Source organism: Aliivibrio finisterrensis, from assembly GCF_008933155.1.
GTDB classification, from domain to species: Bacteria; Pseudomonadota; Gammaproteobacteria; order Enterobacterales; family Vibrionaceae; genus Aliivibrio; species Aliivibrio finisterrensis.
In genome coordinates, this window is sequence record NZ_WBVP01000020.1 from 1 (window position 1) to 57,671 (window position 57,671).

Genomic DNA, 57,671 nt, shown 5'->3' on the forward strand with positions numbered 1-57,671 from the left:
AAGCTAATCTCACCTGGGCTAATCTTAGCGCGAGAGGCCCGAAGGTCCCCCTCTTTGGTCCGAAGACATTATGCGGTATTAGCTATCGTTTCCAATAGTTATCCCCCACACTAAGGCATATTCCCAGGCATTACTCACCCGTCCGCCGCTCGTCAGCAAATTAGCAAGCTAATTTCTGTTACCGCTCGACTTGCATGTGTTAGGCCTGCCGCCAGCGTTCAATCTGAGCCATGATCAAACTCTTCAATTAAAGTTTTTTGATGTTCTTACTACTCTATATAAATAGGAGAAGAAAGAATATCGACTCAATGATTAATACTGATTCTTACATAAAAGTAAATTTGTGTAGTCACTCAGTTCATTGATAGTTGCTCACTTAAAATAAGTTAAGCTATTTTGACTATCAATCCATAAGTGTCCACACAGATTGCTAAGGTCTAATTATTAAAGAGCTCAAAACTCAGCTTTCGCCATGTTTTGCTTGAAGTGTCATTTAAATTACTAAAAGTAAGTTGCAAGCAACTTTTGAAGACTCCGTTCGCGTCAATGTTTCACTTCTTGCTGTACATACCCATTATTAGAATGGTTCATTGTGACAACGGGAGCGGATTATAGACCTTTAATAACGAGTTGCAAGGCCTTTTTAAACATAAAAAACCGAATGATTAAAAAACAATCAAGAACCTCAATTAAGACCACTTTTATTGTTCCCACTCTTTCCTCATTCTCTTTATTACACTCTCAGGGACATTATGAATACTTTTAAATTGTCCTTTACACACTTCTATATGTAATTCGGCATTATACTTCTTAGCTATCTTTCTATATGCATCCATTTCCCATTGTTTCACAAAAGTATTCGCGACCACCACGCTTTTTCCATGATATAAATTAAATTCACACTGCGACTGACACCATTGATGAGCTGAACTTAATAAAGTACCGTCAAAACAATATAAACCTTCCTCATTAACAAAAAACTGATCCGCTTCAAGATGCACTAATCCCAACGTTTGCGCTAACGTTGATTTACCACTTCCAGGTAAGCCTCTTAGTAAGCGTAACTCGAGTTTCTCCATCATTTAGTCTGCCCTTTCATTAAGTTCTCTTTTACAAATTCAGTAAACACTTTTAAACGCGAAGGCATATATTTATTCTGAGCATATTGCATGGCTATTACGCCATGGTAATTCCCTTTGATTTTCCAATCAGAAAGTACAGGGACAACATCTTTATTTTCCAATGCATCTTTAATCACAAAATCAGGGAAAATACCGACCCCAAAGCCATCTTTAACGCCATTTAATCTCATTTGTGAATGATTGACAGCATAGCGCCCAGTAACAGCGATAACATGACTTTCTTCAGCTTTAACAAATTCCCAGATATGATCCGTTGTCGTTTCACCTAAATACAAACAGTCATGATGAATAAGATCGTGTGGGTTGGTTGGCAATCCTCTCTTCTCTATATAAGAAGGACTCGCACATAAGCTAAGGTTAACTTTACCGATCTCTTTCATGATCAGTCCTTCGGTCGGCTTGTCAGTTAAGCGAAAAACCACATCAATGCCTTGAGCTATCATATCAATATCGCCATCTGACGCTCTTAGCTTAAGTTGGATTTTAGGGTACTTAGTCAAAAAAGGCGTAACGAGCGGTTGAAGCACAATAGTTAAAAATGCCTTTGGTGCTGCTACCGTTAAACTTCCAGATGGAACGATATGTTCAGAACTAGAGATATCAATCGCTTGCTGTGCAGCTTCTACCATAATGACGGATTGCTGATATATTTTTTTACCCGATTCAGTAATCAATAAACTGCGGGTTGTACGCTCAAAGAGTTTAACTGATAACGCATTTTCTAATCGAGTAATTAATTTACTCAATGCAGAAGGAGTTACTCCTAACTTCTTAGCAGCAGCAGTAAAACTACCTTCATTAACAACTACTATATATGTTGCTAAGTCTGGTAATAGAGTAATAAGTTTATTTGTGACCATGATTCACTAATGCTTTTCCATTTTTAGGGATAATAGTCGTAATTGATTTGAATTAGAATCTATTTATCATAACTAAAAGAAGGGAACACAATGTCTTCTGCATTCTACACACAAATACAAAACCAAATTGAAGAAGTAAAAAACGAAGGTTTATATAAATCAGAGCGTATTATTACTTCAGCTCAAAAAGCATCTGTTTCTATTTCTACTGGTCAAGAAGTTCTAAATTTCTGTGCAAACAATTACTTAGGTTTAGCTAACCACCCTGCTCTAATTGAAGCTGCAAAAAATGGTATGGATGAGCACGGCTTTGGTATGGCATCAGTTCGTTTTATCTGCGGCACTCAAGACTCACATAAAGTACTGGAAGAGAAACTATCTACTTTCTTAGGTAAAGAAGACACCATTCTTTACACATCATGTTTTGATGCTAATGCAGGTTTATTTGAAACAATTTTAGGCGCAGAAGATGCAATCATCTCTGATGCTTTAAACCACGCATCAATCATTGATGGTGTCCGCCTTTGTAAAGCAATGCGTTTCCGTTACGCAAACAACAACATGGCTGAGTTAGAAGCACAATTAATTGCAGCGAAAGAAGCTGGCGCTCGTCATACTCTTATCGTTACAGATGGTGTGTTCTCAATGGACGGCGTAGTTGCAAATCTTCCTGCTATCTGTGATTTAGCTGATAAGTACGAAGCACTTGTTATGGTCGATGACTCTCACGCTGTTGGCTTTATGGGCGAAAACGGTGCTGGTACTCATGAGCATCATGACGTTATTGACCGCATAGATATCATTACTGGTACGCTAGGTAAAGCAATGGGTGGCGCATCAGGCGGTTATACTTCAGGCAAAAAAGAAGTGATTGATTGGTTACGTCAACGTTCTCGTCCGTACCTATTCTCGAACTCTGTTGCCCCTGCGATTGTTTCTGCCTCTATTCGTGTTCTTGATTTACTGGCTGAGTCAGGTGATTTACGTACAAGCCTATGGGAAAACTCTGCTCATTTCCGTACTCGTATGGAAGCTGCTGGTTTCACAATGGGTGGTGCTGACCACGCCATTATCCCAATTATGCTAGGCGATGCAAAACTAGCTGCTGAATTCGCAGAGCGTGCGTTAGAAAAAGGCATCTATGTTGTTGCTTTCTCTTTCCCAGTCGTGCCTAAAGGCCAAGCTCGTATTCGTACACAAATGTCTGCTGCTCATTCTCGTGAGCAACTAGATCGCGCAATTGATGCCTTTATCGCTGTAGGTAAAGACATGGAGATCATCAAATAATGAAAATTAAAGCACTATCAAAACTAAAACCTGAAGAAGGCATTTGGATGACCGAGGTTGAAAAACCTGAAATGGGTCATAACGATCTTCTTATCCGTATTAAGAAAACTGCAATTTGTGGTACTGATGTACATATCTACAACTGGGATGACTGGTCACAAAAAACCATTCCTGTTCCTATGGTTGTAGGCCATGAATACGTAGGTGAAGTGGTTGGTATTGGCCAAGAAGTTCGTGGTTTTGAGATTGGCGACCGTGTTTCTGGCGAAGGTCACATCACTTGTGGTCACTGTCGTAACTGTCGTGGCGGCCGCACGCACTTGTGCCGTAATACAACAGGAGTAGGTGTTAACCGCACTGGTGCATTCTCTGAATTCTTAGTTATCCCTGCATTCAATGCATTTAAGATCCCTGCTGGAATTTCTGATGACCTAGCATCTATCTTTGACCCATTCGGTAACGCGGTTCATACTGCCCTATCGTTTGACTTAGTTGGTGAAGACGTTCTAATCACAGGTGCAGGTCCAATTGGTATCATGGCTGCGGCTGTTGCTAAACACGTAGGCGCTCGTCACGTAGTTATTACTGACGTAAATGAATACCGCTTAGATCTTGCTAAAAAAATGGGCGTTACTCGCGCTGTTAACGTGATGAACGAAAAGCTTGAAGATGTAATGTCAGATCTTGGCATGACAGAAGGCTTTGATGTTGGCTTAGAAATGTCTGGAGTTCCATCAGCATTCAATAGCATGCTAACTAACATGAACCATGGCGGCAAAATATCTCTTCTAGGTATTCCACCATCAGACATGGCGGTAGATTGGAACCAAGTAATCTTTAAAGGCTTGGTAATTAAAGGCATCTATGGTCGAGAAATGTTTGAAACGTGGTACAAAATGGCAAGTTTGATTCAATCAGGTTTAGACCTAACCCCGATTATTACTCATCACTACAAAATTGACGACTTCCAAGCAGGCTTCGATATGATGCGATCTGGTATGTCAGGTAAAGTTATTCTAGATTGGGAATAATCATTCTCATTTAAAATTAACTATAATAAGGCTAAACTTCGGATTGGCCTTTTTTATATTTCCTATTAAAGAAGATAGTATGCACGAATCAGACATCAATGGCTATCATGTTCACGTTTATTTCGATCAAACAAGTATCGATTTTGCTGTTAGTTTAACAAAACAGTTGCATGAAAAATTTGGATACCAATTAGGAAAAGTGAATCAAAAACCTGTCGGACCTCACCCAGTTTGGAGTCGACAAGTTTCTTTCAAGCATCATCATTATGATGAAGTAGTGGTATGGCTAGAAGAAAATAGAAATCAATTATCGGTGTTAGTCCATCCGTTAACTGAAGATGAATATCTTGATCACACTAGCTCTGCTGTGTGGTTAGGTTTACCACTAAAGCTAGATCTTAGTATATTCACTAATAAAGCATAACAACGACAGGCTTCTCTTAGTTACCTAATAAGTAAGAGAAGTCGTTTACTTTGCTTTATAAATTGAAAATTCTTTTGTCAATTTATACTCAGACCATTCGGTCTCACCCATCGCTTCAAGGTAGGCTTGTTTTGCTGCAATAAACGCGTTTTTATCACTCATTGTTTTCGTTGAAAATATTTTAAATTTATAGCTGCTTCGCGGTGTTTGTCCAACAATACCTTTATAAATAGTTTCATCTTCTGCTACTTTAACAACGACACCAATAACGCCAGATGAGGGGTGAGGAGCTTTAAAATACTTACCCTTTGCCGATTCAGCTTTACGTTCATTTTTATAATTAGCCCAATTATAATTAGCCTTCATTAAAGCGACTTTTCGCAATACATGCGTAGGATGCGTACAAGCTATAAATTTGTGTAAATGAATAGTAGAACCAGTTTTCACAAATTCTTTCTTTACCACGAAATTAGACTTATCTTCCGCTTCAATCATGAGTATTTGCTTTGGTTTTCTTTTGAATTCAAACCAAGTATCTTTAAATTCAGCTTGGCAACCATCCATTGCTTTCTGAATTAATTGATCACAAATTTCACGCATTTCAAATTTAGATAATGGTGTTGTTGTTAATGTTTTACTTGGTATAAAGCTTTTAATATCTGCATCTTTTGTTTTTAAGTAAGTATCTAATACCTCACCTATTGCATTTAATTCCGCAAGGAATGCACCAAGATCATCAAAATTAACGTTATATAAACTGCGAGAAAAATTATGTGAGCGGTAGCATGATTTGCTTTCATGTCGTTCAAAATGGCTATTAACGTAAGGCGTACCATTAACCATTGACAATTTTAATTGAATATTTGGATGTAGACCTTTAAATGCAGATTTAGCAGTAAACGTTTTTACCTTACGAGCCGCGTCTGCTGTTTCATATTCATCTTGCTCAACAAGTTCAGCAATTGACCACGCCGCTTCAATAATCGCCTCTGAACGTGCATCTACGTCATCTTCTTCATTATCAAAATCAGCGTAATAAGCTTTACTATAATAAGGTTGTCCTTTACGAGCGAATCGAACTTGTGCAAATTCCATGCGACGACGTTTAGTTGATTGCCCATCATTCCAATTTATTCCAATCGGGATCCAATATTCAGTCCCCGCTATATCTACTGGCTTAACTCTTAATAACAAATTTTCTTCGATATATGTCTTTTTGCCACGTACGACAAGAAAAGTACTGTAATCCAATCGGGGAGATAAGGGATGGTACATAGTAAAGCCTCTGAACACATTGGAATAAACAAATCACACTAAATAAAAAGACTTGAAGAAAGCGCTTTTTATTAAATTGTTATATGTTTTTATTATATCATCGTTTTAATTATTAATTCAATTCACTTATAACAATATAAAAAAAGGCATAAAAATGATCTTATGCCTTTCTCCCTTTATTTTATTTAAGGAGTTAGCTTAGAACGTATTACGTTATATATCCCCTCACCGCTTTCTAATTCAATAGGAGACCCCATCAGTAATTCAATCGATTCACTTACGTGCTTCACAGCCCAAATTGTAAAAGTTCCTTTTTCTATCGCTTGTGTCACTTCACTATTTAACATTAAATTTTGAATATTAGATTGAGGAATAATCACACCTTGATTAGGCTGTAATCCTTTGATTTTGCAAACTTGATAAAAACCCTCAATTTTTTCATTCACTCCACCAATTGGCTGTGCTTCACCAAACTGATTCATAGAACCTGTAATTGCAATATCTTGACGAATTGGTTTTTCAGAAAAAGCGGAGATAATAGAACAAAACTCAGCCATTGATGCACTGTCGCCATCAACTCCTCCATAAGATTGCTCAAATGCCAAGCATGTCTTTAATGGAATTCTTTTTTCATTGCCAAATAACGAAGATAAATAAGCAGTAAGAATAAACACGCCTTTTGAGTGGATACTGCCTCCAAGCTCTACTTTTCTTTCAATATCAAACACTTCACCTTTACCAAAAGAGGTTGTTGCCGTGATTCTATTTGGCATACCGAATTGATGATTTGATGTCGATAATACAGATAATGCATTGATCTGCCCAACAACTCCTCCATCCGTTTCCATTAAAGTTGTACCATTAATAAAGCTTTGCATTACCCCGTCTTGTACTCGATTCACTCGATGTTCTTTATTCGCTAATGCTTGTTCTACATGTTTTAAACGGATCATATTTGAATTAGCTGTCTTCGCTATATAGTTGGTTTCTTTTAATAAATTTGAAATATCAGCAGAATGTAGCGAAAGTCGATTCTGATCCCCTGCTTGACGAGAACTGTATTCTATAATTCGTTCTATTGCCTTTTTATCACATTGCAGCATTTTGCCATCATGGACAATACTTGAAATAAACTGAGCATAATGAAACTCCGAAGCCTCAGTTCTTGGCATATCGTCTTCAAAGTCCGCAGTCACTTTAAACAATTCACTAAATTCTGAATCATAATGCTGAAGTAATTGGTAAGTTTGATAATCACCAAATAAAATTATTTTTACATTAAGCTGAATAGGCTCTGGCTCTAAAGAAACCGTACCTGAAAGTGTTACTTCTTTTTCAAGTGAACTCAGATTCAAATTTTGAGAACGTAAGGCTCGTTTTAACCCATCCCAAACATACGGTCTCTCAAGCACTTTCACTGCATCCATAAGCAATACCCCCCCATTTGCTTTATGGAGACTCCCAGCTCGAATTAAAGAATAATCCGTAAAGACCGTTCCTTTAAATGTTGCATTTTCGATATAGCCAAACAAATTATGATAGCTCGGGCTCTCTTCTACAATGAGTGGAAACTGTTCATCTTTTTGGCTAACAAGTAAATTAATCTGATATCTTCTTGGTAATTTTTTCTCTAGCGATGCATACGCTAACTCAGCCTCTTCTTTGCCTTCTTGAAGGAACACATCAAAATTTTCTAATATGTCTTTTTCCATCTCTTTAAGATGTTGGGTAATGATTTTTGATTCATTATATTTACTTTTAATTGCTTCAAAGTTAACCGTTAATACTTGAGAAACAACATCTTCATTGAGCTTTTCAATCTTATCGGAATATTTGTCTTCCCACTCTGTCAATTGACGAACAAGGCTTCGTAATTTAATTTCTAACTCATCAATAATAGACTCAAGCTGACGCTGCTCTTGCCTATCTAACGCATCAAACGTTTCTTCGGTATGAAGTTCCTCACCGTTCATTGCGATAAATTGATAATCACCTTGTGCAGTTACTGCAAGGCTAATCCCTTTGCTTTTTGCTTCTTTGGTTAATGTACCAAGCAAAGATTCTTGTTTATCAACCAATTGATTCTTTAATGTACCCGTTCTGGTATAATAAAGTTCATTATCAAAAGCTAATGGGATCGCTTTTACCAATTTTAAGGTTATCTTTTCAATTTCTTTTTTAAAACTTAACCCCGTTCCAATCGGTAATTTGAGTACTTTAGGGGTTCGAGTATCATCAAAATTAGTAACATAACACCAATCATATACTCCATTACCCGCTGGGTTATGACGTTTAAGATAGCGTAATACCATGGTGCGTTTACCAAGGCCATTTTGACCGACAGCGTAAATATTATAGCCTCGATCGGGAATAGACATCGCAAACTCAACGGCTTGTTGCGCTCTGTCTTGCCCTACAATTTCATCAATGGGTGTAATATATTTTGTTGATTTACAAGTATTTTCATCAAGACTTGCAGAACGATACACTTGCTTATGCGTGAGAGGTAAAGTTGACATAAGGCGACCTCTTATTTTGTTATAATTCTCATCAGTATAGATTGAAAAAAATAACAATTAAGTGACCTAGAGTTAAATATTTGAAAAATTTATGGTTTTCACCAAGAAAGGCGGTTAAAAATAAGATGAAATTATCACTATTACAAAACGCCAGATACGAAAAAGCACGCCACTAAGTGCCTATTTTTCAATAAAATTGAATTTTAAAACAGGAACAATCTCTTGAGGAGGATAAAAAGAGATTGGAGCGTACAGCGGGAATCGAACCCGCATCATCAGCTTGGAAGGCTGAGGTAATAGCCATTATACGATGTACGCACATCGTTGGAACGGGATAGATAATGCCACACTGAGCGCTGAGGTAAAGTTCTTTTTTCATTTCAATAAGTTAAACGGTGGATATTTGTTCAAATAACAATAAAAACCGAAGCTAGATCACAAAAAACCTATTCAAAAACTTATGCTGCTTTTGAATAGGGCTCTTTAAACCCTTTATATTTTTCTTTACGAGCAAAGCTGCCCTTCCCTTTTTTGGCTTTCATTACCCTTGTTGTAAATAATTGACTTGTAACAACGGCTTTTAAAGCATTATCTCTAATCGTGCCTCTGCCATGCTCATGTTCAGAAGCTGGCATCCCTTCTTTTCTATTCTTTTTCATAGCGTCTCGTTCTCTTTTATCTGTATAAATACCGAGCACATTCTCTTTTCTTTTACCTTTTAAGTCAAATTTGTTACTAATTTCTACTTTATCCTATTTGTTTTATTCATTTTGCTTTAGAATCCTTTCGCCTAAGCAAACGATTAACTCGATAATTCTTAGGCTCTTATTTCTTTTTCTGGTGGGAGCAGCAAATGACAACTTTAACAATTACTCGTCCTGATGATTGGCATTTACACTTACGTGATGGTGATGTATTAACTGACACTGTACGTGATTCTGGCCGTTATAATGGCCGCGCATTAATTATGCCAAACCTAGTTCCACCAGTAACAACGACTGAGCAAGCGCTTAGCTACCGTGACCGCATTCAAGCAGTAAACTCATCTGATACTTTTGCTCCAATTATGTCTTTATACTTAACTGAGAAGACCACATCAGATGAGATCCGCAAAGCGAAAGCAACAGGCCATATTGTTGCCGCTAAACTTTATCCAGCTGGCGCAACAACCAATTCAGATTCTGGGGTAAGTGACGTTAGCAAGGTTTACCCTGTATTAAAAACCATGCAAGAAGAAGGTATGCTTTTACTTATTCATGGAGAAGTAACAACACACGACGTTGATATTTTTGACCGTGAAAAAACCTTTCTTGATACTGTTCTTGCGCCTATCGTTAATGATTTCCCTGAGCTAAAAATTGTTCTTGAGCACATCACAACAAAAGATGCGGCAGACTTTGTTAAAAATGCAGGCCCTAACGTAGCAGCAACAATTACAGCTCACCATTTATTGTTCAACCGCAACCACATGTTGGTGGGTGGTATTAAGCCTCACTTCTACTGCTTACCAATTTTAAAGCGTAGTACGCATCAGCAAGCTTTAGTTGAAGCCGCAACAAGCGGTAACCCTAAATTCTTTATTGGTACTGACTCTGCACCACACGCGAAAGACAAAAAAGAAGCGGCGTGCGGCTGTGCTGGCTCTTATACCGCGCATGCCTCAATTGAATTGTATGCTGAAGTATTTGAGAACGAAGGTAAATTAGAAAACCTTGAGGCATTTGCAAGCTTCAACGGTCCTGATTTTTACAACCTTCCTCGCAACACTGACTCGATTACTCTTGTAAAAGAAGCGTGGATCGCTCCTGAAACAATGACGTTTGGTGATGACTTTGTTGTGCCAATTCGCGCTGGTGAAGCAATCGAATGGCTAGTTAAATAATTAAAATCTATTTAATTAAATAAAAATGGGATGCTAATTGGCATCCCATTTTTGTATCCAATTGAATCTAGAGGCTGTTTCTATGGCACACCGTGGCCTTTTGACTCAACCCATACGCGATACCATTGTTCACGAGTTAAATTTATATCCATTGCATCAACAGCCGCTTGCACACGTTCAATTTTACCAGAACCAATAATAGGTAGGGGCTTTGACGGTAACTTACGCACCCAAGCATAAATCACTTGGTCAATACTTTTCGCTCCAACTTCTTCTCTTAACTCTTCAAGTACATTTCGGACACGAATCGCTTGCTCTGACTGACCAGAGAAAAGCTCTCCTCCCGCCAAACATGACCATGCCATAGGCTTAATACGATTCATCTGTAATTGGTCAAGCGTACCATCATGCGCCACTTCAAAATTAAGCGGGTTGATTTCAACTTGATTAGTCACTAATGGTTTATCCAGGCGTGATTGCAATAAATCAAAATGGCTTGGCGTGAAATTAGACACACCAAAATGTTTAACCTTACCCTCTTTCTGGAGTTGATTAAACGTATCAGCTACTTCATCTGCATCCATTAATACATCTAAACGGTGGATCAAAAGTACATCAATTTCAGAAATATTAAGGCGAGAAAGTGAATTATTTACTGAGTTAACAATATGTTCTTTTGAGGTATCGTAATGATTAATTTTTCTATTTGGAAAATCTGAAGTACATAAGTTAATATCACACTTAGTGATAATCTCTATTTGATCACGTACAGAAGGTTCTAAAGATAAAGCTTCGCCAAACAAATGTTCACATTGGTAACCGCCATAGATATCGGCGTGATCAACGGTTGTAATACCCAAATCAATGTGTTGCTTTAAGAAAGTTAACCGTTGTTGTGGCGTCATACCCCAATCACCAAGTCGCCAGTAACCCTGAACAAGTTCAGAGAATTCTGGACCTTGTGGTGCTATTGTTGTTTTATTAATCATCGTATTCTCCATAGTCTTTTTTTATAGTAAAAGGCAACCCACGGAGTTACAGTGATGGAGGTCTTAAATTCAACATAATGGGTGAATAATAGTATTAGATACTGCCGTTATATTAGCAGCCTTATCAATTGACCACCCTTACAGGACGGCACCCCAATTAAAGGTAATTTATTTCCTCTCCAGTATTGCACTCCACATACTGTAAAAGTAGAATCGATAAACATTATTAAAGTAAGGTTTATGCCAGTATGATAAAGCGCCAATTCTACGCCTTATTACTTACATTCATTTCATTTAGTTCTGTTGCTAATATTGTAGCAACCCCTGAAAATGAAGATATTTGTCAGCAAAAATACGTTAAAGAAGTATTTGATAAACAAGTACAATACAGTAACTCTCAAAATAGCCCTCAGGTAAGACGTACTGCAGAGCGTCATATTGATCGTGCACGTGAAGTATACGGTGAGACAAGTAGTTTTTGCGCTGCACTAAACTATTTACAAAACGAAACATCAAATGGATTACAAGAAGATTTTCAACGCGCTAAAACTGGTGAATCTCAATTCAAATAGCAAATAAACAAAGCATGAACTTAACCCTCATGCTTTGTTTTCATTAATGCGCGATTATTGGTATTTTAATGGTCGAATGACCTCATCTAACCCTTCTATTTTCATCGCTAAACACAATGCCATTAGCTCACCTAACTCTCCGTTAGGAAAACCATCTTTGCGCTCAAACCACAAAAGGTATTCTTCAGGCAAGTCAATAAGCATACGACCCGCATACTTACCAAAAGGCATTTTCATTTGAGTTAGTTTTAAGATCTGCTCTTTATTGAACATGTAAGCGCTCTTTGACAATTAAATGCAATAAGAAAGTTTCACGTTCAATGCTCATCCCTTTCTTATCACTGTTCATAATAATATCTTCATTATGCGCAATCGCTTCATGGATATTAATCCAAACGGGTTTCATGCCATTTCGGATTTCATAGCTTTCATAGTTCGTCTCACCAAGCTCTTTATCCGCATCGCAGGTATAACAATATGAAATCATGTGTAAAACATTACATTCGTGCTTATACCAAGGACGAAACTCTTCATAAATACCAAAGGGTTCAATGTTTGAAATATTTTTGGCACCCGTTTCTTCTTCTATTTCTCGAACCAAACCCGCAATGACATCTTCCCCGTCATCAATACCACCACCAGGTAACGAGTAATCATGATAACGCTCAGTATATAAAAGAAGAATATCCTCCCCCTTCAATACAATGGCACGAGTCGCGTTACGTTGAAGAATTTTCTGATTATCTAAATGTTCTAGATCTGGATGCGTTGTAATATTTAAAATTCGCATAAAAACTGACAAGCCTACTTAAAAAATAACATGGCTATTATACGCATTTTGCTTTTTGTTGCAGCTATCAAATAATCTTAACGATTTACTTCATTTCCCGATGAAAGTGTAAAGAATGTGTAAATATTGTGATAGCCAACTACTTCTTTTGTTTATCATTTCATATAATAGTGGTTCAAAATAATTACAAACCAAGGAAGTTTCAATTATGAAAACACTGAAAGCACTGGTTATCGCTTCAACTCTTTTGGCTTCAACGTCTGTTTTAGCTCACACTTTTAACGAAGCAGATAAAGCGATTAAATACCGCCAAGCCGCCTTTACCATGATTGCTGGTAACGTGAGTGAAATGGGAGAAATGCTCAAAGGAAAAACAGATTGGAACGATGCTATTTTTGCTAAACGTGCAAATCAACTGTCTGAACTTTCTCTGATGCCACTTGAAGCTTTTTATGTAGAAGGGTCAGATAAAAGTAAAACCAACGCACTGCCTAAAGTGTGGACCAACTTTCCTGATTTTAAAGCTCGTTTAACTCAGTTCCAAAAAGACACCTCCTCTCTAGCAAGTATTGCCGATAAAGGCGACAAAGCGGCTATCCGTAAAGCATTTGGTAAAGTGGTTAAAAACTGTAAAGCTTGCCATTCTGATTACAAAGCAAAATAATTATCACTGAGTTATTGAGGGATAAACATGAAAGTTTGGGATAATTTTGTCCGCGTTTATCATTGGAGCCAAGTTATTTTGATTGGTTCACTTTGGTATACTGCCGAAGAAGGATTAATGGAATGGCATTTTACTTTTGCATACATATTGATGTCATTACTTTGTACAAGGATTTTATGGGGCATTGTTGGCAGTGACACGGCAAAATTCTCTCACTTTGTTACGTCGCCAAAAAAAGCCATCAATTACCTTGCTGATATGAAATCAGGAAAATTTTCACAATCGGTTGGACACAATCCTGCTGGTGGTTACATGGTATTATGCCTTATATTTTTATTAGCTCTTCAGTTAACAACAGGCTTATTCAGTATCGATGATATTATATCGGAAGGACCGTTAGCATCTTTAGTTAGTTATGAAACTAGCAAGTTATTAACCTCAATACACCACCAAGCATTCGAAATACTGCTTGGGTTAATTGGTTTACATATTGCCACAATAGTATTTTATCGAATAAAAGGGATAAATTTAATTTCCCCAATGGTTACTGGTGTTGCTAACTTAACTGGAAAAAGTCCAAGAATGAAAAATACCACTATTGCATGGGCTATTTTTGTAGTGATGTTAATGTTGTTCTACTTTCTTTGGGCTGATGACATCATAAGTTATCTTTTTTAAATGAAAGAGGGCATTCATTTTCATAGATGCCCTCTTTTAATACTGTTTTTCTTAACTTAACCAGTTAGTACCGTGTCTTCAGGATATTTTACGCACGATTTTTTTGGTCTGGCCAACATATAGGCTAAAGTTAATGGCCCAATTCGACCAATGATCATCACAATAACCATAATAAACTTTCCTATTTCTGACAGTTCCGCCGTCAAACCGGCTGTTAAGCCTACTGTAGCAAAAGCAGAAATCACCTCAAACATGACTTTGTCAAAACCAGCCTGTTCAGTAAGCATTAAGCTAAACATCGCAATAGACAATATCGACCCACTAACCACAATAATAGCCAATGATTTCGTTACGATTGGCCAGCCAATGGTTCTTTTAAACATAACTACGTGTTTTTTTTGGCGTAAAAATGTCCATGTAGCAGCAGCAGCAACGGTAATCGTCGATACTTTTAAACCGCCGCCGGTAGATGTTGAACCTGCACCAATAAGCATGAGTATGATCATGATTAACAACGCAGGTTGGGTTAAATGTGTTAAATCTACACTGTTAAAGCCAGCAGTTCGCGCGCTAGCCGATTGAAAAAAAGCCGCTAACCATTTATCGACTGCAGATAATGATGCTAACGTGCTCGGATTATTATATTCAAGCACGTAGAAAAATAGAGTGCCAATCAATAATATGGCTGGTGTTACAATGACCATTATTTTTGTGTGTAGTTGTAAACGACTAAACCCTCTTGAGCTATTTTTAACTAAATCAACAATAACGGTAAAACCAAGTCCCCCTCCAATAAACAAAAACGACAGCGTAAATATAACAAGGGGATCACCAACATACCCTATTAAGCTATCTGAGAATAAAGAAAACCCTGCGTTATTAAATGCTGATATAGAGTGAAAGGCTGCATAAAACAAGCCTTTCGCTAAACCAAGGTCAGGTACCCAGCGAAAAGAGAGGATTATCATACCTATAAGCTCAGCAATTAATGCAAAGAAAATAATACTTTTTATCAACTTACTTAAGTTTACTTTTTTCTCTTGGCCTAATGCTTCTTTAGCTAATGCTTGTTGACGTAAGCTCAAACGCAAACCAAATACATACAAAAGAACGGCTGATAATGTCATTTGCCCCAGCCCGCCAATCTGCATCAAAAACATAAGTAAAATCTTACCACTGATAGTCAAGTGCGTACCAGCATCAATCACCCCTAACCCGGTTACACTTATCGCCGATGTCGCTGTAAATAATGCATCTACGAAACTTAAACCTGAAACAGAAAATACAGGTAATGTCAGCAGTATAGCCGAGGGTAATAGAATAGCCAAAAACGAAAAAACTATAATCCTCGGTTCAGACCACTCTTTCGCTTTTGAATTATTGTTTATCGCAAATAAGCCTCGCTTAGGTATATAACTCATAAATTTATTAACTGTTTTACTAATTTATCTTCAGGACCGACGATAATTAAAATATCGCCGATCTCTAACATTTTACTTTGTTCTGGAGCACTTTCAATCTCTGGACCACGCTTAAGCGCTAAGATCTTTACGTCTGACATTTGAAAGAAATCAAGCTGGTCTAAAGTCTTACCCATGTTTTGCCCTCCAATGACAATTTCAGTAATTGCTAGCCCACTGCCTAATTGATGGAATTCAAACACACGGCGATCTAACATTTTTCTTGCAACTCTTATCCCCATATCTCGCTCAGGAAGGATAATATGATCGGCACCAATTTTAGTGAGTATTTTGGCATGAAATTTATCATTTGCTTTTACCCAAACTGTTTTAACCCCTGCCTCTTTAAGCACCAAGGTTGTTAAAATACTGGCGTTAATATCAGAACCAATCGCAACCATGACCATGTCATACTCATCAAGCTTTAATTCAGCAATTGTTTCTTCATTAGCACAATTGGCCACAACGGCCGTAGACACAAAATCAGTTGTTTTTTTTACCCGTTCTTCATTGATATCAATTGCTAATACTTGAGATCCATATTGATGTAATTCTTCACACACAGTTAATCCAAAGCGGCCTAAGCCAATCACTGCGTATTGTCTATTCTCTACTTTCATCTAACTTATCTCACTAACATTATTTCGACACAAAAAATGCGCTTTTCTGCATCATCCTCCTACCCACCATCAAGTTCAATCTATTTGAGGAGCTGAAATAAAAAAACTTAATCTGTTTATTAAAGCTCAAACTAGTAAAAGGTTGCGATTGCCCCTTCACTTTCAACACATTTAGTTATCAATAGTGAAATTAATATCGAATCTATAAGAAAATGTGACCACAATCTCATGACACTATAAAATATAGGCCTAAAATAGCCACATATCGAACAAGATAGTTCAACAATTTTAGTTATACCGATTTTTTTTTAATTTTCATCCGGAGACCTTATTATGGCAACCCCACACATTAATGCTCAAGCTGGTGATTTCGCTGAAACTGTTCTCATGCCCGGTGACCCACTTCGTGCAAAATTCATTGCTGAAAACTTCTTAGAAGACGTAAAGCAAGTATGCGATGTACGTAATATGTTTGGTTACACAGGTACATACAAAGGTAAAAAAGTATCTGTAATGGGGCACGGCATGGGTATCCCATCATGCTGTATCTATGTTCATGAGCTTATCGCAGAATTTGGCGTGAAAAACGTAATTCGTGTTGGTAGCTGTGGCGCAGTACATGATGACGTTAAGTTAATGGACGTTGTTATAGGTATGGGGGCATCAACTGATTCTAAAGTAAACCGTATCCGCTTTAACAATCACGATTTCGCAGCAATCGCTGACTTTGGCCTTTTAGAAACAGCGGTAGGCCAAGCTCGTGAATTAGATGTACCAGTTAAAGTTGGTAATGTTTTCTCTGCTGATCTTTTCTACTCACCAGAAGCTGATCTGTTCGACAAAATGGAAAAATTAGGCATTTTAGGTGTTGATATGGAAGCGGCTGGCATTTATGGTGTAGCCGCTGACTTAGGTGCTAAAGCACTGACTATCCTAACCGTTTCTGATCATATCAAGCGTGGTGAGAAACTAAGTTCTGAAGATCGTCAAAAATCATTCAATGACATGATGACCGTTGCGCTAGAAACAGCAATCAAACTGTAATTATGCTGCGCCAGATAAACTCTGGCGCTCTCTACCTATAAGGGGTGTCTAGTGCCGGCCGAAAAACTGCCGTTGGCTGCTAAAGGGTTACAACTCAATTTTTGTAAAACATTGGCGTGTGACAATTTTGGTGATAGCGATGAACAACATTATTTAGTTCAACGTACTAACCCTAAGCGACCGGCATTAGTTTGTCGGAAATGTGGCGCTTTTCCTCCCTTAATCAATAATAATGAAGTATTGAATGAACTGGCTCGTCAGCATACGGTTCAATCACACTCTTTGCCTTCCTGTAATAATTCAAATTGCGATCATTTTGGTCTTGATGTACTAACGCATCGAGAGCTTTATCATGCCTTTGGTTACAGTGGCGATCGTCAACGCTACCGTTGTAAAGCCTGTGCATCTACCTTTGTGGATAAATGGTCAGGAGAAAACCAAAAAAGCCCTATTCAGCAAAAGATTTTAGGTTTTTTATTTACTGGATATTCCGTACGTGAAATTTGCCGTCGATTGGATATAAACCCTAAAACCTTTTACGATCATATTAATCAAATAGCGAATCGCTGCCGTCGTCATATGTCTCTGTTTGATGCTCGATTACAGCACGACAGAACCGAAATTCAACTCGCTTCAAACGCGACCTCATTACAACCAATAAGTAACAATGGCGTATTTTGGTATGCCAGTGCTGAAATGAATTCAGGTTATGTTATTGCACAACATATTAATTACTCAGAATGTGATACACCTGGAACACAATCTGACCATGACCCTTTTCAGGATAATGCACAATTTTTACCAACCGCTTTTATTGGAGAAGCTAACTCTCAAAGCTCAGTGATGGAGCAATCTATTTTTAAGCGTGTTGATGCGAAGTATCAAGAAATACTAGCAAGAGCAAATGTAGAAGACCCTCTGGGAAACTACGTGTCTCTAAATTATCCATCTAAAGGGGCATTAATTAGACCTCCGTATACCTCCTATGCTCATTTTTTAGAGATCCAACAAGCCTTTGCTCATTGTGAATCTATTGAAATATATATGCCTCAGGAACCAATGTTGCGTTCGGCTGCAATGTCAGTATTTTTAAAGCGAATTACTGAAAACAGCATTGATTTATTATATGTAACCCAAGACGCTCAATTCCCACTAGAACAGACTGGCGAAAAAATTGATATCCACCTAGTTGGTTGGTGGAGAGACCGTTGGGCTTTTACTGAATTTAATGGTTTACATAAAGGTATTTGCCACTTAAATGGGGCAGAGAATAATGAAGTTTATTGGCTAAAACGCGCATCGGCTAGCACTGCTGCGGAATATCAAGATCGTTTTTATACTCAATTTACTTCGCTAGTGAATGAACCAAGACGTAAATTACGTCCTGCTAGCCTTCTTCCACTACTCGATATTTTCAGAGCGTGGCATAATCTCTGTCATCAGGATAAACTTGGCACTACGCCAGCACAAAAGCTTGGGTTGATATCTAAACCAATCACCCTTGCTGAATTATTAAGTTAGGACCATTTGCATGACCTTATTGCCTTCACAAGATCAAACTGAAAACACAGATATGCTAACTGAAATTTCGATTCTTTATTACCAAGAAGGAGCAACGCAGGAAGAGATATCGAAAAAATTTGGTTTATCTCGCGCTAAAGTAGGTCGCATGCTAAGAAAAGCTCGAGAAGAAGGTATAGTCGAAATTACGGTAAAATTTCATCCTGTCTACAGTGCACAGCTAGAACAAAAATTGGTTGAGAGATTCAATCTAAAACGTGCGCTTATTTCGTTAGATCAACCTAATACTAATGAACAACGTAAGCAAGTAGCTGCTTTGGTCAGTTCATATTTAAACAATAATTTACAAGATGATATGGCGGTCGCTGTTGGTCAAGGCCAAAATGTGGCAGCAGTTGCTGATCACTCAGGTATCGTTTCTCATCGTAATGCACGGTTTGTTTCTGCTATTGGGGGCACGCATCGTAGTGGTGATATTATTAATGCCGATCATATCTGCCGTCGCTTAGCCAAAAAATACGGCGGCAGCAGTGAGACCCTTTATGCACCCGCTTACGTAAATGACCCAAGCTTACGCTCTGCTTTTATGGAACACACCACAATTAAAGAGACATTAAATCAAGCACGTAAAGCCGAATTTGCTTTAGTGGGTATTGGTGATATGGACGAGAACAGCCATATGGTTAAACTAGGCTTCTTTACTCCAAAAGAATTTGTTGAAGCACGCCTTAATGATGGCATTGTCGGTGATATAGGCGGTTTTGATTTCTTTAAGTTAGATGGCTCAAACGCAGATACCTTAATGCGTGGTCGAGTGATTGGACTTGAAATGGAAGATCTCCGTCAGATCTCGAATGTTATTGCCATGGCCAGTGAAAGCCGTAAAGCACTCTCTATTATGGGTGCATTAAGAACTGGGGTTATTGATGTGCTTGCTACCAGTGTTAGTTGCGCAATGGCATTGTTAAACCTTGCTGAAAATGAATAAGAAAACCTCTTTCCTTCCTTTTTAACTGGATCGCATATCCAGAAAATAGTTCGTGACTTCAATAGATTAGTAGATATATTGATTGAATGAATAAGGAAGGATAGCTGTGAAAGAATCTAAAAATAAGATCATTTCTAACCTAAAAGCACTAGAATTAATCGTCGGAGACGATGCCTCAAATACACTGAAAGAAGCCAAGTACCTGCTAGACCTCTCAGAAAAAAATCATTTTAAATATGGAGTAGCATACTCAAAATTAATTATTTCTATTGCTCATTGGCATTTAATGGATTATCAGACTGGCTTTAAGTCTGCAAAAGAAGTCTTGCAGCTTCAACAAGAACTTGAAAATGATAATTTACTTCCTTTAATTTTGCATACTTTAGCCTTACATTCGTGGGGACAAGCAAAACTTTTCTCTGCACAACAATACTGGATAAAAGCATTAGAGCAATCTTCTCTTATTGGCAATCATGAAATTGAGATCGAAGCCTTAATAGGCCTTGGTAATGTCTGGCGTATGACAAACTGTCTTGAACAAGCAAATTCTACCCACAATATTGCTGCACAGCGAGGCAACTATTATCGTATGCCTCATTTAGAAGCCAAGGCTTATATTCTACAAGCTTGGGATAGTTACTTATTATGTGATTACCAAGCAATGCTGCCGATTTTATTCAAAGCAGAGAAGTTGCTAACAGATAATTCTAATTTAACTTGGAAAGCTGAAATCTACGACTTTCGAGGCCTTGCTTTTCTCGGTCTAGACGATCTTGATTCGGCACAAAAATGTTGTAGTTTAGCCAATCAACTTGCGATTCAGCATGATCTTATATGGATGAAAGCTCACTCTGCCATTAGTTTAGCTCGGATCGCTTCAGCTCAATCTCATTTCACCTTAGCTTATCAGTTATTAACTGGCGCAGAAGTCATCGCCCAGCAGTTTGACAAAGGGGAACTGCGCTCTCAAATTTGCCTTGAACAATCTAGGATCGCTGAACTGACTCAAAATTTTGAGCTCGCTCTATATTCTTACAAGCGCTATCGTCAATATGAAATTGCATTAATTCAAGAACAGTCAAGCTCTTTAGGCCGTGATAAAACTAGCACTTCAAAAGAGCGGTTGGATATTCGAGCAAAGAACTTAATTCAGCGCATCGAAATGCAGTTAAAATTCAACTCAATGTCATCGCTTACCTATTTATTACCACGAAAAAAATGGTATGCTCACCTTAAATCAATACTCACAAATGTATTATCTGATGAATATCATTTAATTATGATAACCGACCCTTCTGAAGATAAAATTAATAACCTTATGTTATTAGGTCACCATTATTGCAAACAAGGCGATAGTATTACTCGTTTAAATGACACTGAGATAGCTATTCTTATCAACGAAAATAAAAATAAGTCTCAAGAGATCGCGCATTCAATATCAACATTACTTTCAACTTACCCTTGGTCCCGTTACTCACTGAATGTTTCAATACCATCAGTTACACATTTTAGTTTGTATGAATTAAATCATCACGCAACATTATCCCAAATGCAAATGGAGATCATATAGTGGATAATCTATTAACTCGCATTTCATCCAAAGGAATAGACTTAATGGCACTTAACTCTCAGCAGTCATTAATGCTCTGGCACTATGTTGTTGATGAATTTGCCGAGTCTAATACTGAAAAAGCATATGCTCTACTGATGTGCTCTGAATTTGAAGTTGAATTCAATCAAACACAAAAAAGCATACAGCATTTACAGCGGGCTTTATTACTTTTATCTCTACCCGATAATATTGACCTAATATTACAAATCTACTCTTCTCTCAGTTATAGATATACTGATATTGGAGAATACCAATCTGCTTTAGAGAACTTATATTCTCTTTCTAAACTTGCTGTTGATTTTGGAGATAATGAATTTTATATTCAATCGATTTTAGGGATAGGTAATTTATGCTCTATATATGGCGACCATTTAAAAGCATTACGTTACTATCAAAAAATAGAATCTTTAAGTAAAACCATACAAAGTAATAACCTTTCATTACGTTATCGGCTATATATTGTAGCTTGTTTATTAGACCTAAATAGATTATCAAAAGCAAAGCAATTATTAAATGAATGTCATGTTATTAAGTATGTATCTGACGATCTCCAACTAATGATGCAGGTGCAATTGTATTCAGCTAAATTACTTCGATTACAAAATAAACCTCAAACAGCATTAGATGCATTAATTGTATTTCGTAAAGAAAATATTAACCTAGATTCGTTTCCATGGTTGAACAAACTCTTTTCTATTGAGGCATCCTATTGCCTTATTCAATTGCAACGTGGAGAGTTAGCCGATGTTCTAATCACTCATCAGTTAAAGCGAACTAAAAAATATTCGCAAGGTTATTATATCCGTCAATTATTGGATGTAAAAAGTGATGCACTTGCAAGTTGTCATAACTTTTCAGCAGCGCTTAAATGCGAAAAAGAAGCACATCAGCTTACTGTTGCTATAGTTAAACACTTCCCTATCAATGAACTTGGCGGGCATGCTTTACGTCGCTTAACTCGCTTAGAGCTGCAACTGCGCTTAAATATATCTGAATCTGAAAATATAAAGCTCAAAAAAGTATCAGATGAACAAAAAGATACAGTAGCTAAATTACAAAAAGATGTATTCCACGACAGTTTAACTAAACTATTTAATCATCGCTGGTATAAATCAACCTTTGCTAACGAAATTAAGCCTAAATTAGCAACCTATCAACTTCTTGTCATTGATATCGATAATTTTAAATCTATCAATGATGAATACTCTCACCTTACTGGTGACGTTGTACTTAAGTTGGTTGCACGAATCATTGAAGAATCATCAGGCTCTAATAATTATGCCTTACGATACGGTGGTGAAGAGTTTATCATCATTGTTGCTTCAAATGATCAACAATATGGTAAAGAAATAGCGGATCGCTGCCGCTTAAGCATTTCTAATTTTGATTGGCACGAGACCTTGCAAGACAGGCTTGTTACTGTAAGCATAGGTATGACGGTATGCCAGCATAATGAAGATATAAATACAACCTTCCTACGAGCTGACAAAGCATTATACCAAGCTAAGCGCTCAGGAAAAAATAGAGTTTGTATTTACTAAAAAGAATATTAACCAAAAACTAAAAAGCCAGCATTCATGCTGGCTTTATTTATTAATGAAATACTTAACGATATAGACCAAGATCTTTTTGTAAGTGTTCCGATAATTCTGCAGTGTAATGTGTCGATGTTGTTTGGCCTTTGCCAAATAAGACATCAACAAAATGAGCAATCAATCCTTTGATATTTACTGAGTAGGCCTTCTTATCCAAAGAAGAAGTAGCGATGGTATTAACGTTCATTGCTGCTTGTGCCATGATTGCCTCACTTAAAAGTTATTTTCGATTAGATGAGTGGATTTTAAGACTAATTTCACTGCTCAAAAAATGACTTTTTCTCTAAACTAACATTAGTTTTTCTAATGTAAAAATTACATTTAAAGGCAAGCAAAATAAATGCATATAAAATCACAATGCACAATAAATTTGAATAGTTAGTCGCTAAATAAGAAGATTAAGCAGTTAGAGATGAATATATTATTTTATATGTTTCTAAATTGTTAATTAAAACAAACCTCGGCTGCATTAGCTCTATTAGCCTAATGTAATAAGGCCCTCTTAAGTTAGAGGACCTCATTATTATCCAGAGAATTGGACAAAGTAGGCAATAACGGCCCAGGCAGAAAACCACGCTACGACCAAAAGTTTATCGGATAAATCACCATCCATACAAAAACCTATTCACTTAATTCAAATTTACTCATCTCATTTGAATTAATTGCAAAGCTCATGCCAATTAAACAAGTACTCGTTTATTTTTGTGATACTGATTCAAACAAGCTGTTGGTTTCGCCAAATTAGGGTAATGTGATAAATAATCGATAAAACAATCGGCCATTGAAAAGGTCGTTGTTATACACTCACATTCTTTATTGAGTAAAGGTGCATAACCTTCTTTACCTTTAATGGTATAAGCGGTTGATGTTCCGAAATATACCTGTTCATCAAGGATAGGTGCCCAACCAATATCTTGGTGATAAATACTGAACTCAGTAATACGTTGGCCACTTGGCTTACTTGCTTCATAACAATAACGCATCTGTGATACATAAGGAAAACTACCTGAACCACTGCCAATAATCCCGTTATCCGTAGCATTGTCTATAGCTCCTTCAATTGCCGCTTTAAGATGCCGCCCTTTGATACTATAGATGACAATTGGTATGGCAAAAGGCAAAACTTTTCCGGCAATATCAGAATAGGTGATATCACCTTGACTTAAGCCAGAACGCACTCCGCCTGCATTATGCATTGCGAATTGAACCCGATTATCCAATTGATGAGCCTTTGAATAAAAAGACTCTACAACCCATGGAGCAATATCACTTTGGCCTTTATCATCAGGGATCCGACGGTGTGATAAGTCTTCCGTACAGTGACCAATCACTTTTTGAGAAAGTCGATCAACCTCACCACGGTATTTATCGATTAATAATCTTTCTATCTTAAGATCTTTTTCACAGACCTCTGCTAGGTCGAATGAATTAATCAATGCTAGTGTCTTTGATAAATGAGGTTCATCCATTTTTTGGGTGCATGCTTTGTCTTTGTAGGTCATATTATCCAAAAGTAAAATATTACGACCATTAAAACTCAATAACTCACCATCTTCAGAGTATTCTAAATCACAATAGCCAAGTGCAAGTGCATGGCATCCAGCCTGAACAATATGTGTGTCATTAAAAAGCTCACCGTAATTATCACGAGCTTCTAAACCGATATTTGAAAAATCACCCTGCAACACATGGCTATGCCCGCCAATGATCAAATCAATACCATTGACCACTTTTGCTAGTTGTTTATCCCCCTCATAACCAAGGTGACTAACAATGATAACATTAGTTATGCCTTGAACGGCTAAATAGTCCACGGTGTTCTGTGCTGTTTTAATAGCATTCATAAATGGTGTATCTGGATCTGGGCTTGCTAATACGTCCATTTGATCTATGGTTAAACCAAATACCGCGACATCCAAATTTCCTACTTTTTTAATCAAGTAGTTTGCAATGCCGAGTGTTGGATTAAAATCTAATATTCGTTCTTGTTGTTTTAATTGATGTCCCTTAGTTTGATCTTCTTGACTTAAATTCCAATTCCCCATAAGAATGGGAAAATGGGTATTGGCAATAAAGTCACTGACTAATTCATTACCTAAATCAAACTCATGATTACCAAGAACCATACCATCTAAAGGGAGTTGATTTAGTAAATCAGCATTTGCCTTTCCCTTATATAAAGAGAAATATAAGGTCCCTTGAAAACAATCGCCAGCATGGAAAAAAACGGTATTCCCCCCTTTTGCTTTTGCTTCCTCGGTAAGGAGTGAGACTTGGTGAGATATTCGCGCAAAACCACCACATTTAATATAATATTTCTCACCAACATCACTGTGTAATGCGATCACTGATTCATCAAAATAAGAGTGTGTATCATTAATATGCATCACTCTTAAAACATGATCCTTTTGATTTTTCATTGATTTCATATCCTATCTAGAACCGTATTTCAATTTAAGCAATCAGTTCACGGTAAACCATTTTTATAAACAATGCGTTAATTGGTAATATTTCAATACTTGGTCACTCATCTATCAGTATAATTGATAAATGTGACTGCCATTGTGCTTTCATCGATTCAGTTGCTATATAGTTATTTATATAAGTCTCTGATAAGGAAGTGCTATGCTCTTAGAACGAATCGAAGTTTCAGGATTTAGAGGCATCAAACGCTTATCTCTTTCTTTTGAACAATTGACAACCTTGATTGGCGAAAATACATGGGGAAAGTCATCGTTACTTGATGCCCTATCTATCGCCTTGCCTGTGTCTGGAGAGCTTCATCAGTTTACGTTAAAAGATTTCCATCAAGATCATTCTATCTCTTACACCCAAGACCAGCATATTCAAATTATTATTAGCTGGAAAACCACAGAAAACAACGAACATAAAGCAGGTCGTTACAGAAAGTTGTCTAGTTTATGGCAATCTAACCACAATGACCATGCTCAACGAATTTATTATCGCATTAGCGCAACGAATAATGAGGGAAAGATTAGCTCATCAAGTTCGTTTCTCGATAATGAAGGCAATGTTTTACGTTATCATAAAATTGAAAGTCTAGTGGCTGAGTTAATACGCCTTCATCCCGTCATTCGTATTCGAGATTCTCGTCGCCTGCAATCTGACGATACGCTTGATACCCTTTCTAATGACCGAATTGAACGACGAATAAATAATACCTGTCGTCGACTTATCACCGCTCCGGGCCAAGTAAATAGTGGCGAAATTAAAAGCGCCTTGCATTCTATGCAGTCTTTAGTGGAACATTACTTTGCATTTAAAGGACATAAAAGAAACGAGCAACACAAAATTCATGATGATCTCTTTTTTGGTCAAAAAACAGAAGGCGTTTCACTAACCCAGTTTATTAATCAAAACAAAAATAAACAAACTAAGCTCCTTCTACTTGGACTGTTAAATACTTATCTAAGAGCAAAGGGACCTAATACACTAAAAAAATCAGCTCGCCCTCTTATGATCATCGAAGATCCAGAAGGACGGTTACACCCAACACAGTTAATTCAAGCTTGGTCCCTACTTAATCATATTCCCATGCAAAAGATATTGACCACAAATAGCAGTGAATTATTGAGCGCCGTTCCTTTATGCTCTATACGTAGATTAGTCAGAGAATCAGACTCTACTTCAAGCTATTCTATCTCTCCAACCAGCTTATCTCGTGATGATTTACGACGTATTACGTTTCATATTCGCTTTCAACGTTCTAATGCCTTATTTGCGCGTTGCTGGTTACTGGTTGAGGGGGAAACTGAGGTATGGCTATTTAATGAGATGGCTCGCCTTCTAGGATATAACTTAGCTGCTGAAGGCGTACAGATCATTGAATTTGCACAATCAGGATTAAAGTCATTAATTAAAGTAGCAAAAGCGCTTCATATTGAATGGCACGTTGTAACCGATGGTGATGCCGCTGGTAAGAAGTATGCGTTTGTAGTTAAAAATCAATTAGGTAATGAGCATGAACGACATCGACTCACTGAATTACCGCGTAAAGACATCGAGCATTATCTTTATTATAATGGTTTTGAGGATTTATTTAGAGAACTTTCTAATATTTCAAAGGGTCAGCCGATCCCACCGAAAAAAATTATTATTAAAACATTAAAAAAATATGCGAAACCTGATTTAGCCTTAGCGATTGTCCAATATAGCGAAGAACAAGGTGTTGATATCATTCCATTGTTATTACGCTGGACTTTAAAAAGAACGGTAACCATGGCAAAAGGTCAAGGGTGACTCATTTTTTAGTATAAAAAACGCCAGTCATGAAAGTGGCTGGCGCTTCATTATTCTAAATAACTTAAATTCAGATAACTTACTTATTTCTACGAGCAGTTACCGCATCAGCTAATTGGCGAAGTACGGTTTCTGTATCATCCCAACCGATGCATGCATCAGTAATTGATTGCCCATAAGTTTCGGCTTTTCCACAAACTAAATCTTGACGACCTTCGACAAGGTGACTTTCAATCATGACACCAAATACCGCGTCTTCACCACCAGAAATTTGACCACAAACATCATCAGCAACGACCATCTGACGTTTAAAATCTTTTGAACTATTAGCATGACTAAAATCAATCATCACTTTTTCAGGTAAACCTGAAGCGGCTAGTTGCTCTTTCACTGGCTTAACATGAGCTGCGCTGTAGTTTGGCTCTTTACCACCACGAAGGATAATATGACAATCAGGGTTACCGGCCGTTTCAATAATTGCAGAGTGACCATATTTAGTTACTGATAAGAAATGGTGAGAAGAACCTGCCGAGCGGATTGCATCAGTGGCAATTTTAATGTTGCCATCAGTACCATTCTTAAAACCAACAGGACAAGAAAGACCTGAAGATAGCTCACGGTGAACTTGCGACTCAGTTGTACGTGCTCCGATAGCACCCCAGCTGATTAAGTCACCCATGTATTGTGGGGTGATCATATCTAAGAATTCACCAGCAGTAGGTAACCCCATATCAGTAAGATCAAGCAGCAACTTACGTCCCATACGTAGACCATCATTTAACTTAAATGAATCATCCATGTACGGGTCATTGATTAACCCTTTCCAACCGACTGTTGTACGTGGTTTTTCAAAATAGACACGCATAACAACTTCAAGACGATCACCTAACTCATCACGTAATGTTTTAAGTTTTGCACCGTACTCTAAAGCCGCTTCAGTATCATGAATTGAACACGGGCCAATAATAACAAGAAGACGATCATCATCACCTTGTAAAATATTATGGATAGCTTCGCGAGATTGAAATACGGTTTTCGCCGCAATCTCAGTCGCAGGGAATTTTTCTAAAATAGCTACAGGCGGTAATAGTTCTTTTACTTTATTAATTCGTACATCATCAGTTTGATACATTGCTTCTCTTCCATTTATTTATGCAGTTTATTGTTTATATACTGCATCTTTATTCTCCATACTGTTAACGTAACGTGTCTTTAACTGTTGTGCAATGGTTAATTTAATATAAATTTGCTCTCGGCTGATTTTTAACATTTAGCAGGTATAACTTCATATTTTGATTAAAAATCAATCACTCTATTAAGAATCACTTCTTTAGCTTTATGAATATGTTACAGTAAGTTTAGTTCTCAAATGCTAGGATGAATTGTGACTAATAAAAATACAAATAAAGCCAATATCATTGAATTTAAGACCGTAGATAAGTACTACGGACAATTTCATGCATTAAAAAAGATTACCCTTTCTATCAATGAAGGGGAAAAGGTCGTTATCTGTGGTCCCTCTGGCTCAGGAAAATCCACTCTTATTCGTTGCATCAATGCCTTAGAGTCCATTCAAAGTGGTACTCTGTCACTCTTTGAGCAACCGATCTCATCAAAACAACTAATGAATGGCCAAGTGGGTATGGTATTCCAACACTTTAATCTATTCCCTCACTTAACGGTATTAGAAAACCTAACGTTGGCACCAATTAAAACATTAAAATTATCAAAGAAAGCGGCCATTGAACGTGCTTTAATCTATTTAGAACGTGTGAATATTGCAGAACAAGCAGATAAATACCCTTCTCAGCTTTCTGGTGGACAACAACAACGAGTCGCGATCGCTCGATCTCTGTGTATGGAGCCTCAAATCCTTCTGTTTGATGAACCGACATCTGCACTTGATCCTGAAATGATCAGCGAAGTATTAGACGTTATGTCAGATCTGGCTAAAGAGGGAATGACCATGGTGTGTGTCACGCATGAAATGGGCTTTGCTAAGAAAGTAGCAGACCGTGTGGTATTTATGGATGAAGGCGAAATCCTTGAAATTGCTGAGCCTGAGCAGTTCTTTGACAACCCACAACACCAACGTACTCAACAATTTTTAAACCAAATCTTAAGTTACTAATATGCTTCGTTTAAAAACCATTTTTTCACCAGTGCTCTCTGCTTTATTGCAAATCAGTTTATTAGCTGCCGCACTTTACTGGATTTTAAATAGCGGTGCTCAAGCCATGAACTACCAATGGCAATGGGATCGCGTACCTGATTTTCTGTTTTTTTATGAAGATGGCGAATGGTTCCCAGCAGAGCTTATTGAAGGCCTACTCGTCACTTTGCACATTTCAGCCATTAGCGCCATTGCCACTTTAGTCATCGCATTAATAACCGCTTTATTACGCCTTTCGAATTCAATCGTAGGTCGAAGTATCGCCACCTTATATATCGAACTAATACGTAATACGCCTTTACTTGTGCAAATCTACCTACTCTATTTTGTTTTTGGGCCATTTCTAGATTTAGATAGATTCACAACCGCTGTACTTGCTTTGGCTCTATTCCAAGGAGCCTATACCGCTGAGATTTTACGTTCAGGGTTAGTCAATTTACCAAAAGGACAATTTGAAGCCTGTAAAACGTTAGGGCTATCTTCATTCAATAGCTATCGTTATGTCATATTACCCCAAGTGGTAAGAAAAACATTGCCTTCATTAACGAATGAATTAGTTTCTTTAGTCAAAAACTCTTCTATAGTCAGTGTGATGGCTATTTTTGACTTAACAACCGAGGGACGAAATATCGTCTCCGATACGGCAATGCCTTTTGAAATTTGGTTTACTGTCGCCGCTATCTATCTCATTATTACATTAACACTTTCTGGGCTATCAGCTTGGTTAGAACACCGCATGCACAATGCATATTAATGGAGAACCACTCGCATGAAGCAACTATTCACATCATTACTCAGCCTAAGCTTACTATTTAGTAGCTCAGTATTTTCAGCATCGTCATCAGACAGCACACCTAATCTTGATAAAATTCAAGAAAGAGGAACTCTTAAAGTTGGTTTAAGTACTTTTGTACCTTGGGCTATGCGAGATAAACAGGGCGAACTTATTGGCTTTGAAGTCGATGTTGCAAAACGTTTAGCAAAAGACTCAGGCTTAAAAATTGAATTTATTCCAACCGCTTGGGATGGGATCATCCCCTCTCTTATTTCAGGGAAATTCGATGTCATCATTGGTGGCTTAACTATTACTGACGAGCGTTCAAAAAGTGTTTTATTTACTGTTCCTTACTCGCACTCTGGCGTTCAAGTTGCAGCGAACAAACAACTAACTGACGGCTTTACGCGTGAACAGTTTAATTCTCGTCGTGTTAAATTTGCAGCACGTCGTGGCTCAATTACGGTTGCGGCAATTAAAGAAAACTTCCCTAAAGCAAAAGTGCTTCAATTTGATGATGAAGCACAAGCTTTCCAAGAAGTATTAAATGGCAATGCTCATGCGGTAGCGGCTTCCACACCAAAGCCTGAATTTGATTCTATCAAATACGCTGATATCTTATATTTACCTTTTAAAGAACGTTTATCGCAAGGTAATGAAGCGTTTGCTGTTCGTCTTGGTGAAGAGGATAAAAAAGCCTATTTTGATGCGTGGATTGAAGCACGAACAGCTGATGGTTGGCTACAAGAGCGTTACGATTATTGGTTTACCAGCCTAGATTGGCAAACACAAACAGCGAACTGATTACCATGCAGCAAAGCATTTCTTTAAAACTAAATCGTTTAGATTGGATATTACTGGCCATTATTGCTAGCGTTGTATTTTGGTTATTTACAAAAGAAAGCGGCACACTCGCTTATCATTGGCAGTGGTCTCGCGCTTTTGATTTGCTGTTTACGCGTAAGCCTGATGGCTCATTGCCCTATTTCTTCGATGGTGTATTCTCAACACTACGCCTCACATTTTGGGGAATGCTCTTTGCTTTACTATTTGGTGTCCTACTGGGTTTAGGACGCCGATCATCCCTTGCTGTCATTAGATCTTTATCAAACAGTTACATCCAGCTAATTCGTAATATTCCGCCATTAGTATTCATTTTCATTTTCTATTTCTTTATTGCAAATCAATTAGTGCCATTACTTGGATTAGAATCTTTGCTTAGGGATCACAATGGGAACATTAACGCGCTTCAATCGTTTCTATTTGGCTCTGCCAATTTATGGGAAAATTTAGCTTCAGGCGTACTTTGTATCGGAATGATTTCTGCCGCTTATATTGGTGAAGTTGTGCGCTCTGGTTTAGATACAATCCCACGCGGTCAACATGAAGCAGCCAAAAGTTTAGGCTTATCCACTTGGCATCGCTACCGCTATATTATTGCACCTCAAGTATTTAAAGTGATCACCCCTCCTCTTGCTGGTCAATGCATTTCGTTAGTGAAAGATTCATCGATCATTTCATTAATATCAATTCAAGAGCTAACGTTTGTTGGAACTGAAATTGCGAATTCAAGCGGTATGATTTTTGAAGTTTGGATAGTAGTCGCTTTTTGCTACTTTATTCTTTGTTTTACATTATCACGTCTATTTGCTTATTGGGAACGCGATAACACAGCAGTTTAGTCGAAAACAAACAGACAAATAAAAAAGCTCAGAGTCACCTCTGAGCTTTACTAGTTTGAGCTTTGGTATCAATTTTTCTGATAATAGTAATAAACTATATAAATTTTTATACCGTAAATCTATTCATGATTTTTTCTTGGCTTTCAACTAATGCCACTTGATCAGCTATTGCTACGCCTGCACCTTGCGTCGCTTCATGAAGCAATATCGACAAGTCTTTAAAACTAACTGTTTCGCCATTAATTTCTTCAGCCACATGGCTTTGCTCCTCTGCAGCTGTGGCAATATGAATATCTATACCGTTAATTTGTTGAATTGTTTCTCTGATCTGAGCTCATGCATCCGCTGTTTGCTCTGCACTTCTAATTAATTTGTTGAATCTCTTCCAATCTGTTTGTATTTACCGTGAATACTCTAAAAATGAAGATAGTATTCATCATAGACAACACAACTTCTGCTATCGAAAACACGAACGACAGCACTGGTGACTGTAAACCTAATAGGCCTAAGCCATATTCTAGCGTCCACATTAAACCCGTTGTAAAACCAAAGATAATTACCAAGCCTTTAAAGAGGATCCAATAATTGTCTTTTGTATCATGCCAACCTAGTTTAATCGCATCCATTGTTTTCTCTTTATACAGCACACAATAAATTTCTGTAAACGAGAAACGAGCCATTAAGTAAAGACCAGGTAAAATAAGCGCAATAAAACCAGTTAAAATAGCAAGCCCTAAAATGATATTCATCAATACAAACGAAAACCACGTTTTGGCAGGGATCTGATACAACTGACTAAATGGGACACGACGACCATCAAAAGAGTAAGCGATATAGTAAAGTATCGCCCCTTTATAGAAAGGATAGATCGTCAGAATAAACAGCATATAAAGTAAAAATTGGCCTGAACCATCTTCTTCGTTAAAACTCAATGCGATCCCATTTGTAATGAGTGCAAATGGTAGAACAAGAATACAGAAAGCAATAAAATGCTTTTTGAAGTAATTGAAGCTGTCCATCAATAAAACTGATAAAGCTGGCATCTCTTTTTATCCCTAAATGTGTGTATAAGTCATGATTATCTACATGAGAATAGCAAATAACAGACAAAGTAAGAAGTTGATTTATTAGATACCTATCGAATTATATGGTGGTCTTTAATCATTCGGATCCCTTCACGGCGAATACAGCTACTAATAGGGTTCTGATCCATACTAGCACGCCAAATAAATGAGAGTGTACGCTCCATGTTTAATTCAGGTACATTCAAGGCTACCAGCTCACCACGCTCAATATACTTAACAACATCTAAGTAAGGTAAGCAGCTCAAATATTGACCATTTGCAACTAATGTTCGCAATACAGGTACATGTTCATACTCACGCCAAACATCTAAGTCAGGAATTTTATCGTGGATGGCACTATCAAAAATAGTTCGTGTCCCTGCACCATGCTCACGTAATACCCATTTCGCTTGCTCTAACTGGGCTAGACTCACGGTTTCGTGCTTTGCAAAAGGATGATGTGCCGCAGCAACAATAATCAAATGGTCTTTACAGAATACTTCCTGATGAATTCGATTATCATCACAGCGGCCTTCTATAATACCCAGTTCATATTTGTAATCTAACACGCCATTAATGATCCCTGAGGTATTTTTTACCCCTAAAGAGATACGTATTTCTGGGAAATCATTATCAATATTACTGATAAGGTTTGGAACCAAATGCTCCGCTGCCGTTTGACTCGCCCCTAGAGACAGTTCACCACTGATTAAATGCTGATCATAAAAGCCTAATTCTATCTGTTGTGCGTCATGGATCAGTTTTTTCGCTTTAGGTCGAAGCCATACACCCCAATGGGTTAACGCCATTCGCTTACCGTTACGTTCAAATAACGAGCGACCTAGCATTTTTTCTAATTGCGACAAGGACATACTGGTTGCCGATTGAGTTAACGACAACATTTCAGCAGCCTGGCTAACACTTCCTGTTGTTGCTACCGCATCAAAAACGGCCAACTGCTTTAATGAGTAACGCATAACTATCTCTTTTATAAGAATTTATTTTAAAACAATCATACCATTTCATCCCCATCAAGAAAACTGATATAGAACTTAAAAACAATCAATTTTACCTTCCGTGCATTTACTCATAATCTAAATGGGCTCAAGCAGAACAGGAACGAACACAACGTTTGAGCTTATTAATAATCACAATAACTTAAGGAGGACAAATGAGCACTAACCTCAGTCCAAATACTTCTGGACAATTTAATCCCAGTGAAATGATGGACCAAGCGGCTTATTACGCCCTTGCTAAATCAAAGAAGCCAACCAGCATGGTGATTGGCTTAGCAATTATGGCTGGTGTATTTATCGGTATTGCTTTCATTTTCTATATCACAGTCACAACAGGGAACTCACAAACGGGCTGGGGAATTAGTCGATTTGCTGGCGGTTTAGCATTTAGCTTGGGATTAATACTGGTTGTCATTGGTGGCGGAGAGCTTTTTACCAGCTCTGTTCTTTCAGCCATTGCGGTTGCAAACAAACAAATTAGCTTTGGAAAAATGCTAGGAATATGGGGAAAGGTTTACATCGGTAATTTTATCGGTGCAACCTTACTGCTTGCTTTAGTTGTTTCTGCGGGAATGTATCAAAACGATGGTGGTCAATGGGGGTTAAACGCCCTAAACATTGCTCAACATAAGTTACATCACCAACCATTAGAAGCTTTTGCTTTAGGTGTTTTATGTAATTTGTTGGTCTGTTTAGCCGTTTGGATGACGTTTTGCTCAACGAACATGTTAACTAAAGCTGTCATGGTTATTTTACCTGTTGCGATGTTTGTTAGTAGTGGTTTTGAGCACTGTGTTGCCAATATGTTCATGGTTCCATTAGGTATTGCGATTCAACAATTAGCTCCACCTGAGTTTTGGTTATCCGTTGGTGCGTCACCTGAGCAATACGCTGATTTAAATATTATTAACTTTATTACTGCCAATTTAATTCCGGTAACTCTTGGAAATATTGTCGGCGGTGCTGGCTTAGTTGGCCTAGGTTATTGGGCCATTTTTAGTCGTCCACAACTTAATGCTGTACCTGATTCACAAATTACTCCACTTTTTACCGATTCAGACACAAAGGAAATCACTAATATGAACGCGAACAAAACAGTAAATCAATTTATGGATATTAACGCTTACGTACTTCGCCCTGAAATGCCTGTTGAAATTGCATTAGACAACCTATTAGATCGTCATCTTTCTGGTGCAATCGTTATTAACAGTCATAATGAAGTTGTTGGTTTCTTTTCTGAACACGATGTATTAGTAGAATTATGGTGTGAAGATTACTTACCAGAACAAGGGCGCACTGTTGCTGATTTAATGAAGACGGATATCACTAGTATTTCACCTAAAGATACTCTACTTCAATTAGCTGAATTTTACGCAATTGATAAAGCAACATTATACCCAACAACAGATATGGGCTATGTAACAAGCTACAGCACTCTATCAGTTAATGACCGTGCTCGTGATATGCGCATCGCTAAACCTCGTATCTTGCCTGTTATTGACGATAATAAATTCGTTGGTATTGTCACTCGTGGTCATGTTATTGCTCAATTACGTTCAATCTACGGTGAACGAATGGAAGTAGTAAAATCTCATGAAGAAGAAATTGAAGCCGTTGTTGCTTAGAAGCACAATAAAAAATATAACAACGCTTTATGGCTAAAAAAAGGGAGCTGATTACCAGCTCCCTTTTGTATAAGAATAAGAAAAAGCAGCAATGCGCATTCTCATAAATTTAGCATTATTTTTTTTGGCTTAGATAATCATCTTGCAAAAGGTACATTCGTTTAACATCGCAGTATTGACCATTTACAAAAATTTCTTTGATTAAGTGTCCTTCCTCTACAAAGCCGCACGCCTCATACAAGTAAATTGCTTTATCATTATTAACCGCAACATGAAGATAAACTTTATGAAGGTTTAAAATGGTAAATGCATAGTTTAATGCTTTATTAATTAAACTTCTTGCATAACCACAACCTTGAAAGTCTGGTGCAATAATGATTTGAAATTCAGCATTACGGTGAATAGAGTTTATTTCAACTAGTTCAACTAACCCTATAGATTGCTGCTCTTCGTTTTCAGCAATGAAGCGGCGTTCATTACTGTCATGAATATGCTTTCGAAACAAATCTTCTAGTTCATAGTACGACTCGTACGGTTCTTCAAACCAGTAAGACATAATAGAACGGTTATTATTTAATTGATGAATGAAGCGAAGATCCGTTTGCTCTAAAGCGCGTAATCGAATTTGATTATCCATTTTGTTTTCCATTAACAAAAATTAGTCACGTCCAGTAACCTTATTAAGCGTTACTAATTTCGAAAAATACCACTCTTTTATAAAAACGAGAACAACTATTTTAAATCGCTGTTATTTATATTTAGGTTAATGGTTTTTCTGCACTGTATTTAACCAGCTAGGATCAACAGTGACTTACTATGATTGGTATTATACCCACTAAAATAATAGACATAAAAAAACCGAGCTACTTGAGCTCGGTTTTTATTATCAATAAATTATTGATTAATCTTCGTTGCGAGGTTTACGTGGAGCACGGCTTGCACCTGGAGCTCTTTCGCCACGGTGACTGCCACGGTGATCGCCACCTTTGTTGCGGTCAAAACGACGTTCGCCACCACGGCCACCTTCACGGTTACCACCTTCACGATTACCACGGTAACCACCACGGCTGTTGCCGTTGCTGTTGCCACCACGGTTCTCATCACGGCCACCGCCAGTACGAGGACGACGATCAATTGTTAGGTCCACACCTTCAACAACAACCGCTTTCACTTCATTTTGACGAATACGTAGTTGCTTAAGTTTGCTTGCAACATCTGCAGACATTTTCTTAGGTAGCTGTACGTAAGTGTGACCCGGAGCAAGTTTAATTGCACCGATAGCGCCTTTAGTAAAGCCTAATTCGTTAGCTAGAGCACCAACGATGTCTTTAACTTGAACGCCTTGCTCACGACCTACTTCTAGTTGGTACGTATCGAAGTCATCGTTATTGTATTGACGACGCTCACCGCGCTCAGGACGATCACCACGGCCACCACGCTCAGGACGGTCACCGCGATCACCACGCTCAGGACGACGGTTTTTCGCACGCTCCATTGCAGCGATCATTGGATCTGGACCTTTGTAGAATAAAGGACGCTTACCTTGCTGACGCTTAAGAAGCATTGCTGCGATTGTCGCTGCGTCAACTTCTAATGTTTCTTGTAATTTAGTGATTAAGTCAGAGAACGCTTCTAGTGCAACGAATTCTTTTTCTGCTGCTAATTCAGCACCAAGAACCGCTAGACGAGCTTCTGCAACTTGATCACGATGTGGAAGTTCAATCTCTACCATTGTAGATTTAGTTACACGCTCAATCGTACGTAGCATACGAATTTGGTTTGTGCGAACTAAAAGAATCGCTTTACCTTTACGTCCAGCACGACCAGTACGACCGATACGGTGGATGTAAGATTCAACATCAAATGGGATATCGTAGTTAAATACGTGTGTAATACGTGGAACATCAAGACCACGTGCAACAACGTCAGTTGCAACTAGAATATCGATAACACCGTTTTTGATGTGGTCAACAGTACGCTCACGTAGAGACTGAGGAATATCACCGTGAAGAGCAGCAGCTTTAAAGCCACGAGCACTTAACCAATCAGCTAGACGCTCTGTATCTTGACGAGTACGAACGAATACGATTGACGCATCAGTTTCTTCCGTTTCAAGAAGACGAGACATTGCTTCGTCTTTTTCAACACCCTTAACGATCCAGAAGTTTTGCGTTACTTTATCAACAGTGTGGTTAGTACCAGCAACATCAACACGCGCAGGATCACGTAGGTAACGGTCAACAATTGTTTTAACCATTGGAGGCATAGTTGCAGAGAACAGGATACGTTGAGCTGTATCTGGTGCTTTTTCAAGAATCCAAGTTACATCATCAACAAAACCCATTTTAAGCATTTCATCCGCTTCATCTAGGATGAACGTATGAACTTCGCCTAGGTTTAGACGGTCACGGTTTAGTAAATCTTTAACACGGCCCGGAGTACCAACGATGATATGAGCACCGCGGCTTAGAGCACGCATTTGATCAACGATAGAAGCACCACCGTAGATCTCTAATACTTTAAGACCCTTGATGTTACGACCAAGGTTTTTAACTTCAGCAGCAACCTGAATAGCAAGCTCACGCGTTGGTGCCATGATGATTGCTTGTGGGTTATGTTGCTTAAGGTTGATTTTGTTTAGTAGTGGCAAAGAGAAAGCAGCTGTTTTACCAGTACCTGTTTGTGCTTTACCAAGTGCGTCACGACCAGCTAACAAAAGAGGAATTGATTCTGCTTGGATTGGCGTTGGAGCAACAAAGCCCATTTCGTCAAGTGCAGATAAGATAGTTTCGTCTAAAGCCAATTGGCGGAATTCAGTAATAGTTTCTGACATTGGGATCCCAATAATTAAATATATAAAAACGGTCCCATTTGCTCAGCAAGTTCCATACACACACACAAGCACTCGGGACAGGACAGTAAATCACCTAATACAACAGAAGAATAGATAAGTGATTAACACAGGGCGCGGATAATGCCTTAATACGGCAAGAATTACCAGAAAAAATTGAGCAAGTTCACAAATTTAGCTCTATTTTCTTAGTTTCGATAGCTTTTTGTACGCTAAATACTCTTTTTTACATATTTAAGCGGAGTTTTGTAGTAATCAATACAGGGCAATAGTAAAGTTACGTCGTTATTTCTCTTAATTATACGTATGAAGGCTTATGTTTCAAGATAACCCACTACTTGCTCAATTAAAGCAGCAGATACAAGAAAACATCCCTAAAAAAGAAGGGACAGTAAAAGCAACCGACCGTGGTTTTGGTTTCTTAGAATCCGACGATAAGAAAAAAAGTATCTTTATTCCGCCAGCACAAATGAAAAAAGTAATGCATGGCGACAAAGTAGTGGCTTTGATCCGTACTGAAAACGATAAAGAACAAGCAGAACCAGATCAACTTATTGAGCAATCAATCACTCGATTTATCGGCCGAATCCAGATGTTTAAAAAACGTCTACAGGTAATGCCTGATCATCCTAGCCTAAAAAATGCAATAAAAGCTAAAGCGCGTAAAGGCGTAAATCCAGAAACCTTAAAAGAAGGTGATTGGGTTATTGCCGAGCTAACACAGCACCCGTTAAAAGGTGATCAAAGCTTCTTATGTGAAGTTACGCATAAAATTACTGATAGCGATGACAAGATTGCACCGTGGTGGGTAACACTTGCTCAAAATGACTTGCCAAATTCAGAGCCTGAAGGCATTGAAAACTGGGAAATCAAAGACGATGCCGATTTAGTTCGTTTAGACATGACAGAAACACCATTCGTCACTATCGATGGTGAATCAACCAAAGACATGGACGATGCGCTATACATTAAAAAGCAAGCTGACGGTTCTTTTGAATTAACCATTGCTATCGCCGATCCAACCGCCTACATCACACCAGATGACAGCATGGATAAAGTTGCGCGTAAACGTGGCTATACTATCTATCTACCAGGCCGTAACATTCCAATGCTACCTCGTGATTTAAGCGATCAATTATGTTCACTTATCGAAAACGAAGAGCGCCCAGCCCTTTGCTGCACCGTACACGTAGATGCAAATGGCACTATTAATGAAGAGTCTATCAACTTCTTTGCTGCGACTATTAAATCTCACGCTCGTTTAGCTTATGACAATGTATCTAATTTCTTAGAAACAGGTTCATGTGAGAAATGGCAACCAACTGAAACGATCGCACAAGTAGTTACTGAACTTCACGAATTTGCACAAGCGCGTACAACGTGGCGTCAAACTCATGCCGTAATCTTCCCTGATCGTCCTGATTATCGTTTCGAATTAGACGAAGAAAATGACGTCGTTGCTATTCATGCAGATATGCGCCGTACAGCAAATAAGCTTGTTGAAGAGGCTATGGTAACGGCAAATATCTGCGCAGGTAAGACATTACGTAATACGTTTAACATGGGGGTATTTAACTCTCACGCTGGTATTAAATCAGATAAATTGAAAGACGTGATCGAAATTGTAAATCAATTAGATGATGTAGAATTCACAGAAGAGCATATTGCAACACTTGAAGGCTTCAGTGAACTACGTCGCTTATTAGGTAATCAACCAACGTCATATCTTGATGCTCGTATTCGCAAATATCAAACGTACAGTGAAACAGGTAACGAACCGCTGCCACATTACGCAATGGGTCTAGACATTTACGCAACTTGGACTTCTCCTATCCGTAAATACAGTGACATGATCAACCATCGTATGTTGAAAGCACATATCCTTGGTAAAGAACCTGTACAACGCCCAGATGATATTGTAGGTGAAGAGCTGGCATTAAGCCGTCGTTATCACCGTATGGCAGAAAGAAACGTAAGTGATTGGCTATACTGTAGAACGTTAGCTTCAGAAGTCGAAAAAGGCACGGAATTTACTGCTGAGATTTTTGATATTAATCGTGCAGGTATGCGCGTACGCTTAATTGAAAATGGCGCTGCTGCTTTCATCCCTGGTTCATTAATTGTCGATAACAAAGAGCGTATCGAATGTAATGCCGACCAAGGCACTATTTCAATCGATAAACATGAAACCTTCAAACTTGGTGATCAACTTCAGGTGACTTTAGCGGAAGTAAAAGAAGATACTCGTAACATGGTAGCAAAACCATTACAGGCCTTCCCTGCTTTAGAAATGGAAGACGCTGTCGAGTCAACTGACGCTTAATTTCAGTTCAAAGATAAATAAATCCCATATCAGTTCTACTGTATGGGATTTTTTTTAATCTAATTTAAGCTCACCAGAAAACGGTTCTTCTTCATCTTCTAATTCAAATCGATCTTTAGGGACATAACGCACAATATTTTCAAAGTCTGTATTACGCTCTCTACGATCATTTGCCACCATCTTTTCTGCATTTTCAACAGCAGCAGCAACCATTTCATTATATCGTACTAATTTTTTTTGAGGTGTTGCCGCTAACATATCTAAGCTATAACGAATATAGAGTGTTGGAAGCTGATTCAAAGCAATACATTTCATGTCTGTTATTTGGTCAAGGGTATATAACTGATGGAAATCTAGCTCGATAAAGCGTTTTCCAACAAGAATTTCCATATAGTTATGAATATTTGATTCCATATAGATACCTTATTGTTATTAAATGCACTAAGTCGCGATGTAAGTATATGAATAGAGTTATCTTATTGGTAGAATCATACCTGTCCTATCAATTTAGTGACATCTCTCTCTTTTTTTAGAATTAGTTAGGATTAGTTAAAAAACAATGTCTTTTAGCCTTCTGAGTCATCCGCTATTTAAATTACTATTACCTATAATCATCGTTGTTTCAGTGATTACAGGCATGGATGGTATTATTCAGCTATCCTCTGAAAACAAAGGTTTTTCATACATACTGCCATATATTGTGTTGTTTATTGTGCTACTTTTAAGCCAGCCTTTCAACCAAGGTCGAGTCGGTATGATCGCCATCAGCATGGCTATTGCCTATTGGGTAATTCAAGAGCGTCTTCAAGTTCCTTTATCGCAAGGAACCACTCGTATTGAATTTACTCTAACCGCATTTTTACTTCCTATATGCATGATGGCGACGTTTATTTTTCCTGAACGCCGGATTTTCTCAAAATATGGGGCTGGTTATTTAGGCATTTTACTATTTATGTTCTTTTGGTGTTGGATCATTGTGGCGCACTTTGCCGACAATGACATGAGTGAAATGTGGGAAACCTATTTACTTAACATCCCTGAAGTTTCTCCTCTTCCAATTATTATTGTGCTTTACAGTTTAGTCATGTGTGGGCTTTCTGCTATTTTTGTTCTTACACGCAATAATAGTACAGATTTAGCGTCTTATACTTGTTTACTCTATTCTTCTCTAACTTTTGCTCTGTTCAGTGTCGAGTTTATTTCAGGCACCATGTTTTCTATTGCTGGTTTACTTCTGCTCTTATATATCATCTCTGCAAGCCATGAACTGGCCTTTATTGACCAATTAACCGGCATTCCTGGTCGTCGTGCATTAGAATCAGAGATGAAACATTTAGGTCGTCGCTATACAATAGCAATGCTTGATGTTGACCACTTCAAAAAATTTAATGATACCTATGGACATGACACTGGAGATGATGTTCTCAAATTAGTTGCCAGTATCATGGCCCAAACAGGTGGTAACGCAAAAGTATATCGTTATGGCGGGGAAGAATTTACCGTATTATTTAAAGGTAAAACCGCAGAGCAGAGCCTAGAATACCTTGAAGAATTACGTGAGGACATTGCTGATTATGACCTTATCATTCGCGATACTTCAACTCGTCCTAAAGATAAAAAGGAAGGACAAGAAAAACGTGGCAAAGCAAACAAAACGAAAGTGGTGAATGTTACGATTAGTATTGGTGTCGCTGATAATACAGAATATCGTAAACCTCAAGAAGTAATAAAAGCATCTGATAATGCGCTATATCGTGCAAAAGATGGTGGCCGTAACTGCGTTAGCTTGTAACAAGTCATGAGCCTTTCTTAAATAGCCGATATAGATTTATGTCGGCTTTTTCCTATCAAAACAGCATCCCTACTTGCGTATTCAATCTAGCAGTGTCACACTCAAGTTACTAAAAAATATATAATTTGTTAACGACTTAATTATAAACAAGGATACGTTTATGTTTTTAGATTATTTTGCTCTTGGGTTATTAGTGTTTGTTGCCTTGGTTATTTTCTATGGGATTATCGTCATTCATGACATTCCGTATGAAATTGCCCATAAACGTAACCATCCTCATTCAGATGCAATACATATTGCAGGCTGGGTCAGTTTATTTACGCTTCATGTGTTGTGGCCATTCTTATGGATTTGGTCAACCTTATGGCGTGAAGATCGTGGCTGGGGCTTCCATAAAATCGAAAATAACCAATTAGAACTTCAAACTCGTGTTAATCATCTTAATGACCAAGTTGAACTATTAACTGAAAAACTATCACAGCTAGAAGTGAATCAGGAAAAATCATCACCTAGCCAACCATCTAAAGAGGAGCAAATATAATGGATTTATTGCTTATTCTTACGTATACCGCGTTATGTATTGCCATCTTCAAAATATTTAAGATCCCACTAAATAAATGGACAGTTCCTACTGCGGGTCTAGGTGGCGTTGTGCTCGTTGGTACGCTAGTTTTACTGATGAACTACAACCACCCTTTCACGCAATTTGGCAGTCAATTTTATGTAACAACACCAATCGTACCAAGCGTTAAAGGTAAGGTAACTGAGGTTAATGTGGTTCCTAACCAGCCTGTTGCTGCCGGTGATGTATTATTTAAAATTGATGATATCCCATTTCAAGCAGAAGTTATCCGAAAGCAAGCTGCATTAAACGAAGCAGAGCAAGCGGCTTTACAGCTGGAATCTATCTATAAATCAGCGCAAGCCAAGACAATTAAAGCCATCGCTGAAAAAGACAAAGCGTATCGTGAATTTAAACGTTACGAAAAAGGCTATAAGAAAGGGGCATTTACAGCTCAACAACTTGATACAAGAAAGCAAAACTATAAAGCAGCAGAGGCAACGGTAGAATCCGTTCAAGCTCAAGAGCAACAAGCAAAACTTGCGTTAGAGTCTGAGATAAACGGAGAGAATACAACGGTTGCTCGTACGCGTGCAGAATTAGAACAAGCGCAATTCAATTTGGATGAAACCATTGTAAGAGCTCCAACGGATGGTTATGTCACTCAAATGGCCCTTCGCCCGGGTATGATGGCTGTCCCTCTTCCTTTGCGGCCTGTAATGACTTTTGTCCATACAGAAGATGACTTTTTTGTTGGTGCATTCCGTCAGAACTCTCTTCAACGTTTACAAAAAGGCTTTAAAGCCGAGTTTTTATTTAGAGCAATTCCTGGTCGCGTATTTCAAGGTGAAGTGGTCGAAGTTATTCCAGCCATTGGTGAAGGTCAAATTCAAGCTTCCGGTGCTTTATTAGGTACGAACGCAATCAGAACAAATGGTCGCGCTTTAGTTAAGTTAAAATTAACTGACGATGTTTCTGAATTTCACCTTCCAGCAGGTTCTAATGCGGAGATATCTGTTTACTCTGATAGTTTTGAACATGTTTCCATCATGAGAAAAGTACTAATCCGTATGAAATCGTGGCAAAACTACCTATACCTTGACCATTAATTAATCATATAGAACAAAAGTGTCTTAAGCTTATGTTTTAAGACACTTTTATTTATATCGGCATCGCTACAAATATATTTTATTAAAATCTTAAGTCTGATATTATTCCTCGCGAAAAAAGCTGTTACATGAATGTTGCAGCTGTTTGACAGACTCCAATGGGAGCTGTTACGAATATTATGTGAGGACACATGAATACTACCGATAAGTACAGTATTGACAGTACTGATTATGAAGTTGGACAAGACAATATTCAAAAATGGGGTTTTGATATACATAACCAAGTTTTTGGTATTAGTGCTGGTGCTATAATTTTATTTCTTACTGTGCTTCTAATTATGGATCCAGCAGAAGCCAAATCCCTTCTTGACGGCATAAAGTTACAAATCATCGATAATTTTGATGGTTTATTTATGTGGTCTAGCAACATTTTCCTTGTTTTCTGCTTAGGGTTAATCGTATCGCCTTTCGGTAAAATTCGAATTGGTGGCGATAATGCAAAACCTGAACACTCTACAATCTCATGGATGGCAATGCTGTTTGCTGCTGGTATGGGTATTGGTTTAATGTTCTATGGTGTCGCTGAGCCTCTTGCTTACTTCACTGACTGGTATGGTACACCTCTAGATGTTGAACCATTTACCGAAGAAGCTAAAAAGCTGGCTCTGGGCGGAACCATGTATCACTGGGGTATTCACCCTTGGGCAATATACGGCCTAGTCGCTTTATCATTAGCTTTCTTTACCTATAACAAGGGCTTACCGCTATCTATGCGTTCTGTTTTCTATCCTATTTTAGGTGATAGAACATGGGGTTGGTTTGGTCATATTATTGATATCATGACGGTACTTGCAACGCTATTTGGTCTTGCTACCTCTCTTGGTCTTGGTGCTCAACAAGCAGCAGGCGGCATCAATCATGTATTTGGTACCGATGGTGGCGTTAATATGCAAATAGGCGTGATCATTTTCGTTACTATGCTTGCAATGATCTCTGTTATTCGCGGTATCGATGGCGGTGTAAAACTACTAAGTAACGTAAACATGCTAGTTGCTGTTGCTTTATTGTTCTTCATTATTTTCATCGGTTTCTCTGATGTAATGAGCACATTACCATTAACGGTAACGGGATATATTGAGAATATTATTCCTCTAAGTAACCCACACGGCCGTGAAGATGAAACTTGGATGCACGGTTGGACAGTATTCTACTGGGCTTGGTGGATTTCCTGGTCACCATTCGTAGGTATGTTCATTGCTCGTGTTTCTAAAGGTCGTACTGTTCGTCAGTTCTTAATCTCTGTAATGATTATTCCAACATTAGCAACGGCATTATGGATGTCTGCGTTTGGTGGTATTGCGATTGAACAAGTTAAGAACAAAGTTGGTGAGCTTGGTGCTAATGGCTTAGAAGACATTACGATGGCACTGTTTAACATGTATGATGCACTGCCAATGAGCACAGCACTGTCTGTTATTTCTATCGTACTTATCATGGTGTTCTTTGTAACGTCATCAGATTCAGGATCATTGGTTATCGACAGTATCACTGCTGGTGGTAAAGTCGACGCTCCTGTTCCTCAGCGTATATTCTGGGCAACCGTTCAAGGTTCTATTGCTGCAGTATTACTATGGGTTGGTGGTACAGAAGCAATGCAAGCACTACAAGCTGGTACGGTTTCTACCGCTCTACCATTTACGTTTATTCTACTAATGATGTGCGTTAGTTTAATTAAAGGCTTCAGTACTGAAAAGTTTGGTACTGTGCCAAAAACAGGTAAAGCAAAAGCGTAATTCGTAAAACATTAAAAAAGCCTCGAATAATACTTTATTTATAAAGTCCCTATTCGAGGCTTTTTATTGTCTGAAAATTATTGGAATTGGTATTACTTATTTTTTAATACTCGCTCTTTATCATCATGAGCTTTCGCAAAATCTGCAATTTGTTGGAAATCAATCGGAGTCCAATAAGGCTTACTTTTTAATGATTCAGGCAATGCCGAAAAAGCGATGTCATTTTTGTTTGGCATTAACTTAAAAGTCACTAAGGCTTCATGCTTCGTTGATACACTTTCTTCTACACCATTCTCAATTCCATTAGGCTTAAGCTCTGTTCCTAAATAGTACTCTCTATGGATCACTACCCATTTATTTGGTAAACGCTTACTGCTGTCCCACCATTTGCCATCCATCTTTTTAATTTGTGCTTTGGACTCTTCTTTTGTACCTACATCTAGCTCAATAAACTTTGCTTTAATCGCTTTAGTCATCGCTAAAGAAAAATCATCTTTGCTTAGTTTAGGTTTAGCAGTAATAACGTCGCTCGCCAATAATGCACCAAGCATATTTGAATACAGATCTTCTGGCGAAAAAGCAGAAGCATATTCTTTAAAGCCACCTACCGATTCCATTCCAAACCATTGAGCTATTTCATGCCACTGAGCGAATCGATAAGCCGTTAGCGCTGCTAATTCAATGCTCATTTTTTGGCGTTCAGTTTCTGTGTAAACGTCAGAACTAGCATGTAACTGAACAACACGATTTTTTAGCTCAGGTGACAATGTAACTTTGTGATCCGTACCTAAATGAGCATAAAACTCTCCGTAGAGATAATAAGTAAAATCGGCAGTATCCCGAATATGAGCAGAATCTAAAAATCCGCCTTTCTCTGAATAAAAAATGCCATTACTTTCATCACCAAAACCCATCAAGCTGCTTGCAATGCCTTGACTGCCATCGTTATAAATATGGTCACCAAGATCATCAATATTTAATACATTCTCAACGGATACAAAAGGAACAGGGATCCCTCCCACTTCAGTTTGTAAATTGGTTCCAAATGCACAACAGGGCCTAACGCCAACAGGCGCTTCTGCAAACGAAGAAAAAGACGCACCATATAAAAGACTGCTAATAACAATGGACGCTATTTTATTTTTCATATTGAATCCTTCTAGAACGCTTCATTTATTTGAAAGTAGACAGCTTGGCTATTTTTCCCTAGACCATAATCCAATCTCACGTTAACCCTTGGTTTAAACGCAAATCGGTAACCTATCCCGTAAGTAGGAAGCCATTTACTATCAAGTAACCCCTGATAACTGTCAGCGATATTTCCTCCGCCGACCCATGCAACCATTCCATGACGTTGATTAAATTGATGACGAACCTCAAGTTGGGAAGAGAGCTGACTATTATCTCTGTATTGCCCAGAGTAGTACCCTCGCATTCTCTTATCACTACCTAGAGCTGATAGCGCAAACCAAGGAGCATCTCCTTGAATATCTTGCGCGTATATTTCCCAAGCAAGAACGGTATCAGACGTCATTTTATAATATTGACGATAATTCACAGTTATCTCATCAAAATCAAAATCGGAACCAAATTCAGTACGATAAGCATTCCAGTTAATACTAAATAGCATTCCTTTATACGCATTAAGTTCAAAATCGCGGTTGTCATATTCAACACTTAACGTTGCTGCACTTAAAAATGCATCTTCCAGTTCGCTTTGATTTAATGTATCAGTATCTGACGAAAGCTTACGATAGCTCTCCATATCAGCACCAAAAAGTACATAGGTATTTGGTAAAAATTGATAAGCTACTTTTGGCGTAAAGCCTAGTATTTGAGCTTTAACAAGAGTCTTATTACTGTATATTTCAGCAGCTTGTTTACCTACGCCCCAATAGTATTCAGGGGTATGACTTGCTTTTGCTTGAATCAACAAACGTAAATCATCATTTTCAAAATACGTTCGGTTATTAATGCCAATTCCATAAGACCCAGATGTTGAACCATACCCTGTAATGCTAACCGTAGATAATGGTGCACTGTCTTTGTCTTCAAGTGGTGAATAAAGACCTACAGCAGCAACTCCGATACCAAAGCCTTGCTCAGGATTAGCAAAAGGTCCCGGAAGCACAGCCCAGTCAACCCCTTTACTCACATCAATATCTTCTGATGAACCTAACTCTTCAAGGAAAGTATCAACCCAACTTTGTTGTTCTTTCGCAGAGATCGATATTGCACAGCAACTTAGCAAAACTGCTGTTGATATATTCAATAACTTCATGATCTAAAATCGCATATCAACGGTTAAGAAAAGGCTTTTGCGATCACCAAGTCCAGCTTCACCTAAAAGGTACAAACGGTCATGTATTTTATATTGCATACCAATTAAAGGGTTCCATGGCGCAACTAAATGTTGTTCAACATTAAAACGGCCGTCATCAACAGCACCAACAAGATTTCCTAAGCTGCCCGTTAAACCGATATCAGTTAAATTACCTGACAATGATTGCTCAACATCTTGATACATAGCACCAATCCACAGACGCAACGGAGCACCAAAACGCGTAAAGTCATAACCAATTCGAGGTGAGACAACAATCGAGCTAATTGTGCCATCAATAACATTCAATTCTGTTTCTGTATAACTAGCATCAACCAATGCAAATACATCTTTGTAACCGCCAGCGAGTACAATACCAGCGCCATATAAAGTACCATCAAGCTCTAGTCTAAACGGCATATTTCTTGATAATGCATCCGACTTTAATGGTTTTACTTTGATCGTCGTTTCTGAGTAACCATTAAGAGTACCTACAATCCCGTATAAATTTAAGAAAGGAAACAGCCAAACATCACCACGTAATGTCAGCACTTCACTCATTTGTTTTCCTGTACCTACAGGCTCTATTTGAACGACATCCCCTAAAGGCACATTATGCTTACCAAACCAACCCAAATCTATGGGATATGTACCCTCAAACCCAACACTGTCTACAGATATATCTTGAGTTTGCTTCATGTAACTAACGTTAAGACCAAATGCTTCAGGTAAATCATAACCACGCGCTTCCGCTTCTTCTTTCCAAATAGGTAAGGTAAAAGATTCTGCAAATAAAGAAGAGGAATAAGATAAAAACAATAAGCAAAGTACAGAAAGTGCTCTTTGCGGCATAAAGACTCCAATACTGAAGGGAAAGAATCCAAAAGTGGCTTCAGCTTTTTTCGGCATGATACGCCTCAAACTTAGACATTCAACTTAATTTTACACTATTTTACATATGAATAAGTCAAGTCTAAGATTTGATAAATACAGAGTAAACTATGGACAAGATCGCAAAAATTAAGATAAATTTTATAACTATAAATAGAAATAATACAATTCAAGCTATGGAGTAACAGACAATATGATAAAAGAGGCATCTATCTTTTATTGCTTGTTGGCTTTGTATAATAAAAATGCCAGAGTGAAGACTTATTTATCTTCACGCTGGCATTTATCATTCATGACTAATAAGAACGGTTTATTAACGCTTGTTCTTACCGCGATTCGAATGAATTTTCATCTTCGCTTTCATTTTTCTCTTATCTGCTGAGCGACCACGACTTTGTCTTGCACCCTCTTCTTTTACTGGTGCATTTGGATCAGGCTCATAACCTTTTAACCACTCTTGAGGTAAACGAGTATCAAGTAATGCTTCAATGGCTTGTAATAAATACTCTTCATTACTGCTCATTAGTGAGATGGCTTTACCTGTACAACCCGCTCGGCCTGTTCGACCAATACGGTGAACATAATCTTCCGCTTTAAATGGCAATTCGTAGTTAATCACGCACTCTAATTGCTCAATATCCAAACCACGAGCAGCAATATCTGTAGCAATTAATGCTCTAACTTTACCCGTTTTAAACTCTTCTAACGCACGTAAACGCGCACCTTGGCTTTTATCACCATTAATAGATACTGCTTTTATACCGTCTTTTTTCAGCTCTTTAACTAATTCATCCGATCCTTGCTTCGTTTTAGTAAATACAAGTACCTGTTGCCAGTTACGAGAACCAATTAAATAGGCAAGTAGCTCACTTTTACGGTGTTTATCAACAGGGTAAACCATCTGTTCAACTGTATCAGCAGTACTATTTGTCGGTGTCACTTGCACTTCTTTTGGTTTATGCAACATATAGTAAGCAATCTCTCTTACTTTTTTGCTAAATGTCGCAGAGAAGAATAAGGTTTGATGCTCAGCAGGCATTTTACGTAAGATCTTTTTAATATCAGGAATAAAGCCCATGTCTAGCATTCGATCGGCTTCATCTAAGACTAAATATCCCGCTTGATTTAAGGTAATGGTATTAATATGAAAAAGATCCAATAGACGCCCAGGCGTTGCAACTAAAATATCAGCGCCACCGACTAAATTGTCTTTCTGAACATTAATGCTCGTGCCACCATAAGCAACCACCACTTTAATATTGGTACCTTTGGTATAACTGACTAAGCTATCGAATACTTGCTGTGCTAATTCACGCGTTGGCGTTAAGATTAAGCTGCCAATCACTTTTGAGTTCTGAGTACGATTAATCGGATTTTCAATTAATCGCTGAATAAGCGGTAAACCAAAAGCGGCGGTTTTGCCTGTTCCTGTTTGCGCTCCGGCAAGTACATCATGTCCTTGTAATACGAGAGGAATCGCTTGTTCTTGAATTGGTGTTGCCTCTTTAAAACCCAATTCTGCAACGGTATTCAGTAACTGTTCCGTTAACCCTAATGACGCAAATGACATGATGAACCTTTAAATACGATAATTTTCGCCGATTGTAGCAAATCCTTGCCATTATCCCTATTAGAAGTAAGCGTCATTTTCCTTTTCTTATCTCTTTAGATGCAAAAAATCCAGCGTACTTTGCGATACGCTGGATTATCATAGGAAAGTTAAAGATTAATAACTAATGTCGATTATAGGTAGTAACGTGCACCTAGCATCCACTTATTATCTTCTTTATTATTGTAGTCGTTACCTAAATCAAATTGGTAACCAGTAAAGCCAACGAACTTCTTAGTGAAATTGTATTCTGCTTGAATTGCCGAAGTGCTATAAACCGTTTTACTTGCGTCATTATCAACCACAGATTCATAGTTCACACTTAGGTTTAAACTGTTATCTAATGCGTAAGCAAACAACGCTTCGTATGCTGAGCCGTCTTCGATAAGATTGCCATTCACATCGCTATTCATGTTTTCATTCATTGCATATACACCTGCAACGTATAAACCAGAACCATAGCTACCGTAAGTACCACTGATCACGTGAGATTCTGAGGTTTCTGATTTAGTACCTACCGAGCCATAAGTTACATCACCCGTGTTATACGCGTAGTTTGCAGAGAAGCCAGCAACACTGTAGTTCAATGCGATTTGTGCACGGTTACCATAGTCATTTTCAACTTTTGCATCCCAATCATTTGAGATCGTATCAGATTTACGACCCTGCCAGCCCGCAGCAACGCCTAACTTACCCGCATCACCAAACTCAAACATTTTGCCGTAGCTCAGCATCTCTTCTGCACGACCCGTACCTAAATTACCGTGATCTTCATAGATAAAGTCATTGGCAAAGGCGATTGGCATATCAGCAACACCTGCAACACTGTAATAAGGTGCCCATTGTGTACCAGCAACCATGCGACCAAAGTCATTGTGCGTTACACCAATGTAGCCTAAACGAGTGGTAAATGCGTTCTCGCCACCATCTAAGTAATTAAGTGCCCACTCACCTTTTGCATCAGCAACAAAGCCATTACCCAAGTCATGCGTCGCATTAAAGTTTAAACGTGGAGAAACTGCAGTTAAACCAGTATCACCTTCATCAGAACCTTCTAAAGCAACCGATACGTGACCGCCAATATCAAAAGTAGTGCCATCTTCATTGTATAACTCAACAGCAACTGCATTTGAAGACGCTGCGATAACAGCCAGAGCAAGTAATTTTTTATTCATTTCAATTTCCATTTAAAAGTAGTCTTTTATGCTTTTTATACATAAAAGATCCAAACGACCAACAATTGAAATGAAGATAAACAGTTTTAAAACACAAGTAGAGTAAATCGTTAACAAAAGATCAAATAGAAAATAAATTTTATATAAAAGCACTTGATATGCATACGATATTTTTTTGTTTATCAAATGTATCTAAATGTTTTATTGATGTTTTTTTATCTATATCGAACAATTTAAATTTGGATAAAATGTATAGAAACGGACCAATCAGAGCAATAAAAAGCCAAACAGTCTATTTAAATAAAAATAGGGGTTTACAAGGAAAGCCATTCCCCCTATTATACGCGGCATTGGAGGGATGGCTGAGTGGTCGAAAGCACCGGTCTTGAAAACCGGCAACCGTTAATAGCGGTTCTAGGGTTCAAATCCCTATCCCTCCACCAAATTAAAAGATTAAACCGCTGTTTTTACAGCGGTTTTTTTATATCTGTACTATCGAAAATCGCCTTGCACAGAAAGGTGGCACAGATGTACTTATTAAGACTTCCAAATAGCGTGTACTATACTCGTATCGCTACTCCACTTTCACTCCGTGAAAGTGGTTATCCTAACGAACTAAAATTCTCCCTACTTACTCGTGAGCGTAAAACCGCTTATCGTCGAAATGTTGAGCAAGTTCAATTACTTCATGCGTTGTTTGAGAAAGCCATTGCGCTCTCTTTAACGATTATCGAATTTAAAACTGAACTGGCTCAGTCGATTAACGCCCTACGAGCGGCTTATAACGCACAACCTGAGACTCAAACCAAAGCCCCTAAGCTTGTGGTAGACCCTTCACCAAAAATAAAAATCGCCACTACCCCCTCACCTGGTATTACTACAAATACGCTCACTGAATTTATTCAATCTAAGCAATTAGAAGGTGTCACACAACTCACCCTTAATCAGTTAGAGCAACGATGTAATGATTTTTTAGGCTATCTAAAAGAATTAAATACAGATAAGCCCACCAATAGTATTGCAATGCACTATCGAGACCGATTACTCAAACGAAAATTAAGCAGCAAAACTTTAAAAGACTACATTGCGGCAAATAGACAGTTTTTTAATTGGTGTTTAGCTCATGAGCTTATTACGGCTAATCCATTTGCTGTCGTCAAAACATCCTCTAAAAATGCAAAGAGTGCTCAAGAGCAACGACAACGTTGGAAAACTGAGGATTTACAGAAATTATTCTCAAACGACGCTTATCGCAAACAAAACACGGATTTTAAATGGATAACCTTATTGATGCTTTATCAAGGTTGCAGGCCGTCAGAAGCTTGTCAGCTTCAAGTTCGGGATATCAAGCAAGGCGAACTACCTTGCATCCAGTTCTCGGACTCTGGTGACGCTCAGAAGCTGAAAAACCAGTTATCCAATCGAACCGTGCCCATTCATCAAACATTGTTAGATATGGGCTTCTTAGCCTTTGTGAAAGCTCGCGAGCGAGCAAAAGAGACACAGCTCTTTAATGTAAAGCCTCGCGGTGCAGATAATGATTGGTCAAAGGATTATAGAAAGACCTTCGGCAATATTCTTAATGACGTGGGCTTTAAAGCGGGACAACGAGCTACCGCCTATTCATTCCGTCATACCTTTATTGATGAGTTAAAACGAGCGAATGTCGAAGAGCATGTGGTTTCTGAAATTGTAGGCCATAAACATCAAAACATGACCTACGGTAGATATGGTAAACGACTGGAGCCAGAGCAGCTTGTAGAGGCCGTAAATCTATTTCGTTTAGACGACATAGATATCAGCTTAAGTGCATAAATGATATTGGGGACAACCTCGAAATAGGCGTTCACTGAAAGTGTGACGACAATGCAACCCGCTGCGCTATCGTCACACTTTTGCTACGCAAAAGATGCACGATATCTGCGGGCAAGAGGAGTGCCTCTTGACTCCCAGCCCACGAAGGTGGGCAGATAGCGTTTTCTAACTCGCTTTTGCCCCAAAATTAGTTAGTGTGAGATTGAGCTTAAATTCAAGTTCTGCAAAGAGGCTTACTAGTTTATGCCTAGAACTCTAAGTAGGCAGCATAATTTACTATGCCACTACAATCCATTTATTAGTAATGTTTGCTCCAAACAAAACATACCTAACTTTAAACACTTATCCTAATATAAATATCATAACAAATCAGGTCGCTTTATTGAGGTTGCTCTAACGTATGATTTTTCCATTTATCTAGAATAAAATCAGCCAATTCCTTACTACGAAATAACAATGACGGGTGATTATCACTAACTCGCTTCATAATATAGACCTGCCCGTTACCACGTAAAATAACATATTCCTTATCATTCATAGTAATCAAGCCATTTTCAATATTAGAAAGAGTAATACTTCCTTTGCTAATCTCACTAAGAACAGGATTTGAGTTCCAATTATTTGATTTATCATCAAGATGATGATAACTATTTTCCTTGATATTCATACCAGTTAAAGGAAAACTATCAACCCCTAACAATTGGTTAGTAATCAACTCCGTTGAACTTGGTTTCAAGTACATTTGAAGATCACCATCAATAGATGTAGCTAAGGCAAACTTATTATCTATAAAAATAAAGTCATCTTGCATTTCAGAACGACAAATTCCTGCGGTATAAGCAACCTCACAGCCCTCTCCATTATCTGGAAATGTCATAAAAAAAGAATTCGGATTAAATTTATCAAACATTAATTCAAATAAGTTACCCTCAATAGAAACCGTATTTTTCTTGATATCAAACTGCCAATTTGCTAGCTCACCATCTCGCGTTCTCCAAAAATCATTAAAACTCATCGATGTATATTTAGTATTATCTAAAAATTCATTCAGTGTTGGTTGCATTGGCACTGTTGACGCTAGACCTGTATCAGATAAGTAAATATTTAAACTATCAAGATCTTCATCTTTATTTACCAAGGTATCAATCTCGTCCTTAATCGTTTTAATTTGTTTATCAAAAATATCGCTTCCCAAATCTTTATTTAATTCACCTACCACACTACGAGCAAAAAGATGCACTTTTTTAGCTTCTGGGTTAGAGGCCTTTAGTGCGATGTAATCTTGACTTAATACTTCAACATCATAACCGAGCTCTGTGGCTAATTCTTGAAGTGTTTTGTTTTGTGCCTTTGCAATAGTAGTAAATGGCGTAATTACTGATCCACTACCATTAGCTACAAGCCTAAAGCTTTGATCTATCGTACCGCCTTTGTCACTATCACGTGTTTTACCTACAATTGCTTCAACAATAATATCAAAATCTCTATCTTTAACTGGTATGCCAATAACACCAGACTCATTTGTTAATTGCTTTAATTTCTCATCATCCTCTGGTATGCCGTTCCCATTACGATCAATGTAAACTTCAGCATCAACTAAATAGCCATCGATAGCTTTAAGAAAATGAGTGTCAGAATTTGAATTATTAGATTTATTTGATTCATTACAGCCAGTTAACAGAGCGGCTACTAAAAACATACATACTGTTAATTTCGAGCGTGTCATACAGATTCTCGCGTTTTAATTATCTAAATGAAAAGGGGAATGTACTCGAAATAGACAGAGTGCGGATCAGTAAAAATTACTAGGTTTGATTATAATTCAAACCGAAAAGCACTATTTGCGAATAACTTGATTGCATCTTAAACAATTGCATTATCGTAATGGTATTTCAGAAAAAATAATTGTAACGATAACTATAAATGGTTATAGTTTGCGCCGCATTATCAGCCTACGGGCAGTATTTATTAAAATAAATAAGTAGATCCTAGTGAATAGCACTTCTTTTCTTTATGGCTTACGCTATATCATTACATTTATCTTGCTATATCAATTTTCTCTACTATTTTTAGTAGATCCACATGCCTCTGCGTTAAGTACCTTTTTTCCTGCTCCTGCCTTTATATTAGCCATTAGTTTTGTTCAAGGTTTGAAGGTATTGCCGCTTATTTATATTTGTGCCACTTTAGCTAGTTTTTTTGATGTTCCTCCTTGGGAGTTAACATCGTTCAATTGGTTACATATTTTACGTCAAACCTTAACTTATGGCTTGTCTGGTATCGTATTAAAATGGTTATTAGGTTCTAAAATATTCTGTATTATTCACGTAAAAACACTTTGGTCTTTTATCATCACGTGTCTAGTCTCAACATTAATTTCTAGTATGCTTGCATCTGCTCTCTTTTATCATTATGGATTTATCAACTGGCAAAATATTCATAAACTCTTTATATCCTTTTTTATCGGTGATTTCACGGGGTTATTAATGTTTACTCTCCTCGCTTTTTGGCTAGAGTATACTGCTTATAATCGGAATGTAAGGATGCAATTTCTACTCCTAAAACGTAGCGTGCACTCTTTAATACTAGTGCATTGTTTTCTTGCTATTTCACTTAGTGCAGGGCTTTTTATCTTAGTAACTTTAAAGCCTGAGCTTGCTACGTATCACTATTTGCTTCTTCTTCCTGTCACATTAATCTCAGCCAAGTATGGTCTAAAATCAGGGATAACTACCGCATTTATTGTTAACTTATTCGTTGCATTTATTTTCATCTACACTGAAACAACAATATATACAGTAACTGAGATACAAACGTTATTTGCAGTTATTGCATTTATTGCTCTGTTACTCGGGACTTATTACGATAATCAAAAAATATCAAATGAGCGTTTACGTAATAGTGAAATGATGTTGGCAAACTTGGCGCAAAAGTCATCATTAAGTGAACTAGGCTCAACCATTGCACACGAAGTTGCCTCACCTCTACAAGCCGCATTAACCACTAGTCAGCTATCTATCGACCTGCTAAAAAAAGGAAAGGATGTTAGTCGAAGCTTACTACTAGAACTTAATCAAGATGTCGAATTTGCTTTAAGTAAAGCGGTGCAAATTCACCATCGAATTTACAAAGGTACACTTGCAAAGGAAGCTCTTTATATTGAGGAAATAATATTATCAAGTTGCGTTAATGACGCTCTACGTTTATTGAGTGAAGCATATACGAATAATCAAGTTCAATTCAAAGGTATCGATAGTCTCTTTAACGTAACCATAAAAGCCGACCGCCTTTGCATGATGCAAGTCTTCATTAATTTAATTAAAAACGCTATTCAAGCAGATGCTACTTATGTTGAAATTTCAGCTCGAACAAGTCATGGATATGTAGAGATAAATATAACTAATGATGGTAAAGATATTGACAATGTTGTCGCTGACCGTATTTTTGATAGCTTATTTACCACAAAAAAAGATGGCTTTGGATTAGGCTTATCGGTTTGTCGAACAATGTTAGAAGGCTTTGGTGGAAAAATAAATTTAATACACAAAGAAAAAACACACCATAAAACAGGTGCAACATTCCAACTATATTTACCTACAGTTAACACATTATCATGACCGTATATTTTATTGATGACGACCCACTATTATTAAAAGCAATGACACGATTATTTCTTATTAATAACCTAAATTGCAAAGGATTTTCCTCTGCAACGGCATTTTTAGAAAGCATTAAAGTAACTTATGAACCTGCATGTATTATACTCGATCTACGCATGCCAGAAATGAGTGGATTAGAACTGCAAAATAAACTAGATGAAATAATGCCTCATTGGCCAATTATTTTTTTAACGGGTCATAGCCAAGTCCATATTGTGGTCGAA

The 57,671-nt window shown here is 37.9% G+C and carries 50 protein-coding genes, 2 tRNA genes, 1 rRNA gene and 1 pseudogene (1 of these 54 running past the window's edge); 27 read left to right on the top strand and 27 right to left on the bottom strand.

Going from position 1 to position 57,671, the window contains the following annotated elements:
- The 3 genes from F8B77_RS14760 to F8B77_RS14770 form a co-directional block, all read right to left on the bottom strand.
- Positions 1-250 (bottom strand): 16S ribosomal RNA (locus F8B77_RS14760); the annotation flags it as partial.
- 451 nt (positions 251-701) lie between these two features.
- A complete protein-coding gene (locus tag F8B77_RS14765) occupies positions 702-1,079 on the bottom strand; it encodes an ATP-binding protein (RefSeq protein WP_130088341.1) in 378 nt (125 codons plus the stop codon).
- The gene (locus tag F8B77_RS14770) at positions 1,079-2,002 is read right to left on the bottom strand and encodes a LysR family transcriptional regulator (protein WP_151656182.1); all 924 of its coding nucleotides are present in this window, start codon (positions 2,000-2,002) and stop codon (positions 1,079-1,081) included. The genes F8B77_RS14765 and F8B77_RS14770 overlap by 1 nt, the downstream gene beginning before the upstream one ends.
- Positions 2,003-2,092: 90 nt before the next feature.
- Between F8B77_RS14770 and F8B77_RS14775 the strand changes: the two genes are divergently transcribed.
- The 3 genes from F8B77_RS14775 to F8B77_RS14785 all read left to right on the top strand — a co-directional run bounded on the left by F8B77_RS14775 (position 2,093) and on the right by F8B77_RS14785 (position 4,744).
- Positions 2,093-3,289 carry a glycine C-acetyltransferase gene (locus F8B77_RS14775; RefSeq protein WP_151656184.1) on the top strand — a complete coding sequence of 399 codons (1,197 nt, stop codon included), beginning with the start codon at positions 2,093-2,095 and terminating at the stop codon, positions 3,287-3,289.
- Positions 3,289-4,320 carry an L-threonine 3-dehydrogenase gene (gene tdh / locus F8B77_RS14780; protein WP_151656186.1) on the top strand — a complete coding sequence of 344 codons (1,032 nt, stop codon included), beginning with the start codon at positions 3,289-3,291 and terminating at the stop codon, positions 4,318-4,320. Before F8B77_RS14775 ends, tdh begins: the two co-directional genes overlap by 1 nt.
- Positions 4,321-4,399: 79 nt before the next feature.
- Entirely contained in the window at positions 4,400-4,744 is a 345-nt protein-coding gene (locus tag F8B77_RS14785) for a DOPA 4,5-dioxygenase family protein (RefSeq protein WP_151656188.1), read from the top strand.
- 45 nt (positions 4,745-4,789) lie between these two features.
- Here F8B77_RS14785 and F8B77_RS14790 read toward each other — a convergent pair whose 3' ends face one another.
- From F8B77_RS14790 to F8B77_RS14805, 4 genes are all read right to left on the bottom strand, one after another.
- Positions 4,790-6,019, bottom strand: coding sequence for a hypothetical protein (locus F8B77_RS14790; RefSeq protein ID WP_151656190.1), 1,230 nt, complete (start codon positions 6,017-6,019; stop codon positions 4,790-4,792).
- Between the two features lie 185 nt (positions 6,020-6,204).
- Complete coding sequence (locus F8B77_RS14795; RefSeq protein WP_151656192.1) at positions 6,205-8,538, bottom strand: Lon protease family protein; 2,334 nt, start codon at positions 8,536-8,538, stop codon at positions 6,205-6,207.
- 243 nt (positions 8,539-8,781) lie between these two features.
- Positions 8,782-8,856 (bottom strand) — tRNA-Gly (locus tag F8B77_RS14800).
- Between the two features lie 140 nt (positions 8,857-8,996).
- The gene (locus tag F8B77_RS14805; RefSeq protein ID WP_130049021.1) at positions 8,997-9,197 is read right to left on the bottom strand and encodes a ribosome alternative rescue factor ArfA; all 201 of its coding nucleotides are present in this window, start codon (positions 9,195-9,197) and stop codon (positions 8,997-8,999) included.
- Between the two features lie 194 nt (positions 9,198-9,391).
- Between F8B77_RS14805 and pyrC the strand changes: the two genes are divergently transcribed.
- The gene (gene pyrC / locus F8B77_RS14810) at positions 9,392-10,420 is read left to right on the top strand and encodes a dihydroorotase (protein WP_151656194.1); all 1,029 of its coding nucleotides are present in this window, start codon (positions 9,392-9,394) and stop codon (positions 10,418-10,420) included.
- 80 nt (positions 10,421-10,500) lie between these two features.
- On the opposite strand, the gene F8B77_RS14815 is transcribed toward pyrC, so the two are convergent.
- Positions 10,501-11,409, bottom strand: a complete 909-nt coding sequence (locus F8B77_RS14815) for an aldo/keto reductase (protein WP_130088333.1) — start codon at positions 11,407-11,409, stop codon at positions 10,501-10,503.
- A gap of 248 nt (positions 11,410-11,657) precedes the next feature.
- On the opposite strand from F8B77_RS14815, the gene F8B77_RS14820 reads away from it, so the two are divergent.
- Positions 11,658-11,981: a hypothetical protein gene (locus F8B77_RS14820; RefSeq protein WP_130049018.1), complete on the top strand. Its 324-nt coding sequence runs from the start codon at positions 11,658-11,660 to the stop codon at positions 11,979-11,981.
- Between the two features lie 54 nt (positions 11,982-12,035).
- Here the strand turns inward: F8B77_RS14820 and F8B77_RS14825 are convergent, their stop codons facing one another.
- Positions 12,036-12,254, bottom strand: a complete 219-nt coding sequence (locus F8B77_RS14825) for a DUF3820 family protein (RefSeq protein WP_151656197.1) — start codon at positions 12,252-12,254, stop codon at positions 12,036-12,038.
- On the bottom strand, positions 12,244-12,771 hold the full coding sequence (locus tag F8B77_RS14830; protein ID WP_130049016.1) for an NUDIX hydrolase: 528 nt from the start codon (positions 12,769-12,771) through the stop codon (positions 12,244-12,246). Before F8B77_RS14830 ends, F8B77_RS14825 begins: the two co-directional genes overlap by 11 nt.
- Before the next feature lie 208 nt (positions 12,772-12,979).
- Between F8B77_RS14830 and F8B77_RS14835 the strand changes: the two genes are divergently transcribed.
- Entirely contained in the window at positions 12,980-13,435 is a 456-nt protein-coding gene (locus F8B77_RS14835; RefSeq protein ID WP_151656199.1) for a c-type cytochrome, read from the top strand.
- A 27-nt stretch (positions 13,436-13,462) separates the two neighbouring features.
- Positions 13,463-14,113, top strand: coding sequence for a cytochrome b/b6 domain-containing protein (locus tag F8B77_RS14840; protein WP_151656202.1), 651 nt, complete (start codon positions 13,463-13,465; stop codon positions 14,111-14,113).
- Positions 14,114-14,169: 56 nt separating this feature from the next.
- Here the strand turns inward: F8B77_RS14840 and F8B77_RS14845 are convergent, their stop codons facing one another.
- On the bottom strand, positions 14,170-15,534 hold the full coding sequence (locus tag F8B77_RS14845) for a TrkH family potassium uptake protein (protein WP_151656204.1): 1,365 nt from the start codon (positions 15,532-15,534) through the stop codon (positions 14,170-14,172).
- Positions 15,531-16,193, bottom strand: coding sequence for a potassium channel family protein (locus F8B77_RS14850; RefSeq protein ID WP_151656206.1), 663 nt, complete (start codon positions 16,191-16,193; stop codon positions 15,531-15,533). Before F8B77_RS14850 ends, F8B77_RS14845 begins: the two co-directional genes overlap by 4 nt.
- 333 nt (positions 16,194-16,526) lie before the next feature.
- Here F8B77_RS14850 and deoD point away from each other — a divergent pair, with 333 nt between their 5' ends.
- From deoD to F8B77_RS14875, 5 genes are all read left to right on the top strand, one after another.
- Positions 16,527-17,237, top strand: a complete 711-nt coding sequence (gene deoD, locus F8B77_RS14855; RefSeq protein WP_151656208.1) for a purine-nucleoside phosphorylase — start codon at positions 16,527-16,529, stop codon at positions 17,235-17,237.
- A 51-nt stretch (positions 17,238-17,288) separates the two neighbouring features.
- Positions 17,289-18,758 (top strand): lactate dehydrogenase, encoded by a 1,470-nt coding sequence (locus F8B77_RS14860; RefSeq protein WP_151656210.1) that lies wholly within the window; start codon positions 17,289-17,291, stop codon positions 18,756-18,758.
- 10 nt (positions 18,759-18,768) lie between these two features.
- On the top strand, positions 18,769-19,746 hold the full coding sequence (locus F8B77_RS14865; protein ID WP_151656212.1) for a sugar-binding transcriptional regulator: 978 nt from the start codon (positions 18,769-18,771) through the stop codon (positions 19,744-19,746).
- 106 nt (positions 19,747-19,852) lie between these two features.
- Positions 19,853-21,316 carry an ATP-dependent transcriptional regulator gene (locus F8B77_RS14870; protein ID WP_151656214.1) on the top strand — a complete coding sequence of 488 codons (1,464 nt, stop codon included), beginning with the start codon at positions 19,853-19,855 and terminating at the stop codon, positions 21,314-21,316.
- A complete protein-coding gene (locus F8B77_RS14875; protein ID WP_151656216.1) occupies positions 21,316-22,899 on the top strand; it encodes a GGDEF domain-containing protein in 1,584 nt (527 codons plus the stop codon). The genes F8B77_RS14870 and F8B77_RS14875 overlap by 1 nt, the downstream gene beginning before the upstream one ends.
- A gap of 64 nt (positions 22,900-22,963) precedes the next feature.
- On the opposite strand, the gene F8B77_RS14880 is transcribed toward F8B77_RS14875, so the two are convergent.
- On the bottom strand, positions 22,964-23,155 hold the full coding sequence (locus tag F8B77_RS14880; protein WP_130046353.1) for a hypothetical protein: 192 nt from the start codon (positions 23,153-23,155) through the stop codon (positions 22,964-22,966).
- A 478-nt stretch (positions 23,156-23,633) separates the two neighbouring features.
- Positions 23,634-25,373 (bottom strand): bifunctional metallophosphatase/5'-nucleotidase, encoded by a 1,740-nt coding sequence (locus F8B77_RS14885; RefSeq protein WP_151656218.1) that lies wholly within the window; start codon positions 25,371-25,373, stop codon positions 23,634-23,636.
- Between the two features lie 205 nt (positions 25,374-25,578).
- Between F8B77_RS14885 and F8B77_RS14890 the strand changes: the two genes are divergently transcribed.
- On the top strand, positions 25,579-27,213 hold the full coding sequence (locus tag F8B77_RS14890; RefSeq protein WP_151656220.1) for an ATP-dependent endonuclease: 1,635 nt from the start codon (positions 25,579-25,581) through the stop codon (positions 27,211-27,213).
- Between the two features lie 79 nt (positions 27,214-27,292).
- Here F8B77_RS14890 and aroG read toward each other — a convergent pair whose 3' ends face one another.
- The gene (gene aroG, locus F8B77_RS14895; protein WP_130046350.1) at positions 27,293-28,345 is read right to left on the bottom strand and encodes a 3-deoxy-7-phosphoheptulonate synthase AroG; all 1,053 of its coding nucleotides are present in this window, start codon (positions 28,343-28,345) and stop codon (positions 27,293-27,295) included.
- 252 nt (positions 28,346-28,597) lie between these two features.
- Between aroG and F8B77_RS14900 the strand changes: the two genes are divergently transcribed.
- Genes F8B77_RS14900 through F8B77_RS14915 form a run of 4 tightly spaced genes read left to right on the top strand, consistent with a single transcriptional unit; the run spans position 28,598 to position 31,843 of the window.
- Positions 28,598-29,344, top strand: coding sequence for an amino acid ABC transporter ATP-binding protein (locus F8B77_RS14900; protein WP_151656222.1), 747 nt, complete (start codon positions 28,598-28,600; stop codon positions 29,342-29,344).
- Position 29,345: 1 nt separating this feature from the next.
- A complete protein-coding gene (locus tag F8B77_RS14905; protein WP_151656224.1) occupies positions 29,346-30,140 on the top strand; it encodes an amino acid ABC transporter permease in 795 nt (264 codons plus the stop codon).
- A gap of 15 nt (positions 30,141-30,155) precedes the next feature.
- On the top strand, positions 30,156-30,965 hold the full coding sequence (locus tag F8B77_RS14910; RefSeq protein WP_151656226.1) for a transporter substrate-binding domain-containing protein: 810 nt from the start codon (positions 30,156-30,158) through the stop codon (positions 30,963-30,965).
- Between the two features lie 5 nt (positions 30,966-30,970).
- The gene (locus tag F8B77_RS14915; RefSeq protein WP_151656228.1) at positions 30,971-31,843 is read left to right on the top strand and encodes an amino acid ABC transporter permease; all 873 of its coding nucleotides are present in this window, start codon (positions 30,971-30,973) and stop codon (positions 31,841-31,843) included.
- A gap of 106 nt (positions 31,844-31,949) precedes the next feature.
- Here F8B77_RS14915 and F8B77_RS18105 read toward each other — a convergent pair.
- From F8B77_RS18105 to F8B77_RS14930, 3 genes and pseudogenes are all read right to left on the bottom strand, one after another.
- Positions 31,950-32,201 (bottom strand): annotated as a pseudogene (locus F8B77_RS18105) (chemotaxis protein); the annotation flags it as partial.
- Positions 32,202-32,205: 4 nt separating this feature from the next.
- Positions 32,206-32,886 (bottom strand): hypothetical protein, encoded by a 681-nt coding sequence (locus tag F8B77_RS14925; protein WP_130049000.1) that lies wholly within the window; start codon positions 32,884-32,886, stop codon positions 32,206-32,208.
- Between the two features lie 92 nt (positions 32,887-32,978).
- The gene (locus F8B77_RS14930; RefSeq protein WP_130086418.1) at positions 32,979-33,884 is read right to left on the bottom strand and encodes a LysR substrate-binding domain-containing protein; all 906 of its coding nucleotides are present in this window, start codon (positions 33,882-33,884) and stop codon (positions 32,979-32,981) included.
- A gap of 194 nt (positions 33,885-34,078) precedes the next feature.
- Between F8B77_RS14930 and focA the strand changes: the two genes are divergently transcribed.
- Positions 34,079-35,548: a formate transporter FocA gene (gene focA, locus F8B77_RS14935; protein ID WP_151656230.1), complete on the top strand. Its 1,470-nt coding sequence runs from the start codon at positions 34,079-34,081 to the stop codon at positions 35,546-35,548.
- Between the two features lie 115 nt (positions 35,549-35,663).
- Here focA and speG read toward each other — a convergent pair whose 3' ends face one another.
- On the bottom strand, positions 35,664-36,185 hold the full coding sequence (speG, locus tag F8B77_RS14940; protein ID WP_165367238.1) for a spermidine N1-acetyltransferase: 522 nt from the start codon (positions 36,183-36,185) through the stop codon (positions 35,664-35,666).
- Between the two features lie 264 nt (positions 36,186-36,449).
- Positions 36,450-38,381 carry a DEAD/DEAH box helicase gene (locus tag F8B77_RS14945; RefSeq protein ID WP_130086420.1) on the bottom strand — a complete coding sequence of 644 codons (1,932 nt, stop codon included), beginning with the start codon at positions 38,379-38,381 and terminating at the stop codon, positions 36,450-36,452.
- Positions 38,382-38,715: 334 nt separating this feature from the next.
- Between F8B77_RS14945 and F8B77_RS14950 the strand changes: the two genes are divergently transcribed.
- Entirely contained in the window at positions 38,716-40,722 is a 2,007-nt protein-coding gene (locus tag F8B77_RS14950; RefSeq protein WP_151656232.1) for an exoribonuclease II, read from the top strand.
- Positions 40,723-40,776: 54 nt separating this feature from the next.
- On the opposite strand, the gene F8B77_RS14955 is transcribed toward F8B77_RS14950, so the two are convergent.
- Complete coding sequence (locus F8B77_RS14955) at positions 40,777-41,136, bottom strand: late competence development ComFB family protein (RefSeq protein ID WP_151656234.1); 360 nt, start codon at positions 41,134-41,136, stop codon at positions 40,777-40,779.
- A gap of 145 nt (positions 41,137-41,281) precedes the next feature.
- Between F8B77_RS14955 and F8B77_RS14960 the strand changes: the two genes are divergently transcribed.
- The 4 genes from F8B77_RS14960 to F8B77_RS14975 all read left to right on the top strand — a co-directional run bounded on the left by F8B77_RS14960 (position 41,282) and on the right by F8B77_RS14975 (position 45,978).
- The gene (locus tag F8B77_RS14960) at positions 41,282-42,514 is read left to right on the top strand and encodes a GGDEF domain-containing protein (protein ID WP_167512833.1); all 1,233 of its coding nucleotides are present in this window, start codon (positions 41,282-41,284) and stop codon (positions 42,512-42,514) included.
- 160 nt (positions 42,515-42,674) lie between these two features.
- Entirely contained in the window at positions 42,675-43,055 is a 381-nt protein-coding gene (locus tag F8B77_RS14965; RefSeq protein ID WP_151656236.1) for a DUF3302 domain-containing protein, read from the top strand.
- Positions 43,055-44,185 carry an HlyD family secretion protein gene (locus F8B77_RS14970; protein ID WP_151656238.1) on the top strand — a complete coding sequence of 377 codons (1,131 nt, stop codon included), beginning with the start codon at positions 43,055-43,057 and terminating at the stop codon, positions 44,183-44,185. The genes F8B77_RS14965 and F8B77_RS14970 overlap by 1 nt, the downstream gene beginning before the upstream one ends.
- A gap of 191 nt (positions 44,186-44,376) precedes the next feature.
- Positions 44,377-45,978, top strand: a complete 1,602-nt coding sequence (locus F8B77_RS14975; protein ID WP_130049164.1) for a BCCT family transporter — start codon at positions 44,377-44,379, stop codon at positions 45,976-45,978.
- A gap of 92 nt (positions 45,979-46,070) precedes the next feature.
- Here the strand turns inward: F8B77_RS14975 and F8B77_RS14980 are convergent, their stop codons facing one another.
- The 5 genes from F8B77_RS14980 to F8B77_RS15000 all read right to left on the bottom strand — a co-directional run bounded on the left by F8B77_RS14980 (position 46,071) and on the right by F8B77_RS15000 (position 51,973).
- Positions 46,071-47,126 (bottom strand): DUF4056 domain-containing protein, encoded by a 1,056-nt coding sequence (locus F8B77_RS14980; RefSeq protein ID WP_151656240.1) that lies wholly within the window; start codon positions 47,124-47,126, stop codon positions 46,071-46,073.
- A gap of 11 nt (positions 47,127-47,137) precedes the next feature.
- Complete coding sequence (locus tag F8B77_RS14985; RefSeq protein ID WP_151656242.1) at positions 47,138-48,259, bottom strand: BamA/TamA family outer membrane protein; 1,122 nt, start codon at positions 48,257-48,259, stop codon at positions 47,138-47,140.
- 3 nt (positions 48,260-48,262) lie between these two features.
- A complete protein-coding gene (locus F8B77_RS14990) occupies positions 48,263-49,150 on the bottom strand; it encodes a TonB-dependent receptor (RefSeq protein WP_151656244.1) in 888 nt (295 codons plus the stop codon).
- Positions 49,151-49,502: 352 nt separating this feature from the next.
- A complete protein-coding gene (locus F8B77_RS14995; RefSeq protein WP_151656246.1) occupies positions 49,503-50,759 on the bottom strand; it encodes a DEAD/DEAH box helicase in 1,257 nt (418 codons plus the stop codon).
- Positions 50,760-50,932: 173 nt separating this feature from the next.
- Positions 50,933-51,973 carry a porin gene (locus F8B77_RS15000; protein ID WP_151656248.1) on the bottom strand — a complete coding sequence of 347 codons (1,041 nt, stop codon included), beginning with the start codon at positions 51,971-51,973 and terminating at the stop codon, positions 50,933-50,935.
- Positions 51,974-52,325: 352 nt separating this feature from the next.
- Here F8B77_RS15000 and F8B77_RS15005 point away from each other — a divergent pair.
- Both F8B77_RS15005 and F8B77_RS15010 read left to right on the top strand, forming a co-directional pair.
- Positions 52,326-52,416 (top strand) — tRNA-Ser (locus F8B77_RS15005).
- A gap of 85 nt (positions 52,417-52,501) precedes the next feature.
- The gene (locus F8B77_RS15010) at positions 52,502-53,788 is read left to right on the top strand and encodes a tyrosine-type recombinase/integrase (RefSeq protein ID WP_167512834.1); all 1,287 of its coding nucleotides are present in this window, start codon (positions 52,502-52,504) and stop codon (positions 53,786-53,788) included.
- Between the two features lie 379 nt (positions 53,789-54,167).
- On the opposite strand, the gene F8B77_RS15015 is transcribed toward F8B77_RS15010, so the two are convergent.
- Positions 54,168-55,514: a hypothetical protein gene (locus F8B77_RS15015; protein WP_151656250.1), complete on the bottom strand. Its 1,347-nt coding sequence runs from the start codon at positions 55,512-55,514 to the stop codon at positions 54,168-54,170.
- Between the two features lie 265 nt (positions 55,515-55,779).
- Between F8B77_RS15015 and F8B77_RS15020 the strand changes: the two genes are divergently transcribed.
- Entirely contained in the window at positions 55,780-57,405 is a 1,626-nt protein-coding gene (locus F8B77_RS15020) for an ATP-binding protein (protein ID WP_151656252.1), read from the top strand.
- On the top strand, positions 57,402-57,671 hold the start of the coding sequence (locus F8B77_RS15025) for a response regulator transcription factor (RefSeq protein ID WP_151656254.1). 297 nt of this gene lie beyond the right edge of the window; 270 of the gene's 567 nt are visible here — the first part of the coding sequence; the start codon lies at positions 57,402-57,404; the stop codon falls past the right edge of the window. Before F8B77_RS15020 ends, F8B77_RS15025 begins: the two co-directional genes overlap by 4 nt.

Excerpts from the sequence above, each read along its gene's own strand:
- F8B77_RS14970 (WP_151656238.1), top strand. The coding sequence starts at position 43,055 with ATGGATTTATTGCTTATTCTTACGTATACCGCGTTATGTATTGCCATC.
- F8B77_RS14785 (WP_151656188.1), top strand. The coding sequence starts at position 4,400 with ATGCACGAATCAGACATCAATGGCTATCATGTTCACGTTTATTTCGAT.
- F8B77_RS14845 (WP_151656204.1), bottom strand. The coding sequence starts at position 15,534 with ATGAGTTATATACCTAAGCGAGGCTTATTTGCGATAAACAATAATTCA.
- F8B77_RS14840 (WP_151656202.1), top strand. The coding sequence starts at position 13,463 with ATGAAAGTTTGGGATAATTTTGTCCGCGTTTATCATTGGAGCCAAGTT.
- F8B77_RS14815 (WP_130088333.1), bottom strand. The coding sequence starts at position 11,409 with ATGATTAATAAAACAACAATAGCACCACAAGGTCCAGAATTCTCTGAA.
- F8B77_RS14990 (WP_151656244.1), bottom strand. The coding sequence starts at position 49,150 with ATGCCGCAAAGAGCACTTTCTGTACTTTGCTTATTGTTTTTATCTTAT.
- F8B77_RS14915 (WP_151656228.1), top strand. The coding sequence starts at position 30,971 with ATGCAGCAAAGCATTTCTTTAAAACTAAATCGTTTAGATTGGATATTA.
- F8B77_RS15000 (WP_151656248.1), bottom strand. The coding sequence starts at position 51,973 with ATGAATAAAAAATTACTTGCTCTGGCTGTTATCGCAGCGTCTTCAAAT.
- F8B77_RS14770 (WP_151656182.1), bottom strand. The coding sequence starts at position 2,002 with ATGGTCACAAATAAACTTATTACTCTATTACCAGACTTAGCAACATAT.
- F8B77_RS14830 (WP_130049016.1), bottom strand. The coding sequence starts at position 12,771 with ATGCGAATTTTAAATATTACAACGCATCCAGATCTAGAACATTTAGAT.
- F8B77_RS14835 (WP_151656199.1), top strand. The coding sequence starts at position 12,980 with ATGAAAACACTGAAAGCACTGGTTATCGCTTCAACTCTTTTGGCTTCA.
- F8B77_RS14805 (WP_130049021.1), bottom strand. The coding sequence starts at position 9,197 with ATGAAAAAGAATAGAAAAGAAGGGATGCCAGCTTCTGAACATGAGCAT.
- F8B77_RS14885 (WP_151656218.1), bottom strand. The coding sequence starts at position 25,373 with ATGAAAAATCAAAAGGATCATGTTTTAAGAGTGATGCATATTAATGAT.
- F8B77_RS14950 (WP_151656232.1), top strand. The coding sequence starts at position 38,716 with ATGTTTCAAGATAACCCACTACTTGCTCAATTAAAGCAGCAGATACAA.
- F8B77_RS14975 (WP_130049164.1), top strand. The coding sequence starts at position 44,377 with ATGAATACTACCGATAAGTACAGTATTGACAGTACTGATTATGAAGTT.
- tdh (WP_151656186.1), top strand. The coding sequence starts at position 3,289 with ATGAAAATTAAAGCACTATCAAAACTAAAACCTGAAGAAGGCATTTGG.
- aroG (WP_130046350.1), bottom strand. The coding sequence starts at position 28,345 with ATGTATCAAACTGATGATGTACGAATTAATAAAGTAAAAGAACTATTA.
- F8B77_RS14795 (WP_151656192.1), bottom strand. The coding sequence starts at position 8,538 with ATGTCAACTTTACCTCTCACGCATAAGCAAGTGTATCGTTCTGCAAGT.
- F8B77_RS14930 (WP_130086418.1), bottom strand. The coding sequence starts at position 33,884 with ATGCGTTACTCATTAAAGCAGTTGGCCGTTTTTGATGCGGTAGCAACA.
- F8B77_RS14865 (WP_151656212.1), top strand. The coding sequence starts at position 18,769 with ATGACCTTATTGCCTTCACAAGATCAAACTGAAAACACAGATATGCTA.
- F8B77_RS14910 (WP_151656226.1), top strand. The coding sequence starts at position 30,156 with ATGAAGCAACTATTCACATCATTACTCAGCCTAAGCTTACTATTTAGT.
- F8B77_RS14980 (WP_151656240.1), bottom strand. The coding sequence starts at position 47,126 with ATGAAAAATAAAATAGCGTCCATTGTTATTAGCAGTCTTTTATATGGT.
- F8B77_RS14825 (WP_151656197.1), bottom strand. The coding sequence starts at position 12,254 with ATGTTCAATAAAGAGCAGATCTTAAAACTAACTCAAATGAAAATGCCT.
- F8B77_RS14925 (WP_130049000.1), bottom strand. The coding sequence starts at position 32,886 with ATGCCAGCTTTATCAGTTTTATTGATGGACAGCTTCAATTACTTCAAA.
- F8B77_RS14905 (WP_151656224.1), top strand. The coding sequence starts at position 29,346 with ATGCTTCGTTTAAAAACCATTTTTTCACCAGTGCTCTCTGCTTTATTG.
- F8B77_RS14850 (WP_151656206.1), bottom strand. The coding sequence starts at position 16,193 with ATGAAAGTAGAGAATAGACAATACGCAGTGATTGGCTTAGGCCGCTTT.
- F8B77_RS14945 (WP_130086420.1), bottom strand. The coding sequence starts at position 38,381 with ATGTCAGAAACTATTACTGAATTCCGCCAATTGGCTTTAGACGAAACT.
- F8B77_RS14955 (WP_151656234.1), bottom strand. The coding sequence starts at position 41,136 with ATGGAATCAAATATTCATAACTATATGGAAATTCTTGTTGGAAAACGC.
- F8B77_RS14880 (WP_130046353.1), bottom strand. The coding sequence starts at position 23,155 with ATGGCACAAGCAGCAATGAACGTTAATACCATCGCTACTTCTTCTTTG.
- speG (WP_165367238.1), bottom strand. The coding sequence starts at position 36,185 with ATGGATAATCAAATTCGATTACGCGCTTTAGAGCAAACGGATCTTCGC.
- F8B77_RS14985 (WP_151656242.1), bottom strand. The coding sequence starts at position 48,259 with ATGAAGTTATTGAATATATCAACAGCAGTTTTGCTAAGTTGCTGTGCA.
- F8B77_RS14960 (WP_167512833.1), top strand. The coding sequence starts at position 41,282 with ATGTCTTTTAGCCTTCTGAGTCATCCGCTATTTAAATTACTATTACCT.
- F8B77_RS14965 (WP_151656236.1), top strand. The coding sequence starts at position 42,675 with ATGTTTTTAGATTATTTTGCTCTTGGGTTATTAGTGTTTGTTGCCTTG.
- F8B77_RS14995 (WP_151656246.1), bottom strand. The coding sequence starts at position 50,759 with ATGTCATTTGCGTCATTAGGGTTAACGGAACAGTTACTGAATACCGTT.
- F8B77_RS14820 (WP_130049018.1), top strand. The coding sequence starts at position 11,658 with ATGATAAAGCGCCAATTCTACGCCTTATTACTTACATTCATTTCATTT.
- focA (WP_151656230.1), top strand. The coding sequence starts at position 34,079 with ATGAGCACTAACCTCAGTCCAAATACTTCTGGACAATTTAATCCCAGT.
- deoD (WP_151656208.1), top strand. The coding sequence starts at position 16,527 with ATGGCAACCCCACACATTAATGCTCAAGCTGGTGATTTCGCTGAAACT.
- F8B77_RS15015 (WP_151656250.1), bottom strand. The coding sequence starts at position 55,514 with ATGACACGCTCGAAATTAACAGTATGTATGTTTTTAGTAGCCGCTCTG.
- F8B77_RS14790 (WP_151656190.1), bottom strand. The coding sequence starts at position 6,019 with ATGTACCATCCCTTATCTCCCCGATTGGATTACAGTACTTTTCTTGTC.
- F8B77_RS15010 (WP_167512834.1), top strand. The coding sequence starts at position 52,502 with ATGTACTTATTAAGACTTCCAAATAGCGTGTACTATACTCGTATCGCT.
- F8B77_RS14890 (WP_151656220.1), top strand. The coding sequence starts at position 25,579 with ATGCTCTTAGAACGAATCGAAGTTTCAGGATTTAGAGGCATCAAACGC.
- F8B77_RS14765 (WP_130088341.1), bottom strand. The coding sequence starts at position 1,079 with ATGGAGAAACTCGAGTTACGCTTACTAAGAGGCTTACCTGGAAGTGGT.
- pyrC (WP_151656194.1), top strand. The coding sequence starts at position 9,392 with ATGACAACTTTAACAATTACTCGTCCTGATGATTGGCATTTACACTTA.
- F8B77_RS14775 (WP_151656184.1), top strand. The coding sequence starts at position 2,093 with ATGTCTTCTGCATTCTACACACAAATACAAAACCAAATTGAAGAAGTA.